At 53.6% G+C, this 52,126-nt stretch carries 48 protein-coding genes (1 of these 48 running past the window's edge); 19 read left to right on the top strand and 29 right to left on the bottom strand.

What is annotated here, in order from left to right; translation table 11 throughout:
- The first annotated feature begins 568 nt into the window (after positions 1 to 568).
- The 9 genes from rpmH (at position 569) to H7R56_RS24710 (ending at position 8,239) form a co-directional block, all read left to right on the top strand.
- Entirely contained in the window at positions 569 to 709 is a 141-nt protein-coding gene (rpmH, locus tag H7R56_RS24750) for a 50S ribosomal protein L34 (protein ID WP_003849659.1), read from the top strand.
- A gap of 17 nt (positions 710 to 726) precedes the next feature.
- On the top strand, positions 727 to 1,086 hold the full coding sequence (rnpA, locus tag H7R56_RS24745; RefSeq protein WP_106930161.1) for a ribonuclease P protein component: 360 nt from the start codon (positions 727 to 729) through the stop codon (positions 1,084 to 1,086).
- The gene (yidD, locus tag H7R56_RS24740; protein ID WP_106930158.1) at positions 1,050 to 1,307 is read left to right on the top strand and encodes a membrane protein insertion efficiency factor YidD; all 258 of its coding nucleotides are present in this window, start codon (positions 1,050 to 1,052) and stop codon (positions 1,305 to 1,307) included. Before rnpA ends, yidD begins: the two co-directional genes overlap by 37 nt.
- 2 nt (positions 1,308 to 1,309) lie before the next feature.
- Positions 1,310 to 2,956 (top strand): membrane protein insertase YidC, encoded by a 1,647-nt coding sequence (gene yidC / locus H7R56_RS24735; RefSeq protein ID WP_182928440.1) that lies wholly within the window; start codon positions 1,310 to 1,312, stop codon positions 2,954 to 2,956.
- Between the two features lie 115 nt (positions 2,957 to 3,071).
- Positions 3,072 to 4,436: a tRNA uridine-5-carboxymethylaminomethyl(34) synthesis GTPase MnmE gene (mnmE, locus tag H7R56_RS24730; protein WP_106930153.1), complete on the top strand. Its 1,365-nt coding sequence runs from the start codon at positions 3,072 to 3,074 to the stop codon at positions 4,434 to 4,436.
- A gap of 180 nt (positions 4,437 to 4,616) precedes the next feature.
- Complete coding sequence (locus H7R56_RS24725; protein WP_106930150.1) at positions 4,617 to 5,798, top strand: MFS transporter; 1,182 nt, start codon at positions 4,617 to 4,619, stop codon at positions 5,796 to 5,798.
- The gene (gene yidZ / locus H7R56_RS24720) at positions 5,767 to 6,726 is read left to right on the top strand and encodes an HTH-type transcriptional regulator YidZ (RefSeq protein ID WP_106930147.1); all 960 of its coding nucleotides are present in this window, start codon (positions 5,767 to 5,769) and stop codon (positions 6,724 to 6,726) included. Before H7R56_RS24725 ends, yidZ begins: the two co-directional genes overlap by 32 nt.
- Before the next feature lie 157 nt (positions 6,727 to 6,883).
- Complete coding sequence (locus H7R56_RS24715) at positions 6,884 to 7,633, top strand: 4'-phosphopantetheinyl transferase family protein (protein WP_106930144.1); 750 nt, start codon at positions 6,884 to 6,886, stop codon at positions 7,631 to 7,633.
- A 39-nt stretch (positions 7,634 to 7,672) separates the two neighbouring features.
- Positions 7,673 to 8,239: an NADPH-dependent FMN reductase gene (locus tag H7R56_RS24710; RefSeq protein ID WP_106930142.1), complete on the top strand. Its 567-nt coding sequence runs from the start codon at positions 7,673 to 7,675 to the stop codon at positions 8,237 to 8,239.
- A gap of 44 nt (positions 8,240 to 8,283) precedes the next feature.
- Here the strand turns inward: H7R56_RS24710 and adeP are convergent, their stop codons facing one another.
- Positions 8,284 to 9,624: an adenine permease AdeP gene (adeP, locus tag H7R56_RS24705; RefSeq protein WP_106930140.1), complete on the bottom strand. Its 1,341-nt coding sequence runs from the start codon at positions 9,622 to 9,624 to the stop codon at positions 8,284 to 8,286.
- Between the two features lie 168 nt (positions 9,625 to 9,792).
- Between adeP and yieH the strand changes: the two genes are divergently transcribed.
- Entirely contained in the window at positions 9,793 to 10,458 is a 666-nt protein-coding gene (gene yieH / locus H7R56_RS24700) for a 6-phosphogluconate phosphatase (protein ID WP_106930136.1), read from the top strand.
- 113 nt (positions 10,459 to 10,571) lie between these two features.
- On the opposite strand, the gene phoU is transcribed toward yieH, so the two are convergent.
- From phoU to glmU, 11 genes are all read right to left on the bottom strand, one after another.
- Entirely contained in the window at positions 10,572 to 11,297 is a 726-nt protein-coding gene (gene phoU / locus H7R56_RS24695; protein WP_012907987.1) for a phosphate signaling complex protein PhoU, read from the bottom strand.
- A 13-nt stretch (positions 11,298 to 11,310) separates the two neighbouring features.
- On the bottom strand, positions 11,311 to 12,084 hold the full coding sequence (pstB, locus tag H7R56_RS24690) for a phosphate ABC transporter ATP-binding protein PstB (RefSeq protein WP_035893601.1): 774 nt from the start codon (positions 12,082 to 12,084) through the stop codon (positions 11,311 to 11,313).
- Between the two features lie 109 nt (positions 12,085 to 12,193).
- The gene (gene pstA / locus H7R56_RS24685) at positions 12,194 to 13,084 is read right to left on the bottom strand and encodes a phosphate ABC transporter permease PstA (protein ID WP_106930134.1); all 891 of its coding nucleotides are present in this window, start codon (positions 13,082 to 13,084) and stop codon (positions 12,194 to 12,196) included.
- The gene (gene pstC / locus H7R56_RS24680; RefSeq protein ID WP_106930132.1) at positions 13,084 to 14,043 is read right to left on the bottom strand and encodes a phosphate ABC transporter permease PstC; all 960 of its coding nucleotides are present in this window, start codon (positions 14,041 to 14,043) and stop codon (positions 13,084 to 13,086) included. The genes pstA and pstC overlap by 1 nt, the downstream gene beginning before the upstream one ends.
- Before the next feature lie 72 nt (positions 14,044 to 14,115).
- The gene (pstS, locus tag H7R56_RS24675; protein ID WP_106930129.1) at positions 14,116 to 15,156 is read right to left on the bottom strand and encodes a phosphate ABC transporter substrate-binding protein PstS; all 1,041 of its coding nucleotides are present in this window, start codon (positions 15,154 to 15,156) and stop codon (positions 14,116 to 14,118) included.
- Positions 15,157 to 15,396: 240 nt separating this feature from the next.
- Positions 15,397 to 15,927, bottom strand: coding sequence for a fimbrial protein (locus H7R56_RS24670; RefSeq protein ID WP_181358041.1), 531 nt, complete (start codon positions 15,925 to 15,927; stop codon positions 15,397 to 15,399).
- 13 nt (positions 15,928 to 15,940) lie between these two features.
- Positions 15,941 to 18,457 (bottom strand): fimbria/pilus outer membrane usher protein, encoded by a 2,517-nt coding sequence (locus H7R56_RS24665; RefSeq protein WP_106930125.1) that lies wholly within the window; start codon positions 18,455 to 18,457, stop codon positions 15,941 to 15,943.
- Between the two features lie 21 nt (positions 18,458 to 18,478).
- Positions 18,479 to 19,177 (bottom strand): fimbrial chaperone, encoded by a 699-nt coding sequence (locus H7R56_RS24660; RefSeq protein ID WP_413782706.1) that lies wholly within the window; start codon positions 19,175 to 19,177, stop codon positions 18,479 to 18,481.
- Positions 19,178 to 19,280: 103 nt separating this feature from the next.
- Positions 19,281 to 19,853, bottom strand: a complete 573-nt coding sequence (locus H7R56_RS24655; RefSeq protein ID WP_106930119.1) for a chaperone-usher fimbrial major subunit — start codon at positions 19,851 to 19,853, stop codon at positions 19,281 to 19,283.
- Between the two features lie 463 nt (positions 19,854 to 20,316).
- Complete coding sequence (gene glmS, locus H7R56_RS24650) at positions 20,317 to 22,146, bottom strand: glutamine--fructose-6-phosphate transaminase (isomerizing) (RefSeq protein WP_106930116.1); 1,830 nt, start codon at positions 22,144 to 22,146, stop codon at positions 20,317 to 20,319.
- Positions 22,147 to 22,326: 180 nt separating this feature from the next.
- Positions 22,327 to 23,697 (bottom strand): bifunctional UDP-N-acetylglucosamine diphosphorylase/glucosamine-1-phosphate N-acetyltransferase GlmU, encoded by a 1,371-nt coding sequence (gene glmU / locus H7R56_RS24645; RefSeq protein WP_106930113.1) that lies wholly within the window; start codon positions 23,695 to 23,697, stop codon positions 22,327 to 22,329.
- A 344-nt stretch (positions 23,698 to 24,041) separates the two neighbouring features.
- Here glmU and H7R56_RS24640 point away from each other — a divergent pair, with 344 nt between their 5' ends.
- Positions 24,042 to 26,219: a right-handed parallel beta-helix repeat-containing protein gene (locus H7R56_RS24640; protein ID WP_106930111.1), complete on the top strand. Its 2,178-nt coding sequence runs from the start codon at positions 24,042 to 24,044 to the stop codon at positions 26,217 to 26,219.
- Positions 26,220 to 26,731: 512 nt separating this feature from the next.
- Here H7R56_RS24640 and H7R56_RS24635 read toward each other — a convergent pair.
- The 13 genes from H7R56_RS24635 to asnC all read right to left on the bottom strand — a co-directional run bounded on the left by H7R56_RS24635 (position 26,732) and on the right by asnC (position 38,221).
- Entirely contained in the window at positions 26,732 to 27,151 is a 420-nt protein-coding gene (locus H7R56_RS24635; protein ID WP_064540602.1) for a F0F1 ATP synthase subunit epsilon, read from the bottom strand.
- Between the two features lie 20 nt (positions 27,152 to 27,171).
- Positions 27,172 to 28,554 carry a F0F1 ATP synthase subunit beta gene (gene atpD, locus H7R56_RS24630; protein WP_035893613.1) on the bottom strand — a complete coding sequence of 461 codons (1,383 nt, stop codon included), beginning with the start codon at positions 28,552 to 28,554 and terminating at the stop codon, positions 27,172 to 27,174.
- A gap of 26 nt (positions 28,555 to 28,580) precedes the next feature.
- On the bottom strand, positions 28,581 to 29,444 hold the full coding sequence (gene atpG, locus H7R56_RS24625; RefSeq protein ID WP_035893615.1) for a F0F1 ATP synthase subunit gamma: 864 nt from the start codon (positions 29,442 to 29,444) through the stop codon (positions 28,581 to 28,583).
- A gap of 49 nt (positions 29,445 to 29,493) precedes the next feature.
- Entirely contained in the window at positions 29,494 to 31,035 is a 1,542-nt protein-coding gene (gene atpA / locus H7R56_RS24620; RefSeq protein WP_106930107.1) for a F0F1 ATP synthase subunit alpha, read from the bottom strand.
- Between the two features lie 12 nt (positions 31,036 to 31,047).
- Positions 31,048 to 31,581 (bottom strand): F0F1 ATP synthase subunit delta, encoded by a 534-nt coding sequence (atpH, locus tag H7R56_RS24615; protein ID WP_106930105.1) that lies wholly within the window; start codon positions 31,579 to 31,581, stop codon positions 31,048 to 31,050.
- Positions 31,582 to 31,595: 14 nt separating this feature from the next.
- Positions 31,596 to 32,066, bottom strand: coding sequence for a F0F1 ATP synthase subunit B (gene atpF / locus H7R56_RS24610; protein ID WP_064540589.1), 471 nt, complete (start codon positions 32,064 to 32,066; stop codon positions 31,596 to 31,598).
- A gap of 65 nt (positions 32,067 to 32,131) precedes the next feature.
- A complete protein-coding gene (gene atpE / locus H7R56_RS24605; protein ID WP_000429386.1) occupies positions 32,132 to 32,371 on the bottom strand; it encodes a F0F1 ATP synthase subunit C in 240 nt (79 codons plus the stop codon).
- A 46-nt stretch (positions 32,372 to 32,417) separates the two neighbouring features.
- Positions 32,418 to 33,233: a F0F1 ATP synthase subunit A gene (gene atpB, locus H7R56_RS24600; RefSeq protein WP_172743311.1), complete on the bottom strand. Its 816-nt coding sequence runs from the start codon at positions 33,231 to 33,233 to the stop codon at positions 32,418 to 32,420.
- Positions 33,234 to 33,241: 8 nt separating this feature from the next.
- Positions 33,242 to 33,622 carry a F0F1 ATP synthase subunit I gene (gene atpI, locus H7R56_RS24595; RefSeq protein ID WP_106930103.1) on the bottom strand — a complete coding sequence of 127 codons (381 nt, stop codon included), beginning with the start codon at positions 33,620 to 33,622 and terminating at the stop codon, positions 33,242 to 33,244.
- Positions 33,623 to 34,236: 614 nt separating this feature from the next.
- Positions 34,237 to 34,860 carry a 16S rRNA (guanine(527)-N(7))-methyltransferase RsmG gene (gene rsmG, locus H7R56_RS24590; RefSeq protein WP_106930101.1) on the bottom strand — a complete coding sequence of 208 codons (624 nt, stop codon included), beginning with the start codon at positions 34,858 to 34,860 and terminating at the stop codon, positions 34,237 to 34,239.
- A gap of 102 nt (positions 34,861 to 34,962) precedes the next feature.
- Entirely contained in the window at positions 34,963 to 36,852 is a 1,890-nt protein-coding gene (mnmG, locus tag H7R56_RS24585) for a tRNA uridine-5-carboxymethylaminomethyl(34) synthesis enzyme MnmG (protein ID WP_106930099.1), read from the bottom strand.
- Between the two features lie 381 nt (positions 36,853 to 37,233).
- Positions 37,234 to 37,674 (bottom strand): FMN-binding protein MioC, encoded by a 441-nt coding sequence (mioC, locus tag H7R56_RS24580; protein WP_106930097.1) that lies wholly within the window; start codon positions 37,672 to 37,674, stop codon positions 37,234 to 37,236.
- Positions 37,675 to 37,762: 88 nt separating this feature from the next.
- A complete protein-coding gene (asnC, locus tag H7R56_RS24575) occupies positions 37,763 to 38,221 on the bottom strand; it encodes a transcriptional regulator AsnC (protein ID WP_035893632.1) in 459 nt (152 codons plus the stop codon).
- A gap of 151 nt (positions 38,222 to 38,372) precedes the next feature.
- On the opposite strand from asnC, the gene asnA reads away from it, so the two are divergent.
- Positions 38,373 to 39,365 (top strand): aspartate--ammonia ligase, encoded by a 993-nt coding sequence (gene asnA, locus H7R56_RS24570; RefSeq protein ID WP_106930095.1) that lies wholly within the window; start codon positions 38,373 to 38,375, stop codon positions 39,363 to 39,365.
- Between the two features lie 6 nt (positions 39,366 to 39,371).
- On the opposite strand, the gene viaA is transcribed toward asnA, so the two are convergent.
- Positions 39,372 to 40,823 (bottom strand): ATPase RavA stimulator ViaA, encoded by a 1,452-nt coding sequence (gene viaA / locus H7R56_RS24565; protein ID WP_182928439.1) that lies wholly within the window; start codon positions 40,821 to 40,823, stop codon positions 39,372 to 39,374.
- Positions 40,823 to 42,319 carry an ATPase RavA gene (gene ravA / locus H7R56_RS24560; RefSeq protein WP_106930091.1) on the bottom strand — a complete coding sequence of 499 codons (1,497 nt, stop codon included), beginning with the start codon at positions 42,317 to 42,319 and terminating at the stop codon, positions 40,823 to 40,825. Before ravA ends, viaA begins: the two co-directional genes overlap by 1 nt.
- A 219-nt stretch (positions 42,320 to 42,538) precedes the next feature.
- Here ravA and kup point away from each other — a divergent pair, with 219 nt between their 5' ends.
- From kup to rbsR, 7 genes are all read left to right on the top strand, one after another.
- Complete coding sequence (kup, locus tag H7R56_RS24555) at positions 42,539 to 44,407, top strand: low affinity potassium transporter Kup (protein ID WP_106930089.1); 1,869 nt, start codon at positions 42,539 to 42,541, stop codon at positions 44,405 to 44,407.
- 173 nt (positions 44,408 to 44,580) lie between these two features.
- Entirely contained in the window at positions 44,581 to 45,000 is a 420-nt protein-coding gene (rbsD, locus tag H7R56_RS24550; protein WP_106930087.1) for a D-ribose pyranase, read from the top strand.
- A gap of 7 nt (positions 45,001 to 45,007) precedes the next feature.
- The gene (gene rbsA / locus H7R56_RS24545; RefSeq protein WP_106930085.1) at positions 45,008 to 46,513 is read left to right on the top strand and encodes a ribose ABC transporter ATP-binding protein RbsA; all 1,506 of its coding nucleotides are present in this window, start codon (positions 45,008 to 45,010) and stop codon (positions 46,511 to 46,513) included.
- Positions 46,514 to 46,518: 5 nt separating this feature from the next.
- A complete protein-coding gene (rbsC, locus tag H7R56_RS24540) occupies positions 46,519 to 47,484 on the top strand; it encodes a ribose ABC transporter permease (protein ID WP_106930083.1) in 966 nt (321 codons plus the stop codon).
- 27 nt (positions 47,485 to 47,511) lie between these two features.
- Positions 47,512 to 48,402, top strand: a complete 891-nt coding sequence (rbsB, locus tag H7R56_RS24535; RefSeq protein WP_106930081.1) for a ribose ABC transporter substrate-binding protein RbsB — start codon at positions 47,512 to 47,514, stop codon at positions 48,400 to 48,402.
- Between the two features lie 111 nt (positions 48,403 to 48,513).
- Positions 48,514 to 49,443 (top strand): ribokinase, encoded by a 930-nt coding sequence (gene rbsK / locus H7R56_RS24530; protein ID WP_106930079.1) that lies wholly within the window; start codon positions 48,514 to 48,516, stop codon positions 49,441 to 49,443.
- 3 nt (positions 49,444 to 49,446) lie between these two features.
- Positions 49,447 to 50,439 carry a ribose operon transcriptional repressor RbsR gene (gene rbsR / locus H7R56_RS24525; RefSeq protein ID WP_106930077.1) on the top strand — a complete coding sequence of 331 codons (993 nt, stop codon included), beginning with the start codon at positions 49,447 to 49,449 and terminating at the stop codon, positions 50,437 to 50,439.
- 2 nt (positions 50,440 to 50,441) lie between these two features.
- Here rbsR and mdtD read toward each other — a convergent pair whose 3' ends face one another.
- Together mdtD and H7R56_RS24515 are read right to left on the bottom strand one after the other, a co-directional pair.
- A complete protein-coding gene (gene mdtD, locus H7R56_RS24520; protein ID WP_106930075.1) occupies positions 50,442 to 51,830 on the bottom strand; it encodes a multidrug transporter subunit MdtD in 1,389 nt (462 codons plus the stop codon).
- A 10-nt stretch (positions 51,831 to 51,840) separates the two neighbouring features.
- Positions 51,841 to 52,126, bottom strand: the final stretch of a protein-coding gene (locus H7R56_RS24515; RefSeq protein WP_106930073.1) for a FadR/GntR family transcriptional regulator. 419 nt of this gene lie beyond the right edge of the window; 286 of the gene's 705 nt are visible here — the last part of the coding sequence; the start codon falls outside the window, past its right edge; it ends in the stop codon at positions 51,841 to 51,843.

Genomic DNA, 52,126 nt, shown 5'->3' with positions numbered 1-52,126 from the left:
TGCGAACCGCTATCTGCGGTTTTCAACGGCCTCTTTCAGACATTCTGCTGAAATAACGCGGTTATTTTCCCCTGTTACGATCCACCGATCGCGATCGGGCCGAGGATCATAGCGTAAACTGCGCCAGAGATCTTCTGTTTCTCACAGATTCTTCCCGATTTATCCACAGGGTGGATCCAGAAGCGCTAAGTGTAAACGATCCCGGCAAGGAGAAGGCACGATTTCCTTCGCATATTGGAAAAATTAATGACTAGCGACAAATTTCTGCTTAAATGATCTAACAAAGATCCAGGATGATCCTTGCGCTTTAACGGGCAGCCCGTATAATCCCCCACCCGGCGTGTACTGCTCGAATTTCGGTGAGGGACGCTGCTCATTTACCGGGCAAAAAACGGCGGTCGAACGCGGTTTTTTACGCGGTAAATAAGGAAAGAGAATTGACTCCGGAGTGTACAATTATTACAATCCGGCCTCTTTAATCACCCATGGCTTCGGCGTCCGTCGTTCAATTTTCGGTCGGATATCCAATAAAGCCATTGAATTTATTCAAGTTTAGGTAGAAATCGCCATGAAACGCACTTTTCAACCGTCTGTACTGAAGCGCAACCGTTCTCACGGCTTCCGTGCTCGTATGGCTACTAAAAATGGTCGTCAGGTTCTGGCACGTCGTCGTGCTAAAGGCCGTTCTCGTCTGACCGTTTCTAAGTAATAAAGCTAACCCCTCGAGTGGTTAAGCTAGCATTTCCCAGGGAGTTACGCTTGTTAACTCCCAATCATTTCACATTCGTCTTCCAGCAGCCACAACGGGCTGGCACGCCGCAAATCACCATCCTCGGCCGCCTGAATTCGCTGGGGCATCCCCGTATCGGTCTTACCGTCGCCAAGAAAAACGTTAAACGCGCACATGAACGCAATCGGATTAAACGTCTGACGCGTGAAAGCTTCCGTTTGCGTCAGCATGAACTCCCGCCAATGGATTTCGTGGTGGTGGCGAAGAAAGGGGTTGCCGACCTCGATAACCGTGCTCTCTCGGAAGCGTTGGAAAAATTATGGCGCCGTCACTGTCGCCTTTCTCGCGGCTCCTGATAGGCCTGATTCGGGTCTATCAGCGCCTGATTAGTCCGCTACTCGGGCCGCATTGCCGTTTCACCCCAACCTGTTCTCAATACGGAATTGAGGCATTGCGCAGGTTTGGAGTGATAAAAGGCAGTTGGTTGACAGTGAAACGCGTATTAAAATGCCACCCTTTACACCCTGGTGGTGACGATCCCGTCCCGCCCGGACCATTTGATACCAGAGAACACTAACGATGGATTCGCAACGCAATCTTCTTATCATCGCTTTGTTGTTCGTGTCTTTCATGATCTGGCAAGCTTGGGAACAGGACCACAATCCTCAGACCCAGCAGCAGACCACGCAGACTACGACCACAGCAGCGGGTAGCGCCGCCGACCAGGGCGTACCGGCCAGTGGCCAAGGAAAACTGATTACGGTTAAAACTGACGTGCTTGAGCTGACTATCAACACCCGCGGTGGTGATATTGAGCAAGCGCTGCTTCCGGCGTACCCAAAAACGCTGAAGTCTGACGAACCGTTCCAGTTACTGGAAACCACTCCTCAGTTTGTCTATCAGGCGCAGAGCGGCTTAACCGGTCGTGACGGCCCGGACAACCCGGCTAATGGCCCGCGTCCGCTGTATAACGTCGGTAAAGATGCGTTTGTACTGGCCGATGGCCAGAACGAAATCGTCGTTCCGCTGACCTATACCGATAAAGCAGGCAACGTCTTCACCAAAACTTTCACCCTGAAACGCGGTGATTATGCGGTGAACGTTGGCTACGACGTGAAGAACGCCGGCGAGAAACCGCTGGAAGTGTCTACCTTCGGTCAGCTGAAGCAGACTGCGGCCCTGCCTACTGCGCGTGATACGCAGACCGGCGGCCTGTCTACCATGCACACCTTCCGTGGCGCAGCGTATTCAACGTCTGACTCTAAGTACGAAAAATATAAATTCGATACCATCGTTGATAACGAGAACCTGAACACCAACACCAAAAACGGTTGGGTTGCCATGCTGCAGCAGTACTTCACGACTGCATGGGTTCCGCAGAACAACGGTACCAATAACTTCTACACCGCTAACCTCGGTAATGGCGTAGTGGCGATTGGCTACAAATCTCAGCCGGTTCTGGTACAGCCAGGCCAGGCAGATAAACTGCAGAGCACCCTGTGGGTTGGCCCGGCAATTCAGGACAAAATGGCCGCCGTTGCGCCGCACCTGGATCTGACCGTCGACTACGGCTGGCTGTGGTTCATCTCTCAGCCGCTGTTCAAACTGCTGAAATGGATCCATAGCTTCCTGGGTAACTGGGGCTTCTCCATCATCGTTATCACCTTTATCGTTCGTGGCATCATGTACCCGCTGACCAAAGCGCAGTACACCTCCATGGCGAAGATGCGTATGCTGCAGCCGAAGATTCAGGCAATGCGTGAGCGTCTGGGCGATGACAAACAGCGTCAGAGCCAGGAAATGATGGCCCTGTATAAAGCGGAAAAAGTTAACCCACTGGGTGGCTGCTTCCCGCTGATTATTCAGATGCCAATCTTCCTTGCGCTGTACTACATGCTGAGCGCCTCAGTTGAACTGCGTCATGCGCCGTTTATCCTGTGGATCCACGACTTGTCCGCACAGGACCCGTACTACATCCTGCCGATCATCATGGGCGCGACGATGTTCTTCATCCAGAAGATGTCTCCGACTACCGTGACCGACCCGATGCAGCAGAAGATCATGACCTTTATGCCGGTCATCTTCACGGTGTTCTTCCTGTGGTTCCCGTCAGGTCTGGTGGTTTACTATATCGTCAGCAACCTGGTAACCATTATTCAGCAGCAGCTGATCTACCGTGGTCTGGAAAAACGTGGCCTGCATAGCCGCGAGAAGAAAAAATCCTGATTCGGTTGTAGGTTGTAGGCCGGATAAGGCGAAGCCGCCATCCGGCAAACGGAACGAAAATCAAAGGGCGGTCGAATGACCGCCTTTTTTTATTGCAACAAAGTTGAGACAAACCATGAGCCATAACGACACTATCGTCGCCCAGGCTACCCCACCGGGACGCGGTGGGGTGGGCATTCTGCGCATCTCCGGCCTGAAGGCTCGCGACGTGGCACAGGCGGTGCTGGGCAAGCTGCCAAAGCCGCGCTATGCCGACTACCTGCCGTTTAAAGACGTCGATGGCAGCGCGCTGGATCAGGGCATTGCGCTGTGGTTCCCGGGCCCGAATTCCTTTACCGGTGAAGATGTGCTGGAGCTTCAGGGCCACGGCGGCCCGGTGATCCTCGACCTGCTACTCAAACGTATTCTGACGCTGCCGGGCGTGCGTATCGCCAACCCGGGCGAATTCTCCGAGCGCGCGTTTTTAAACGATAAGCTCGATCTGGCCCAGGCTGAAGCCATTGCCGACCTCATCGACGCCAGCTCCGAGCAGGCCGCACGCTCCGCGCTGAACTCGCTGCAAGGTGCATTTTCCACCCGCGTAAATCACCTTGTGGAAGCACTTACTCACCTGCGCATCTACGTCGAGGCGGCCATCGACTTCCCGGACGAGGAGATCGACTTCCTCTCCGACGGTAAAATCGAAGCGCAACTTAATACCGTGATTGCCGATCTCGACGCCGTCCGCGCCGAAGCGCGCCAGGGCAGCCTGCTGCGCGAAGGGATGAAGGTGGTTATCGCCGGGCGCCCGAACGCCGGGAAATCGAGCCTGTTGAACGCGCTGGCGGGACGTGAAGCGGCTATCGTTACCGATATTGCCGGTACCACCCGCGACGTGCTGCGCGAGCATATCCACATCGACGGGATGCCGCTGCATATCATCGATACCGCCGGTCTGCGCGACGCCAACGATGAAGTCGAGCGTATCGGTATCGAACGTGCGTGGCAGGAAATTGAGCAGGCCGATCGCGTACTGTTTATGGTGGACGGCACCACCACCAGCGCCACCGACCCGGCGGAGATTTGGCCAGACTTTATCGCCCGCCTGCCGAAAAACCTGCCGATTACCGTGGTGCGTAACAAAGCGGATATCACCGGCGAGACGCTGGGTCTGAGTGAAGTGAATGAGTACTCACTTGTTCGCCTCTCCGCCCGTACCGGCGAAGGCGTGGACGTGCTGCGTAACCATCTCAAGCAGAGCATGGGCTTTGAAACCAATATGGAAGGCGGTTTCCTGGCGCGCCGTCGTCACCTGCAGGCACTTTCAGAGGCCGCAGAACACCTACAGCAGGGTAAAGCCCAGCTTCTGGGTGCCTGGGCCGGAGAATTGCTGGCAGAGGAGCTTCGTCTGGCACAGCAGAATCTCAGTGAGATCACCGGGGAATTTACCTCCGACGACCTGCTAGGGCGGATTTTCTCCAGCTTCTGTATCGGTAAATAACGGTGTGTTGCCCGGTGGCGCAAAGCTTACCGGGCCTACAGGCCCCGTTGGCCGGATAAGGCAAGGCCGCCCTCCGGCGACAAGTGATTTCCCAGCAGGAAATCACTGTTGTCCAAATGGCAACTCGTGACATCACCGCTCTCCCCGTATGCTTAGCGCCACATTTCCCGTGAGGTCGCTATGACACGCTTTCTTCTGTGCAGTTTTGCCTTAGTTTTGCTTTATCCCGCCGGTATCGATATGTATCTGGTCGGGTTGCCCCGCATTGCGGCCGATTTACAGGCCAGCGAAGCGCAGCTGCATATCGCCTTCTCGGTCTATCTGGCCGGCATGGCCACCGCCATGCTGTTTGCCGGTAAAGTTGCCGACCAATCAGGACGTAAGCCGGTCGCGATTGTCGGCGCGTTGATTTACATCGCAGCCTCCGCTCTCTGTTCGCTGGCAGAAAGCGGCACGCCGTTTCTCGTCGGCCGCTTTATTCAGGGCATCGGTGCGGGCTGCTGCTACGTGGTGGCTTTCGCGATTCTGCGCGATACGCTTGACGACCGCCGTCGGGCTAAAGTGCTGTCGTTGCTCAACGGGATTACCTGTATCGTGCCGGTACTGGCGCCGGTCATGGGGCACCTGATTATGCTCAAATACCCGTGGCAGAGCCTGTTCTACACGATGATCGGCATGGGCGTGGTCGTTTGCCTGCTGTCGGTATTTATCCTGCGAGAATCGCGTCCAGCGGCTCTGACGGCCTCGACGCAGCAGCATCACGCTGCCGAATCGCTGCTAAATCGCTTTTTCCTGAGTCGCCTGGCGATAACCACCCTCAGCGTGTCGGTGATCCTCACCTTCGTAAACACCTCTCCGGTGCTGCTGATGGAAGTGATGGGCTTCGACCGCGGCGAATACGCCACCACCATGGCGATGACCGCAGGCATCAGCATGGCGGTCTCCTTCTCTACCCCGTTCGCCCTGAGTCTGTTTAAACCCCGTACGCTGATGCTCACTTCACAGACGTTATTCCTGGCCGCGGGTATCGTCTTAATTCTCGCGACAACCCACGCGTTCACCCTCTTCGGGCTGACCTTAATCTGTGCCGGTTTCTCGGTGGGATTTGGCGTGGCGATGAGCCAGGCGCTAGGCCCGTTCTCCCTGCGCGCGGGCGTCGCCAGCTCGGCGCTGGGGATTGCGCAGGTGTGTGGCTCATCGCTATGGATTTGGCTGGCGGCTATCCTTGGCTTCGACGCGCTGAATATGCTGATCGGGATTCTGATTGGCTGTAGCATAGTGAGCATCATGCTGATTATTTCAGTTGCTCCTAACCGGTCCGCGTCTGCACATGAAGAAACCGCTCACCAGCCTCGATCTTAACCTTCTGCTTTGCCTGCAGCTCCTGATGCAGGAGCGCAGCGTTACCAAAACCGCCAAACGGATGAACGTCACGCCGTCGGCGGTGAGTAAATCTCTGGCGAAGCTGCGCGCCTGGTTTGACGATCCGTTGTTTGTGAACACACCGCTGGGGCTGACGCCGACGCCGCTGATGTTTAGCATGGAGCAAAGCCTGGCGGAGTGGATGCAGATGGCCAACCAGCTGCTCGATAAGCCGCATCATGAAACGCCGCGTGGGCTGAAGTTCGATCTGGTGGCCGAATCGCCGCTGATCATGATCCTGTTCAACGCCCTGTCGCAACAGATCTATCAACGTTATCCACAGGCCACGATCAAAGTCCGCAACTGGGACTACGATTCACTGGATGCCATTATCCGCGGTGAGGTCGACATCGGTTTTACCGGGCGCGAGAGCCATCCGCGATCCCGCGAGCTGCTAAGCCTGCTGCCGCTGTCGATCGATTACGAAGTGCTATTCACCGATCTTCCGTGGGTGTGGCTGCGTGAGGATCATCCGGCGCTGCAGGAAGAGTGGAACCTGGAGACGTTTCTGCGCTATCCCCACATCAGTATTTGCTGGGAGCAAAGCGACACCTGGGCGCTGGACGATGTCCTGCAAGAGATGGGCCGCGAGCGCAATATTGCCCTCAGCCTGCCGGGGTTCGAACAGTCGCTGTTTATGGCCGCTCAGCCGGATCACACCATGCTGGCGACCGCGCCGCGCTACTGTCAGTATTACAATCAACTTCACCAGCTGCCGTTGGTCGCTCGCCCCCTGCCATTCGACGCCGCACAGCAAGATAAGCTGCTGGTGCCGTTCACCCTGCTCTGGCATAAACGAAATAGTCACAACCCGAAAATTATCTGGCTGCGTGAAACGCTTAAAACCTTATATCTCGGTGTTTCCTGATGAGTTATTCGTAAAAATAGTCCATTTCAGTTAGGGGAAAGTGTAAAAGTCTCGTAATACCCCTTTTCAATCGCATTTTTAGGCAGTAAAACCTGATCATAACTAGCGTAAATGTTACTCTCCTATAAACCACTGTCCATTAATCACGGAGCGAAAAATGGCGACGCACTTTGCAAGAGGGATCCTTAAGGACGGGCATCTACTGTCGGTTCGGCTATCATCCACCAGCCATAACATCGCACGCCAGCTACCGGCACACCGCCGCACGCGTTACCTGGCTTCACGCGCGCTGTTAGCCGAGCTGCTGTTTATGCTGTATGGCATCAGTGAATTACCGGAAATTGTCACGCCTGATGAGGGCAAGCCGCACTTTAAGGATAGCCACCTGCCTGATTTTTCCATTTCCTATGCGGGTAATATTGTCGGCGTAGCGCTAACGACCGAAGGCCGCTGCGGCCTGGATATGGAACTGCTGCGCGTGCTGCGTAACACGCCGCAGGCCACAATAATGGAAAACTACCGCTTTACCAGTAATGAAAATCTGTGGATCAACAACCAGAACGACCCGCATGAAGCGCGCGCACAGCTGATTACGCTGCGCCAGAGCGTGCTGAAAATGACCGGCGACGTTCACCGCGACTCCCCACAAATGCTCCAGCTGCTGCCCGGCTCCGGCCGCCTGCGCGCCGCGCATACCGAGCAGCTCGAAGCGATATGCGATGCCGAAGATATTCTGGTGTGGTCGCTGTCTGCCTCACCCTCGATTGAAAAATTGAAGGTATGGGAGTTTGACGGTAAGTACGGCTGGCGCAGCCTGCCCGACGCTCAGGCGCGGGCCAACGAACCGGCCGCGCGGTTGATGAGATTCACGAGCCTTCCGGCAGAGAAAGCGCTTATACTCAACTGATTCGGCTGGGAAACAGCCTCATGATGCAAAGGAGTAATCATGTCTGAAGCGTTGAAAGTAGTTACGTTATTGGGAAGCCTGCGCAAAGGTTCATTTAACGGTATGGTGGCACGCACCCTGCCGAAAATCGCCCCGGCGGGCATGAGCGTTGAAGCACTGCCGTCCATCGGCGATATCCCACTGTACGATGCCGATCTCCAGCAAGAAGAAGGGTTCCCACAGAGCGTTGAGGCGCTGGCTGAGCAAATTCGTCAGGCCGACGGCGTCGTTATCGTGACGCCCGAATACAACTATTCCGTCCCGGGTGGGCTGAAGAACGCTATCGACTGGCTGTCCCGTATGCCGGACCAGCCACTGTCCGGTAAACCGGTACTGATTCAGACCAGTTCGATGGGCGCTATCGGCGGCGCACGCTGTCAGTATCACCTGCGCCAGATTCTGGTGTTCCTGGATGCGATGGTGATGAACAAGCCGGAGTTTATGGGTGGCGTGATTCAGAACAAAGTCGACCCGCAGCTGGGTGAAGTGATCGAGCAAGGTACATTAGATCATCTGGCCGGTCAGTTGACCGCGTTTGGCGAGTATATTCAGCGCGTAAAAGCGTAAGTTCTTTAAAAACCCTCACCCCGATGGGGTGAGGGTTCACTTCATCAGTGTGCGTCAATAAACACAATCTTCAGTACAAACAGCAGCGCGACAACAATCACGCACGGGCTGAGGTCGCGGAAACGACCGGTACCGATTTTCATCACGCAGTAAGAGATAAAGCCCAGTGCAATCCCTTCGGTAATTGAGAAACTGAACGGCATCATCACGGCGGTAATAAACGCCGGAACGGCTTCGGTCAGATCATCCCACTTCACGCGCGCCAGGCTGGAGGTCATCAGCACCCCAACGTAGATCAGCGCACCCGCAGCAGCGTAGCCCGGTACCATGCCTGCCAGCGGCGACAGGAAAATAACCAGCAGGAACAGAATACCCACAACCACTGCCGTCAGCCCTGTGCGGCCGCCCACGGAGACGCCAGAGGAGGATTCAATGTACGCGGTGACGGAAGAAGTACCAATAAAGGAACCGGCAACGGAGGACACGCTATCGACGAACAGCGCCTGCTTCATACGCGGGAACTTACCTTTCGCATCGGCCAGCCCGGCTTTATCCGTTACGCCAATCAGGGTACCGGAGGAATCGAACAGGTTAACCAGCATAAAGGAGAAGATGACGCCCGCCAGTCCCAGGTTAAACGACCCGGCCAGATCAACGTGGCCCACCACGGTGGTGATGCTCGGTGGCGCAGAGACGATGCCGCTGTAGTGCACATCGCCCAGCATCCAGCCCAGCAGAGTGGTGACTACGATAGACACCAGCACCGCCGCGTGGATATTGCGCGACGCCAGAATCGCAATGATAAAGAAGCCCAGCACGCCCAGCAGGACGCCGTGCGAGGTCAGGTTACCGATGGAAACCAGCGTGTCCGGGTTTGCGACGATGACGCCGGCGTTTTTCAGCCCCATCATGCCGATAAACAGGCCGATACCGCTGGTGATCCCCACGCGCAGGCTGACCGGAATATTGGCAATCATCCAGTAGCGGACGCGGAAAATGGTCAACAGCAGCAGGCCAATGGCGCCCCAGAAGATAGCACCCATACCGACTTGCCAAGGCAGCCCCATGGCCTGCACCACCACGAAGGCGAAGAAGGCGTTCAGGCCCATCGCTGGCGCCAGCGCGACCGGCAGGTTAGCAAATACGCCCATCAGGATACTGCCCAGCGCCGCAATCAGGCAGGTGGTCACGAACACCGCGCTGGTATCCATGCCGGCAACGCCAAGAATTTGCGGGTTTACGAAAACGATGTAGACCATCGTCAGGAAGGTAGTGAAACCGGCGATCACTTCGGTGCGTGCCGTTGTGCCATGCTCGCGCAGTTTAAACACGCGCTCCAGTATCCCCTGACCGGAAGTTGCCGGGGTGGTGTGTTGTTGACTCATTATCTATTTCCGCAGAAAGGGAGGAAAATTCGTCGCTATCCTATACCAAAATGCGACAATAGGCGCGGTTGTGAGATATTTTTTTTCATTGGTTTTGCTTATACGGCAACGATTGCGTCTCTCAATTCAGCATCAGGTAAACGTTAAACTTGTTAAAAAGGAAATGACATGTCCGGAGTTGAAGCGGTTTTTTTCGACTGTGACGGTACGCTGGTCGACAGCGAAGTGATCTGTTCACGGGCCTACGTCCATATGTTCAAAACATTTGGCATCACGCTCGATCTGGAAGAGATTTTTAAACGTTTTAAGGGCGTAAAGCTCTACGAGATCATCGATATCATCAACGCAGAGCACGGGGTTAACCTGGCGAAAGCGGATCTGGAGCCGGTTTATCGCGCCGAGGTCGCACGCCTCTTCGACACCGAGCTGGAGGTGATTGCCGGCGCCAACGCGCTGTTGGATGCGGTAAGCGTACCGATGTGTGTGGTCTCTAACGGCCCGGTCAGTAAAATGCAGCACTCGCTGGGTAAGCTGGGCATGTTGCATCATTTCCCGGAAAAGCTGTTCAGCGGCTACGATATCCAGCGCTGGAAGCCCGATCCGGCCCTGATGTTCCACGCGGCAAAGGCGATGAACGTCAACGTTGAGCACTGTATTCTGGTAGATGACTCCTCTGCTGGCGCCCAGTCGGGCATTGATGCAGGCATGGAGGTGTTCTACTTCTGCGCCGACCCGCACAACAAACCGATTAACCATCCAAAGGTGACGACGTTTACCGATCTCGCGGAACTGCCTGCGCTGTGGAAAGCGCGCGGGTGGAATATTGTCGGTTAAACCGTAGGCCTGATAAGCGAAGCGCCATCATGCAGCATTACGCAGAATGCCGGATGGCGGCGTAACGCCTTATCCGGCCTACAACAGCGGCGCCGGGTGCTCCCGGCGGCCGCTTATTCCTTAGGATCTTTCCCCGCCAGCAGCTTGTCCAGCTCATCGCCGCCCACGTGGCGGAAATCCTGCCCCTTCACGAAGTAGAAGATGTATTCACAGATATTCTGGCAGCGGTCGCCGATACGCTCGATGGAGCGTGCGCAGAACAGCGCGGTCAGCACGCTTGGGATCGTCCGTGAGTCTTCCATCATGTAGGTCATCAGCTGACGCACAATGCCTTCATATTCCTGGTCCACTTTCTTGTCTTCACGGTAGATACGTACCGCTTCATCAAGATCCATACGCGCGAACGCATCCAGCACATCGTGCAGCATCTGCACGGTGTGACGGCCCAGCGACTCCAGGCTGACCAGCAGCGGCTGGTGTTGCTGGGAAAATTTCTCCAGCGCGGTGCGACAGATTTTGTCCGCCACATCGCCAATACGTTCCAGCTCGGCGATGGTTTTGATAATCGCCATCACCAGACGCAGGTCGCTCGCCGTAGGCTGGCGTTTAGCGATGATACGCACACAGGCTTCATCAATCGCCACTTCCATCATGTTGACGTGCTTGTCGCCGTCGATAACGCGCTTCGCCAGCTCGCTATCCTGGTTGTGCATCGCGGTAATAGCATCAGAAAGCTGCTGCTCAACCATGCCGCCCATGGTCATGACCTGGGTGCGGATGCTTTCCAGTTCTGCGTTGAACTGGCCGGAAATATGTTTATTAAGATTTAAATTGTCCACAGTTCTCTCCCGATCAACCGTAGCGGCCAGTAATGTAGTCTTCAGTTTGTTTCTTCGCAGGCTTGGTGAACAGATCGTCCGTGTTGCTGAACTCAATCAACTCGCCCAGATACATAAATGCCGTGTGGTCGGAGCAACGTGCAGCCTGCTGCATGTTGTGGGTCACGATCACCACGGTGTAATCCTCTTTCAGCTCGGTGATAAGCTCCTCGATACGCCCGGTGGAGATCGGGTCGAGCGCGGAACACGGCTCATCCAGCAACAGCACTTCCGGGCGAATGGCGATACCGCGCGCGATGCACAGACGCTGCTGCTGACCACCGGAAAGAGAGTACCCGCTCTGGTGCAGTTTATCTTTGGTTTCATTCCATAATGCGGCCTTGGTCAAGGCCCACTGCACGCGCTCGTCCATATCGGTGCGCGACAGCTTTTCAAACAGGCGTACGCCGAAGGCAATGTTGTCGTAGATAGACATCGGGAACGGCGTCGGCTTCTGGAAAACCATGCCGACCTTGGCGCGCAGCAGGGCGATATCCTGGGTGTTGGTGAGAATGTTGTCACCATCCAGCAGAATTTCACCTTCCGCACGCTGCTCCGGGTAAAGCTCAAACATTTTGTTGAAGGTACGCAGCAGCGTTGATTTGCCGCAGCCCGACGGTCCGATAAACGCCGTCACCTGGTTTTTGGCGATATCCAGGTTGATGTTCTTCAGGGCATGGAATTTGCCGTAGTAGAAGTTCAGGTCACGTACTGAAATCTTACCCGGAGTCGTGTTAACCATACTCATCTCAATCTCTTCCTCATCATGCCTGATGGCGCGCAGCTTTCAGGCCTACATCTATGTCATTCGTAGGCCGGATAAGGCGTTTACGCCGCCATCCGGCAAGGCAATAAACTTAACCGTGTTTCTTCTTCGCGAAAATGACGCGCGCCAGAATGTTCAGCAGCAGGACGCACAGCGTGATAATCAGCACCCCGGCCCAGGCCAGCTGCTGCCACTCAGCAAACGGGCTCATAGCAAATTTAAAAATGGTGACCGGCAGGTTGGCGATGGGCTGCATCATGTCGGTGCTCCAGAACTGGTTCGAGAGCGCGGTAAACAGCAGCGGTGCCGTTTCACCAGCAATGCGCGCAATCGCCAGCAGGATACCGGTCATGATCCCGGAGATAGACGCTTTTAGCGTAATGGCGGAGATCATCTTCCATTTCGGCGTACCCAGCGCATACGCGGCCTCACGCAGGCTATCCGGCACCAGCTTCAGCATGTTTTCGGTGGTACGAATGACGATCGGCACCTGTAACAGCGCCAGCGCAATCACGCCCGCCCAGCCGGAGAAGTGCTGCATCTGCGCCACGACGATGGTGTAGACAAACAGGCCCACAACGATCGACGGAGCGGAAAGCAGAATGTCGTTAATAAAGCGGATAACCTCGGCAAGCCAGGACTTACGCCCGTACTCGGCCAGGTAAATGCCCGCCATAATACCCAGCGGGGTACCAAACACGGTGGCCCACAGAATCAGCAGGCCGCTGCCCGCGAGGGCGTTAGCCAGACCGCCGCCGGCGGTGTTTGGCGGCGGCGTCATTTCGGTAAACAGCGCCAGCGACATGCCATCGATCCCGCGGGTGATGGTCGCCATCAGGATCCACACCAGCCAGAACAGGCCGAAGATCATGGTGGCCATAGAGAGCGTCAGCGCAATGCGGTTCTTCATGCGGCGTCTGGCCTGCATTTTGCGACGGGACTCTGCCAGCGCAGCGGTGTTTTGCATTTCCAGCGTAGCCATTAGCGTGCCCCCTCATTCTTCGCGAGGCGCATGATCATGAACTTCGATGCGGCCAGTACGATAAAGGTAATCGCAAACAGGATCAGGCCCAGTTCCATCAGCGCAGACACGTGCAGGCCAGATTCCGCTTCGGCGAATTCGTTCGCCAGCGCGGAGGTAATGCTGTTGCCAGGCATATACAGCGAGGCGCTATCGAGCTGGTAGGTGTTGCCGATGATAAAGGTCACCGCCATCGTTTCACCCAGCGCGCGGCCCAGGCCGAGCATGACGCCGCCTATCACCCCGTTTTTGGTGAACGGCAGAACGATACGCCAGATAACCTCCCAGGTGGTGCAGCCGATGCCGTAGGCCGACTCTTTCATCATCACCGGGGTTTGCTCGAACACATCACGCATTACGGCAGAGATATACGGGATGATCATGATGGCGAGGATAACCCCGGCCGCCAGGATACCGATACCAAATGCCGGGCCGGAGAACAGCGCGCCGACAAACGGGATGTTAGAAAGAATATTGCCGACCGGCTCCTGGAAGTAGGTCGCGAACAGCGGCGCGAAGATAAACAAGCCCCACATGCCGTACACGATACTGGGGATGGCCGCCAGCAGCTCAATGGCGATACCTAACGGGCGTTTGAGCCAGTTTGGCGCCAGTTCGGTCAGGAAGAGTGCGATACCGAAACTCACCGGAACGGCGATCAGCAGCGCGATAAAGGAGGTCACGAGCGTACCGTAAATCGGCACCAGCGCGCCGTAAATGTCGTTAGGCGCATCCCACTCTTTGGTCCACAGGAAGGCGAAGCCGAACTTCTCCATACTGGGCCAGGAGGAGATGATCAGAGAAACGATAATCCCGCCCAACATCAATAGCACAATCAGCGCAGCCAGTCTTACCAGCGCGCTGAATATCATGTCACCCTTTTTACCCGGTGGGTTAAAAGCAGGCTTAGTTGCAGCCATAAATCACTCTTTCCAGTTTAAAATCCGCCACGACGCTGACAGCTGCCCGGCGTTGCCGCCGGGCGACCGTCATCAGTACAGCGCTTTACCGCTGCTGTCTTTTACGTTGGTTTTCCATGCAGCACGAACCTGCTCAACCACGCTTTCCGGCAGAGAGGCATAATCCAGTTCGTTAGCCTGTTTGCCGCCGTTTTTGTACGCCCAGTCAAAGAACTTCAGCACTTCAGCGCCCTGCTCTGGTTTCTTCTGCTCTTTGTGGACCAGGATAAAGGTGGTGGAGGTAATCGGCCACGCGTTATCACCTTTCTGGTTGGTCAGGTCCTGCGCGAAGGTTTTGCTCCAGTCAACGCCTTTAGCGGCGTTAGCGAAGTTGTCTTCGGTTGGGCTAACCGGTTTGCCATCAGCAGAAACCAGCTTGGTGTAAGCCAGGTTATTCTGCTTAGCATACGCGTATTCAACATAGCCGATGGAGCCCGGCAGACGCTGTACGAACGCCGCAATACCGTCGTTACCTTTACCGCCCAGACCGGTCGGCCAGTTAACGGTAGAGCCCGCGCCAATTTTAGATTTCCACTCTTCGTTCACTTTCGCCAGGTAGCTGGTGAAGACGAAGGAGGTGCCGGAACCGTCAGCACGACGGACCACGGCGATATTCTGAGAAGGCAGCTTCACGCCCGGGTTCAGTTTGGTGATGGCTTCGTCATCCCACTTCTTAATTTTACCCAGGTAGATGTCGCCCAGCGTTTTACCGTCGAGCACCAGCTCGCCGGATTTCAGGCCAGGGATATTAACGGCCAGCACCACACCGCCGATCACGGTCGGGAACTGGAACAGGCCTTCCTGCGCCAGTTTTTCGTCAGACAGCGGAGCATCAGATGCGCCGAAATCCACGGTGTTAGCGGTAATTTGTTTTACGCCACCGGAGGAGCCGATACCCTGGTAATTGACTTTATTACCGGTTTCTTTCTGGTAGGTATCCGCCCATTTGGCATACACCGGCGCAGGGAAAGTTGCACCCGCGCCCGTCAGGCTTGCTGCTGCAAAGGCAGAGAAAGCGCTCATCGATAAGGTCGCGGCGACAACAGTTGCGACAGTGGTACGCATAACTTTCATAATGTCTCCTGCAAGAATTCGTAAATCGTTGTTTAGTGGCTACGATGAGCAAAATAGGACAAACAGGTGACAGTTATATGTAAGGTTTATGACAGTTTAATGACAGCAAACACGTAAAACATAACTAATTGATAATTATGAAAAATAATTCACGTGGATTCTTGTTTTTTTTGAATAAGACGGGTTCAGAATGGCAAATATGACAACGGCTGTCATAAACAGCCGTTGTGCTTGAAGACGTTAGTTTTTAATTTCCATGATGATCGTGGCATTGGCGTTAAAGGTACCGGGTTTTGGCCTGGCGCCGGTGGCGCTACCGGGCGCGGCAGAGAAATTGAACTCGCCATCTTCTTCACCCAAACGCGAACGTTTTCCCATATCTGTTTCCATGCGCCCGCCGTTCACATCAACTTCTTTATCGTATTCATCATAAATCTTGATTCCAACATCGTCGTTTGATGTCTGTAACATTGTGGGCGATGCCGCCGTCTGCGTCGCATGTAGCGAAACTTCAACATCTTGCCCAGCCGCCATTCCCGTACACTTCACCGATGCTTTGATCGGAATTTTACGGCTGGTTATCGCCGAACCCGGCGTTGACGAAAATTCAGAAGCCGGTATTTTTTCAAAATTGACTTCAATCACTTGCCCACCGTTAACTTCACACTCCTGTGGAGCGGTGATATCCCCCTGAATATAAACATCCGCAGCAAAAGCATGTCCATAGAAACTCAGGGCGGTAATTAGTAAAAAACTATTGAGTCGTTTCAAGTTAACATCCCTTTTATTGACAACGAACCGGCATTTGCAGCAGTTCATTATTTTTCGGCGCAGAAATGTGATACTGCGCAGTACAGGTTCCCTGACTCCCCGCTAGCGTAAAGCGGCCTTCCAGCGGCATCCCGGATAAATAGAGTTCACCATTATCACCAACAATCCCCGTCACCGTACCTGACTCCAGGTCAGCCGAAGCCATCGCGCCAAACGGCGCGGGTTTACCATCGGGCATCGCTACCGTAAACAGAATGCGGTAACCGACATGGGTAACAAACGTTGCTTTCACCACCGCGCCGCGCGTTGGCACCAGATTAACCACGGTATTTTCCAGTTCAACATTGGCGCGCGAAAAATAATTGCTGTTAATCGCCACTCGGTTTTCATCATACGGGTTCATTTGTGTTTTCACCGTGTAGCCACGCCAGTCGGTGGATACGCCGGTGGCGTTCTCCACTGAGAGGCCATCAGCCCCCGGCGCTTCAACCAATGCCACCGTTTCTCCTAGCTCTTGCGAAAAAGTGATGCCGCCGCTGTGAACCAGAATACCGCCGCGAACTCCGTAGTTAAGGCGCTGTGAATCCTGACTATAGGCATAGCTACCGTTAACCGAGCCATAGGTACCGTCATAGCTCAGGCTGGCGTTACTGCTATAGCTGTCTTGCGGATCGCTAACCCATGATTCCTGAACGTTATAGGCAAGGTTATGATCTTCCAGCGCGGTACCGCCCAATCCGACCTGCATCGTGCTGTCATTATGATTGTTTTGCGTCAGCGAATAATTGACGTAACTGTTCTCCAGCCAGCCGGAAAGCGGTACCGAAACCGACAGCATAAAAATATGCTCATGGTTGTTCTCATTATCATAAGACTCGCTACCCGTATAACTATTGGCAGAATCGGTATAGTTCCAGGAAACGTTCCATGAAATACGCCGCCAGGTATTAGCATAACCAAACTGAACCAGCCGCTCGACGTCATCCGTTTTCCAGTACTGCTGCCGGCTCACCGTCAGGTAAATATTACCGTAACCCCGGGCAAAAGATTGCGACCACGTCCCCTCAATCCGGCTACGTCGGTTGCCAGTCATCCAGAAATCTTCATCCTTATTCTGCCGAGATGCCCATTCATTGAGCGTGTAATATCCTTCCGTGGAGTAACGGTATCCAACCAGACGGAAATTCGTATCGGTTTCATCAAAACGCTTAGAATAGAGAAAACGATAGGATTGGCCGGTTTCATCGCCTCCGTCGTCAAATCGAGCGTGAGCATGTGTGACATCAAATGAAAGCGCGCCGAGAGATCCCATATCTTTCCCCATCCCCATTGCCGCAGAAGCATAATCATTCGCTATCTGCGTGCCGCCATACAGCGTCAGGCCCCATGGCAAACCATGAAGAACCTGAGCCTGTAGGACGTTGGGCGTAAAACCGCTCTCATCGCGCATTTCACCGACGCTAATGTCCACATCGGTTTGTCCTTCACGCTTAAGAATGGCCAGTGAAGCATAGGGCTGAGTGAAATGCTGCTCGCTGCCATCCTCTTCTTTGATAGTCACCTCAAGGTCGCCACCACCGCTGGTGGTATTCAGATCGGTGATTTCAAACGCACCTTGCGGCACTGCCGACTGATAGATAACGTAATTATTCTGCCGGATGATCACCGTCGCATTGCTTTTAGCGATACCACGCACTACCGGCGCAAAGCCGTTCTGGCTGGATGGCAACATATCATCGTCGGTATACAACCTTGCCCCGCGGATTTGCGTACTGTTAAAAATATCACTCGCCGTCCAGGTATCTCCTAGCATGATCTGGCTACGTAGCGCGGCAATATCTCGCTGAAGGTAGCTACTGATAGAGTGGTATTCAGTACTATTTTCCGTCGCGTTTAAAGTACTGTAGTTACGTAACCGCCAGGCGCCGATATTCAGACCGTTGCGTAAGTTGAGGTAATAGCTGTCATCCTCAGAGGAGTCATAATTAGATTTTAACGTGTGTGACCCTGAGAAATCATAGTTAACCATCAGCGCATTAATCCCCTGATCCCAGCGAGAGGGGCTGATATAATCATACGCCGAACTATCCAGGTAAATTTGTGGTATGGATATATTTAACGCCAATTTATTAGCATCGAAAAACCAAGAAGATCCATCAATTAATGGAGCAGGATTTATGCAAGCACTATCATCAATATTATTAAGTGCCTTAACCGCATCAACTTTTACGCCATAGGAAGACAAAACATCTTTTACGGTAATAAAGCAAGGATGAAGTTCACCCTCTGGTGAATCCTGAATAAATTTAATATCCTGCCGTTCAAAAAAACGACCGTTAATTACCACATCAACTTTATAATTATCAGGAGGAAGAGCATTGGAACGGTTAAACTGGCGGATATCAATATTGACAGGATGATCGATTTCCAGAAGGTTCGGGTTAAATAAAGTATCCTGTGCCATGCTCTGAAAAGCAGCGCTCAGGAATACACCAGAAACCAATACGATGCAGTAACGCGAATCAATCATCGTGACATCCTTATCGGGTAACTAAAGCGCCTGTTTGATAGGATCGCTGACCGCACCGTAATCGTTAATGAATTTCCATACCAACGTCCGGCCTGAAGCACCGGCTGGGATATCCAGCGTCAGGGTTTCAAAAGGCCTAATCATATTCAATGAGATATCTTTCCCATCAACCGCAACGCTCATTATATTGATATGAATCGGATTCTGATTTGTTACCACCAAATTATTTCCCTGGTGCTTCCAGGTGACGTTGGCAATCGCTTTTTCCGGTGTGATCGTTATCGATGTAGGACGCCAGAAAAGTTTAATTCGAGTTTTGATAGCGATTTCAAGAGAGCTTCTCTCTTGATTATCACCAGATGGAGGTATATTTTTAACATTAAACCAAAAAACAGATTCACGGTCTTCAGGAAGACTGCCTGATGTTTTCACAATACGTAAAATTTTCTCCTGGCCTGCCTCAAGACGAGATACCGGAGGTATTGTTGTAAACGGTGGTTTACTTTTATCATCTTTGCCAAATGGATCGACCCATGATTGAATTAAATAGGGTAGTTTTGTTTCTTTATTATAGATAGATATTGTTGCATCAGGTGCGTTACCAGGAAAAATAATTCGTGTACCACCCACCACAACACCGGAAAAAGATAACGATGAATAAAATGAACAAAGCAGAAATAATATTACATTAATAAAATTACCGGACATACACACATCCAAAAAAGTAAAAAGACGCTCGCCTCAATAAAGACAAAGGGATAGCACAGTGACGAGCGCCATCTAATTAACAATAAAAATCAAAATAAAATAATGATTCCTTATATTACTTCACATATTCCACAGTAAACTGAGAATCAGCATTAGCAGTACCGGCAGTGACGCTTGCAGCAGTTGCAACATAACGTGCGATAAATGGCATAGCAGCTTTACCAGAAACAATCGGGGTTTCAGCCGATTTTTCATACAGCTTAACCTGAGAGTTGTCAGCTTTGTTATAGATACGAATGGCCACGCCAGTTGCGGTAACAGGTGCGGGTTCAGTACCGGTATAATCACCAGGGTTTGAAGTATTTAGCGGATTACCAATAGCCAGATCGCCATTACCACTAGCATCTTCAGTGCCGTCAAAGCGTACGGCAGCTTTAGTATACGTATCTGGGCACGATTTCAATTTGATATCAAAAGCCATCGGCGCGGCGGTAGAACCTGCACCGGTGAATGCAGTGCGGTTTACTTTACCTAAGTCGACATTCTGATCTTTGGTATCTGAGGTCACTTCACACGTACTGTCAATCACTTCACCACGGAAGTGGACAGTACCATCAGAGGCCATCGCATGTCCGAGAAAAAATACTGAGGACAATGCTAAAGAAATAGCCGTTAATTTTCCTTTCATTTTAGACTCCATAAACATTGATTATAATAACCACTATTTTTATCGATAATATACATAGAGGTTTAATTGCAGGATGATGATACATCTGGAGTCAAATTAGTCACAAGATAAATAAATTAATTTCCAGAATGAAAATTTATTTATTCCGGTGGAATAATTGTAATATTTCAATACCACACGTAAAACCAAAGACAAAATATATATATAACACATTTAAATTATACACATACATTAAGATTCTTGCATAAAATGCATGATAATTCAGAATAAATTTATACCAGAGTAAAAATAACGCTAAAGAAATCAATATCAAAAAGATAAAAATAGAATAATCATTATTCCGGTATTTTATTTGCATTTTGTGCTATGGTTAAGTTTCGAACGAAAAATCACACGATTATTGTGTCATGTCACCAATAAAAAAAAGGCCGCTATGCGGCCTTTTTTACCAGAGAGTAATACCTTATTCGACTGTCACCGATTTCGCCAGGTTACGCGGCTGATCCACATCGGTGCCCTTAATCAGCGCCACGTGGTAAGACAGCAGCTGCAGCGGCACGGTGTAGAAGATAGGCGCAATCACCTCTTCGACGTGCGGCAGTTCGATGATATGCATGTTATCGCTGTTGCTGAATGCCGCATCCTGATCGGCGAAGACATACAGCTCACCGCCGCGCGCGCGCACTTCTTCGATGTTGGATTTCAGTTTTTCCAGCAGCTCGTTGTTCGGCGCGACAACAATCACCGGCATATCGGCGTCAATCAGCGCCAGCGGGCCGTGCTTCAGTTCACCCGCCGCATACGCTTCTGCGTGAATGTAGGAGATCTCTTTGAGCTTCAATGCCCCTTCCAGTGCGATGGGGTACTGATCGCCGCGGCCCAGGAACAGCGCGTGATGCTTGTCAGAGAAATCTTCTGCCAGCGCTTCAATGCGTTTATCCTGTGAGAGCATCTGCTCAATACGGCTCGGCAGCGCCTGCAAACCGTGGACGATATCGTGCTCAACGGACGCATCCTGACCTTTCAGACGCGCCATTTTCGCCACCAGCAGCAGCAAAACGGTCAGTTGAGTGGTAAATGCTTTGGTCGACGCGACGCCAATTTCCGCACCGGCCTTGGTCATGATCGACAAATCCGACTCGCGCACCAACGACGAACCCGCCACGTTACAAATCGCCAGCGAGCCCAGGTAACCCAGCTCCTTGGTCAGACGCAGACCTGCCAGCGTATCGGCGGTTTCTCCGGACTGCGACAGGGTGATCACCAGGCTATTCGGGCGCACGGCCGATTTGCGGTAGCGGAATTCAGAGGCGATTTCGACGTCGCACGGCATACCGGCCAGCGATTCAAACCAGTAGCGCGCGACCATGCCCGAGTTATAGGACGTTCCGCAGGCGATAATCTGAATGTGCTCAACCTTAGCGAGCAGCGCATCGGCCTCTGGCCCCAGCTCGCTCAGATCCACCTGACCGTGGCTGATACGCCCGGTTAAGGTGTTTTTGATCGCGTTCGGCTGCTCGTAGATCTCTTTTTGCATGTAGTGGCGGTAGATGCCTTTATCACCCGCATCATACTGCACGTTGGATTCAATATCCTGACGCTTCACTTCCGCGCCAGTCTTATCGAAAATGGCCACGGTACGACGGGTAACCTCCGCGATATCGCCCTCTTCCAGGAAGATAAAGCGACGGGTGACCGGCAGCAGCGCTAATTGGTCAGAAGCGATAAAGTTCTCGCCCATGCCCAGACCGATAACCAAAGGACTGCCGGAACGCGCTGCCAGCAGCGTGCTCGGATCGCGAGAATCCATGATCACCGTACCGTACGCTCCGCGCAGCTGCGGAATCGCGCGAAGCACGGCTTCACGTAATGTACCGCCCTGTTCCATTTCCCAGTGCACCAGGTGAGCAATCACTTCGGTGTCGGTCGCTGAAACGAAGACATAGCCGCGTGCTTGCAGCATTTCACGCAGCGGTTCGTGGTTTTCGATGATGCCGTTATGCACCACCGCAATGTGATCAGACACATGCGGGTGCGCATTGCCTTCTGAAGGTTCACCATGCGTTGCCCAGCGGGTGTGAGCGATACCGGTGCCGCCTGGCAGCGGGTGCTCTTCCGCAGCCTGTGCCAGCATCTGGACTTTGCCCAGGCGGCGCAGGCGGGTCATATGCCCTTGCCCATCGACGACGGCCAGACCGGCAGAGTCATATCCGCGGTATTCCAGACGACGAAGCCCTTCAAGAAGGATTTCAGCTACATCACGTTGCGCGACTGCGCCAACAATTCCACACATAGTTTTATGTTCCGATTTTTTACGCGTTGTCGGTCAACCTGTTGCCCGTATACCGGGCGCCCCGAGCCTTGTAGAGAATGGGGTTATTTTTATAGGTACTGCACGTTGGGCGGGAGATTATGTTATCGCCTCGCCCCTGTCTGCCTGATGGCGGCTACGCCTTATCAGGCCTACAAAAAACTACTTCTTCTTCACCGGACGCTGCCAGCCTTGCTTGTGTACCTGCGGTACGCGGCTCAGCACCAGCTCATTATCGGCCACATTACGGGTAACCGTGGTTCCTGCGGCGATGGTCACGCCGTTACCGATGGTGACCGGTGCCACCAGCTGGCTGTCGGAACCGACGAACACGTCGTCGCCGATAATGGTTTTAAACTTGTTCGCACCATCATAATTGCAGGTGATAGTCCCTGCGCCGATGTTAACGTTGTCGCCAATTTCCGCGTCGCCGAGGTAAGTCAGATGACCGGCCTTCGAGCCCTTGCCCAGACGCGCTTTTTTCATTTCGACAAAGTTACCGACGTGTGCCCCTTCCAGCAGCTCAGCGCCGGGACGCAGACGAGCAAACGGCCCGATAGTACAGGCCGCCTCGAGAACGGCATCTTCTACAACGCTGTATGGACTAATTTCGCAGCCATCACCGATGGTACTGTTTTTAATGACGCAGCCGGTACCGATTTTGACGCGGTTGCCCAGCACGACGTTGCCTTCAAGAATAACGTTAGTATCAATCTCAACATCGCGCCCATGCGTAAGCGTGCCGCGCAGGTCGAAGCGCGCGGGATCGCGCAGCATCACGCCTGCCAGCAGCAATTTTTCTGCCTGTTCGGACTGATAAATACGCTCAAGACGTGACAGCTGCAGGCGGTTATTCACGCCGTCGGTTTCACTGATACGCGCCGGATGAACCGCAGCAATCTCACGCCCTTCGTGGTACGCCATCGCGATAATATCGGTGATATAGAACTCGCCCTGCGCGTTGTTGTTGTCGAGCTTCGCCAGCCAGCGTTTGAGATCGGCACCGTTCGCAATCAGAATGCCGGTGTTAATTTCACGAATCTGGCGCTGCTCTTCACTCGCATCTTTCTGCTCCACGATGCCAGAAACTTTACCGTTTTCGCGGGTAATACGGCCATAGCCGGTTGGATCGTCGAGCACGACCGTCAGCAGACCAATGCCGCCCTGCGGCTTCGCTTCACGCAGGCGCTGCAGCGTTTCCACCGAGATCAGCGGCACATCGCCGTACAGCATCAGAATATCTTCGTCATCAGCAAAGAACGGTGCCGCCTGCTGCATGGCGTGGCCGGTACCCAGCTGTTCAGCCTGAAGCACCCAGTTCAGGTTACCTTCCGTTAAGGTTTGCTTCAGTAAATCGCCACCGTGGCCGTACACCAGGTGCACCTGGTTCGCGCCGACATGGTTAGCGGCGTCAATGACATGCTGCACCATGGGTTTTCCCGCCAGGGTGTGCAGCACTTTCGGAAGTTCGGAATACATGCGTGTGCCTTTGCCAGCGGCAAGGATCACAACGCTCATGGTACGGTTAGACATAGGTATCCTGTCTGTAGATTAAGTATGAAGTAAACCGGGTTATCGTTGAAAATTCTACATATTTTGCAGCATGAAATGGCCTGCCGATAAAACGTTCAACATTCCCTTTAGCACTGTTTTTCTTTCCTTATTTTCGTCCATATCAAATCCATTTGTCTTGTAAGAAATCAGACCAACAGTCTGATTCTACGCTATCTCACTGCTTATCCTGTTTTTTTGCCACCTGAATAAAGAACGCGTCTAATTAAAACAGCGTTTTATTTACTCATTATTGTGACGAACAAAAAAGAAACAGCGTTTTGATTTGGTGATAATTACGGCGCTCAACCATTCAGGAAGATAATATGAACAAGAAGATACCTCTGGCTCTTACCCTCTGTAGCGCAGCGCTCTCTCTCTCCGCGCAGGCCCAGACGCCCCAGCAATGGAAAGCGATCGCTTTTGGGCAGTCCACCGACGTCAACTTCTCCTCCAACGTACTGGCGGAGAAAGTGGGCGTGAATAACGTTACCATCGACGGTAAGACGCTGACACCACAGCAAATTGCCGATCTCAGTAAACCCATCACCATTGAAAGCCGCGGCGGAAAAATCGCCAACTCTCATGATGGCCTGACCTTCTTCTACACCACACTGCCTACCGATAAGAACTTTGTTCTTTCGGCAACGGTCACCGTGGATCAGTTCGGTCCGGAAAATGGCGCCAGGCCAGCAGCACAGGAAGGCGCAGGCCTGCTGGTGCGCGATATCATCGGTATTCCGCGCCAGGAGCCGCTGAAAGAAGGCTATGAAGAGTTCCCCGCTGCGTCAAATATGGTGATGAACGCCATCATGACGCAGGATAAAAAGGATGATTACCGCGTGAAGCTCCAGGCGATTGCACGTAACGGTATTACTCAGCCGTGGGGCAACGCCGGTTCTGAGATCAAAAAGGTCAGCTATAAAGAGGGGATCGATCTTCACCAATCACCAACCTTCCGCCTCAAGCTCGAACGCACCAACGACGGCTTCATCACCGCCTGGGCTCCAGCCAATAGCGAAGAGTGGGTGAGCGAACGCGTACCACATGCCGATCTCATTTCCGTTCAGGATAAGCAACAATATTACGTCGGCTTCTTTGCATCACGTAATGCCAGGATTACCGTCAGCAACGCGTCATTAACCACCTCAGCGGCCCAAACCGTCGCCTCTAAACCTTTCGTCGCCAAATCGTGGCCGGTGGTAATGCAGATAGCCTCTGGCAGTAAGAGTCAGACGCCAACGTATACCCTCCAGGCACGTGCTAACTACGACGGGCAGTTCACCGTACGGCAAAATGAAGTGGTGATCGGGGAGAATAAAGCGGTTAAAGCCGGCGAAATGTTCACCCTGCCGGCCCGGCTGAAAGACAACAATACGTTCCAGATTAGCTTCACCCCCACCAGCGGCAAAGATCGTTCACCGGTTGAGCAGCAGCTGACCGTAAGCCAGGAAAAAGGCATTACGGCTACCACGCTGTATGCGGCAGCAGACGGCAAGGTCGACGCCAAAGGCACTGAGGGTTCGCCATTAGATTTGAAAACGGCAATTGAGCTAGTGCCACCGGGCGGAAAAATTGTGCTCGCTGCGGGTGATTACCCGAAGACCGATATTCCGCTGTCCGCTAGCGGCCTTGAAAACGGCCATAAAACGCTAGAGGCATCCGGAAAGGCGGTTATCCACGGTATGCTGCTTGACGGCCACTACTGGACGCTGCGCGGTATCGATATCACCGATAAGAGTCTGCGTATTCAGGGGAGCCACAACCTGATTGAAAACGTCAGCGCTTACCGTAATGACGATACCGGGATTCAGATATCTTCGGCAGATAAGATTGGTCGCCCGCTGTGGGCCAGCTACAACCGGGTGGTGAATTCCGAGTCTTATAGCAACGAAGACCCGGGTAAGATTAACGCCGACGGCTTCGCCGTGAAGATGCGCGTGGGTGAGGGTAACCGACTGGAAGGCTGCTATTCCCATGATAACATTGACGATGGGTACGACCTGTTCAACAAGATTGAAGACGGTGCCAACGGCGTGGTCGTGATTGAAAACTCCATCGCCCGTAATAATACCAGCAATGGCTTTAAGCTAGGCGGCGAAGGCCAGCCGGTCGCCCATGAGATCCGCAATAGTATTGCGGTTGGCAACCATCTCGATGGCTTCACCGATAACTTCAACCCGGGCAAGCTGGTGGTCGTCAACAACGTTGCGGTCGATAACCAGCGCTTTAACTTTATCTTCCGCCCGAGTCCTTACGGCGATCCCGCCACCCAGGGCGTGTTCAGCGACAACATTTCGCTGCGCAGCCAGCCGGGGAAATACGATGATGCCGTTGTTGGCAATATCGATGCCACCAACTACTTTATCGAGCAGGGTAAAAGCGTGAATACCGAAGGGAAGGAACTGCGCGCGGAAGACTTCCAGTCTCTGTCGTTACCGCAGCCGCTGAAGCGTAATGCGGATGGAAGTTTTGATACCGGGAATTTCCTGACTAAGGATTAATGTGGTCTGTCATGTAGGCCTGGTAAGCGCAGCGCCATCAGGTATGCCGCGAGCACATTGCCGGTTGATGGTGTAAACGGCTTATCCGGCCTACAAAATACAAAGGTCGCCGTGAGGCGACCTTCTTCGTTTTGGGTTCTGTTTACACCGCGTGTGTTGTGGTTTTCGTTAGCGGTACAGCGCTTAACAGAACGGCATCTGACCTACAGGTGAGGCGGTCAGTGCGGTCATCAACCTTACAGGTTGAAAGTACCGAAAGAGATGTTCATAGAGCTGAAGAGAGCGATGATTTTGTTGATCAGTTTCATGATTTTTATCCTGCGATAGTAGTGATATTTTTTGTGACTCAACTCACAAAACGAAGTCTACTCCTCCAGATTTTTTCGATCAACAGTTTTGTGACCTTAATCACAAAATATTTAAAATACCTTTTCAGTTTCATTTAAATTAAAACAAGACATAAAAAAAGCCAGTCTGGAAACCAGACTGGCTTTTTGACTTTCAAGCCGGTGTTACATCGCTTTTTTGGTCAACTCGATAACGCGCAGTTTAGCGATCGCTTTGGCCAGTTCCGCAGACGCCTGAGCGTAATCCACGTCACCATGAGAGCTCTTAATGTGCTCTTCGGCCTTACGTTTCGCTTCCAGAGCTCGCGCTTCGTCGAGGTCCTGACCGCGAATCGCGGTATCAGCCAGAACGGTCACGGTGCCAGACTGCACTTCAAGAATGCCGCCGGACAGATAGATAAACTCTTCGTGACCGTGCTGTTTAACGATGCGAATCATACCAGGCTTAATGGCGGTGAGCAGCGGGGCGTGGCCCGGGTAAATACCCAGCTCACCTTCGCTACCCGTTACCTGGATTTTCTCGACCAGACCAGAGAACATTTGTTGCTCTGCGCTGACGACGTCCAGGTGGTAAGTCATTGCCATATCACCCTCCGATTAAGGCGTTAAAGTTTTTTGGCTTTTTCCACTGCTTCGTCAATGGAACCGACCATGTAGAACGCCTGCTCCGGCAGGTGATCGTATTCGCCGTCCATGATGCCTTTAAAGCCACGGATGGTGTCTTTCAGCGAAACGTATTTACCCGGAGAACCGGTGAATACTTCTGCTACGAAGAACGGCTGGGACAGGAAGCGCTGAATTTTACGTGCGCGTGCTACCACCAGTTTGTCTTCTTCAGACAGTTCATCCATACCCAGGATGGCGATGATGTCTTTCAGTTCCTGATAACGCTGCAGAATGGACTGAACGCCACGAGCGGTGTCGTAGTGTTCCTGACCAACAACCAGCGGATCCAGCTGACGGCTGGTGGAGTCCAGCGGGTCAACCGCAGGGTAGATACCCAGGGAAGCGATCTGACGGCTCAGTACGACGGTTGCATCTAAGTGCGCAAAGGTCGTTGCTGGGGATGGGTCAGTTAAGTCATCCGCAGGTACGTATACTGCCTGTACGGAGGTGATAGAACCGGTCTTGGTGGAGGTGATACGTTCCTGCAGAACGCCCATCTCTTCCGCCAGAGTCGGCTGGTAACCTACCGCTGAAGGCATACGACCCAGCAGTGCAGATACTTCAGTACCGGCCAGGGTGTAACGATAGATGTTATCGACGAACAGCAGTACGTCACGACCTTCGTCACGGAATTTCTCAGCCATGGTCAGACCGGTCAGAGCAACGCGCAGACGGTTTCCCGGTGGCTCGTTCATCTGGCCATATACCAGGGATACTTTATCGATAACGTTGGAGTCGGTCATTTCGTGGTAGAAGTCGTTACCCTCACGAGTACGTTCACCTACGCCCGCAAACACGGAGTAACCGGAGTGCTCGATCGCGATGTTACGGATCAGCTCCATCATGTTTACGGTTTTACCTACACCCGCACCGCCGAACAGACCGACTTTACCGCCCTTCGCGAACGGACACATCAGGTCGATAACTTTGATACCGGTTTCCAGCAGTTCCTGAGAGCTGGACAGCTCTTCGTAGGAAGGTGCTGCGCGGTGGATAGCCCAACGCTCTTCTTCACCGATGTCGCCTTTCATGTCTACTGGCTGACCCAGAACGTTCATGATACGACCCAGTGTTGCTTTACCTACCGGAACTTCGATCGGGTGCTCGAGGTCTTTAACATCCAGACCGCGACGCAGACCGTCGGAAGAACCCATAGCGATGGTACGTACGATACCGCCGCCGAGCTGCTGCTGAACTTCCAGCACCAGAACTTCATTACCATTCTGCACCTCAAGAGCTTCGTACACGCGCGGTACGGCATCCTGAGGGAATTCGACGTCAACTACGGCGCCGATTACCTGGACAATTTTTCCAGTAGCCATCTTGAATCCTCTACGAATTAACCTGGTTATACCGCGGATGCACCACCGACGATCTCGGTGAGTTCCTGAGTAATGCTGGCCTGTCGAGCTTTGTTGTATACCAACTGCAGCTCTTTAATCAGGCTGCCGCCATTGTCGGTCGCGGCTTTCATCGCCACCATACGTGCGGCCTGCTCGCTGGCCAGGTTTTCTACCACGCCCTGATAGACCTGAGATTCGACATAGCGACGCAGGAGGGTATCCAGCAGCGCTTTCGGATCGGGTTCGTACAGGTAATCCCAGGTTTTACGTTTCAGATCATCATCTTCTGAAGCCGGTAACGGCAGCAGTTGGGTGATCGTCGGCACCTGAGACATGGTGTTAATAAATTTGTTGCTGACAATATAAAGCTTGTCCAGACGACCTTCGTCGTAGGCCTGCAACATCACTTTTACCGGACCGATAAGTTCGGACAGGGCAGGTTTATCGCCCATACCGGTTACCTGAGCGACAATGTTGCCACCTACGGAATTAAAGAAGGACACACCTTTCGAGCCGATCATTGCGAGGTCGCACTGAACGCCTTTCTCGGTCCATGCCTTCATATCCGCCAGCAGTTTCTTGAACAGGTTAATGTTCAAGCCACCGCACAGACCACGGTCGGTAGACACCACCAGGTAGCCCACGCGCTTAACGTCGCGTTCTTCCAGGTATGGGTGCTTATATTCCAGATTACCGTTCGCAAGGTGACCAATCACTTTGCGCATGGTATCTGCATAAGGACGGCTGGCCGCCATGCGATCCTGCGATTTACGCATTTTGGAAGCGGCGACCATCTCCATCGCTTTAGTGATCTTTTGCGTGTTCTGGACGCTTGCGATCTTACTACGTATCTCTTTTGCGCCGGCCATGAGCTTCTCCTCAATGCCTACGGCCTGCCCTAAGACAGGCCGTCAGACTTTACCAGGATTGGGTTGCTTTGAAGGAATCGAGGATGCCTTTCAGCTTGCCTTCGATTTCGTCGTTATAGCCACCGGACTGGTTGATCTCTTGCATCAACGGAGCGTGATCACGGTCAACGTAAGCCAGCAGAGCGGCTTCGAAGCTACCGATTTTCGCCAGTTCAACATCCGCCAGATAACCACGTTCTGCTGCGTACAGAACCAGAGACTGCTGCGCGACGGACATCGGCGCATACTGTTTCTGTTTCAGCAGTTCAGTTACTTTCTGACCGTGGTCCAGCTGCTTACGGGTTGCATCGTCAAGGTCAGAGGCGAACTGGGAGAACGCTGCCAGTTCACGATACTGTGCCAGCGCGGTACGGATACCACCGGACAGTTTCTTCATGATCTTGGTCTGTGCTGCACCACCTACACGGGATACGGAGATACCCGGGTTAACCGCAGGACGAATACCGGCGTTAAACAGGTTGGTTTCCAGGAAGATCTGACCATCGGTAATGGAAATTACGTTGGTCGGAACGAACGCAGAAACGTCACCCGCTTGGGTTTCGATAATCGGCAGAGCGGTCAGTGAACCGGTTTTCCCTTTCACTTCACCTTTGGTGAAGGCTTCAACGTATTCGGCGTTAACACGCGCAGCACGCTCCAGCAGACGGGAGTGGAGGTAGAATACGTCGCCCGGGAATGCTTCACGTCCTGGTGGACGACGAAGCAGCAGGGAGATCTGACGGTATGCGACAGCCTGTTTAGACAGGTCATCGTAAATGATCAGCGCATCTTCGCCGCGATCGCGGAAGTATTCGCCCATTGCGCAACCGGCATACGGTGCCAGGTATTGCAGTGCAGCGGATTCAGACGCGGTTGCCACAACAACGATGGTGTTAGCCAGCGCGCCGTGTTCTTCCAGTTTACGTACCACGTTAGAAATGGTGGACGCTTTCTGGCCGATAGCCACGTAGACGCACTTGATGCCGGAATCACGTTGGTTGATGATGGCGTCGATTGCCAGCGCGGTTTTACCGGTCTGACGGTCGCCGATGATCAGTTCACGCTGACCACGACCGATTGGGATCATGGCATCAACGGATTTATAACCAGTCTGAACTGGCTGATCAACGGACTGACGTTCGATTACGCCTGGTGCGATAGCTTCAACGGCGGAGAAGCCGTCGTTGTCCAGCGCGCCTTTACCATCGATTGGTGCACCCAGGGTGTTAACCACACGGCCCAGCAGGCCACGGCCAACCGGAACTTCCAGGATACGACCAGTACACTTGACGGTCATGCCTTCGGCAAGGTCAGCGTACGGGCCCATGACTACAGCACCTACAGAGTCGCGCTCCAGGTTCAGTGCGATAGCGTAACGGTTACCCGGCAGGGAGATCATTTCACCCTGCATACAATCGGCCAGGCCGTGAATGCGGATAACACCGTCACTTACAGAAACAATAGTACCTTCGTTGTGAGCTTCACTCACAACATTGAACTGAGCAATGCGCTGCTTGATCAGTTCGCTGATTTCGGTGGAATTCAGTTGCATGCTCCAGTCCCCTTAAGACTGCAAGACGTCTGCAAGGCGTTCAAGACGGCCGCGTACGCTACCGTCAATGACCATATCACCCGCACGGATGATAACGCCTGCCATTACAGACTTATCGATTTTGCAATTCAGCTTAACTTTGCGTGACAGACGTTTTTCCATCGCGGCGGTGATTTTCGCGAGCTGTTCTTCATTCAACGCATTGGCGGAGATGACGTCTACCTCAGAGGTAGCTTCACTCGCGGCGCGCAGATGCACGAACTGCTCAAGAACATCAGGGAGCACTTTAAGACGACCGTTTTCAGCCATGACCTTAATCAGGTTCTGGCCGTTTTCGTCCAGTTGCTCACCGCATACAGCGATAAACGACGTAGAGAGCGTTTCCGGCGCCAGTGCGCCAGACAGAAGCTCTGCCATTTGTTCGTTCTTCGTCACTTCGGCGGCAAACGCCAGCATGTCCTGCCAGCGATCTACGCTTTTGTGTTCGACGGCAAAGTCAAAAGCTGCTTTGGCGTAGGGGCGAGCTACCGTAACAAATTCAGACATCAGCCCCTCCCTCCTTACAGTTCAGCGACAAGTTTATCCACGATGTCGCTGTTAGCAGCTTCATCCACGGAACGTTCGATGATCTTCTCGGCGCCAGCAACAGCCAGGATAGCGACTTGCTTACGCAGCTCTTCGCGAGCACGTTTACGCTCGGCATCAATTTCTGCCTGAGCCTGTGCCACGATTTTAGTACGTTCCTGCTCTGCTTCAGCTTTAGCTTCGTCCAGGATCTGAGAACGACGTTTGTTCGCCTGCTCGATGATCACCTGGGCTTCCGCTTTCGCTTTTTTCAGCTGGTCGGTCGCATTGGCCTGTGCAAGGTCCAAATCCTTTTTAGCTCGTTCTGCAGAAGAAAGACCGTCAGCAATCTCTTTTTGACGTTTTTCGATGGCTGCCATTAACGGCGGCCATACGTATTTCATGCAGAACAGAACGAACAGGACAAACGCGATGGCCTGGCCGAGGATTGTTGCGTTAAGATTCACAGCACAATGCCTCTTATCTAGTTAACGTTCTGATATTGCTCTTACTTAATTCAAAGCAACGCTTACTACGCGACAGCGAACATCACGTACAGACCCAGACCTACAGCGATCATCGGGATAGCATCCACCAGACCCATAACGATAAAGAACTGAGTACGCAGCAGAGGAATCAGATCCGGTTGACGCGCTGCGCCTTCCAGGAATTTGCCCCCGAGGATGCCGATACCGATCGCAGCACCGATTGCCGCCAGACCCATCATCACAGCGGCAGCCATGTACAGCAGATCCATATTCAGGTTTTCCATGACAGTCTCCAGTTTGTTTCAGTTAAAACGTAGTAGTGTTGGTAAATTAATGCTCTTCAGACGCCATCGACAGATAGACAATCGTCAGAACCATGAAGATGAAGGCTTGCAGCGTAATGATCAGGATGTGGAAAATGGCCCACGGCACATTCAGAATCCACTGTGACCACCACGGCAACAGACCAGCAATCAGAATGAAAATCAGCTCACCGGCATACATGTTGCCGAACAGTCGCAGACCCAGAGATACTGGTTTGGACAGCAGGCTTACCCCTTCAAGGATTAAGTTGACAGGAATAAATGCCCAGTGATTGAACGGCTGCAGTGTCAGCTCTTTCGCGAAGCCACCGATGCCTTTCATTTTGATGCTGTAGAACAGAATCAGGATAAACACGCCCAGTGCCATAGACAGGGTGATGTTTACGTCCGCAGACGGAACCACGCGCAGCGCCGGCAGGCCCAGTATATGCTCAGCAATATACGGCAGCAGGTCGATAGGCAGTAAGTCCATCAGGTTCATCAGGAAGACCCAGACGAAGATCGTCAGGGCAAGCGGAGCGATAACCTTGCTTTTGCCATGGTACATGTCTTTGACACTGCCATGAACGAAGCCGATTACCAGCTCAATCGCGGTCTGAAATTTACCTGGTACGCCGCTGGTCGCTTTTTTGGCAACGCTACGGAACATAAGCAGGAACAACAGACCCAGCACCACCGAGAAGAACATGGAGTCAATATTGAGCGTCCAGAAGGTGGCTGGGGGGTTATGCGGATCTACCAGCGAGAAAGTACGCAGGTCCAGCTGAAGGTTATTCAGATGGCGTCCTATGTATTCCTGCGGCGTCATATTTTCAGAAGCCATGATGCCTTTTACCCTTTGTTGTTAATTACAGCGGGCGCCAGTATCTGAACCACTAGCACCAAAATCCATGTAACGATCAGCGGTAAGAATACCGCCTTTAAAACCGCCAGCGCCACAATCAGTAACACCAGCATCGCTAGCACCTTGAACGCTTCGCCGAAGGCGAACGTCCAGGCCACTTTGCCCTTCGCGGGTGTATGCACCTGGTGACGCCAGGCAAAAATCATAAACAACATATTAGGCAGTAACACTGCCAGGCCTCCACACGCGGCGGAGATGCCCCAGACGGGGTCTTTAAGGCTGAACAGCAATCCACTTGCTATCACTGCCAGAAGCTGAATGAACAGAAGCTTACGAGCAACATTTCGACTCACGAGCGACATAGACATCACGTTTGAACTCCTGCTCCCTTTGAGGTATGCCGCGTGTCGTATAAAACGTTCTTTAAAGCTCAGAGTCAAGCATCAAAAAGCGGTCAAATTATACGGTGGTGCCTCGTGATTTCAAACAATAAGTAGCCAAAAGGTGAATAAATATTTAAATATTTTTCATTCGCGCTATTTTCCTACTTTTCGTCAAAGTGTGAACGATCGTACAAAAGTGCAAATACAGCGAAAACAGTGACTATAAAGCGTGCACAAGATCACATATTAAACATTTTAGAGCCTGGCTTCTGTATCAACGTCGCAAAATATGAGTTCTCATCGTTTTGATATCTAAGGCTAAATCTGAGTACTCTTTTAAAAAAACGTAGATACAGAACAAAAACCATTCGTTGACATTTATAATAAATTATTAACATGAACAAATGACTTACCTGCTGATTTATAGCAGACTGATATTTTCCACGTTTACTATTCTCATCATTAACAAAAAAAGCTTGGTTATCGATAAGATAAAAACAGGTTAAGTCTTAGTAAAATTCAGTCATACAACGGCGGGCAGTGTCGCCAGTTTGTTAACACCTGAACCCGCCTTTTTTTTCTACTTTTTTTGATAAAAATTAAATTTTGTTTGGTGTAATAATCACCAAATGACGCTCCCCTTCCAACTGAGGAACCCGTAATTCGACCACGGACTCCACGCTAAATCCCTCTGGAAGTTGCGCAATTTCATCTTCCGGCAGCTGCCCTTTCAGCGCGTAGAAGCGCCCTTCCGCACCCGGGAGATGATGACACCAGTTCACCATATCGGTCAGCGAGGCGAAGGCGCGGCTGATGACACCGTCAAACGGCGGCTCAGCGGGGAATGCTTCAACGCGGCTCTGCACCGGCGTGATGTTGTCCAGATTCAGTTCGTGCTGAACCTGGCGCAGAAAGCGAACGCGCTTGCCCAAGCTATCGAGCAGCGTGAAGTGCGCATCCGGACGCACGATAGACAGCGGAATACCCGGCAGGCCCGGCCCGGTACCGACATCGATAAAACGTTCACCTTTCAGCGACGGTGCCACCACAATGCTGTCGAGGATGTGGCGAACCAGCATCTCGTTCGGATCGCGCACCGACGTCAGGTTGTACGCCTTGTTCCACTTATGCAGCATATCGACATAGCCGACAAGCTGATTTTTCTGGTGATCGGAGAGGGAAATGCCTGCTTCATTCAGCAGTCGAGAGAGTTTGTTGAGCACAGAGAATACCTGTTAGCGATAATCTGCCGGATGGCGACTTCGCCTTATCCGACCTACAAAGTAGGCCCGGTAAGCATAGCGCCACCGGGCAATGTTCAATCATTACGCGCTGCGGCGCAGCAGACCTTGTTTTTTCAGCCATACCAGCAAAATAGAGATTGCCGCCGGGGTGATCCCGGAAATGCGTGACGCCTGGCCGATAGAAACCGGTTTGTGATCGTTAAGTTTCGCGATCACTTCATTGGACAAACCGTTAACCTGGCGATAGTCCAGCGTTTCAGGCAGCAGCGTATTTTCATTGCGCTGCTGTTTTTCGATCTCATCCTGCTGACGCGCGATATAACCTTCGTATTTCACTTGGATTTCAACCTGTTCCGCCGCCTGTACATCGTCCAGCGCCGGTGAGAACGGCGTCAGAGAGGTCAGCTGTGCGTAGGTCATTTCCGGGCGACGCAGCAGGTCTTCACCGTTAGCTTCACGAGACAGCGGCGCGGTCAGGTGAGCATTCACTTCTGCCGCCGTCGCTGCCGAAGGCGCGACCCAGGTGGATTTCAGGCGCTGGCGTTCACGTTCGATGTTCTCCAGCTTCTCGTTGAAGCGCGCCCAGCGGACATCATCGACCATTCCCAGCTCGCGACCAATTTCAGTCAGGCGCAGATCAGCATTGTCTTCGCGCAGCATCAGGCGATATTCAGCGCGTGAGGTAAACATGCGGTACGGTTCTTTGGTGCCCAGCGTGCAGAGGTCATCGACCAGTACGCCAAGATAGGCCTGATCGCGGCGCGGCGCCCAGCCGTCTTTGTCGGCAGACAGACGGGCGGCATTCAAGCCCGCCAGCAGCCCCTGCGCGGCAGCTTCTTCGTAACCGGTGGTGCCGTTGATCTGGCCGGCAAAGAACAGGCCGTGGATATACTTGCTTTCCAGCGTTGGCTTCAGGTCACGCGGATCGAAGAAATCGTATTCAATGGCGTAGCCAGGGCGCACGATGCGCGCATTTTCCATCCCCTGCATGGAGCGGACAATCTGCATCTGCACATCGAACGGCAGGCTGGTGGAGATACCGTTCGGATAAATTTCGTTAGACGTCAGCCCTTCCGGCTCGAGGAAGATCTGGTGCTGATTACGATCGGCAAAGCGCATCACTTTATCTTCGATCGACGGGCAATAGCGTGGGCCGATCCCTTCGATCACGCCAGCATACATCGGGCTACGATCGAGGTTATTGCGGATGACGTCGTGGGTTTTCTCGTTGGTGTGCGTCACGTAGCACGGCATCTGACGCGGGTGCTGAGAGACATCGCCAAGGAACGAGAACACCGGCATAGGGTCGTCGCTGTTTTGCTGGCCCAGTACGCTGAAGTCGATAGTCCGTGCGTCAATGCGCGGCGGCGTACCGGTTTTCAGGCGGCTGACGCGCAGCGGCAGTTCACGCAGACGACGAGACAGCGGGATAGACGGCGGATCGCCCGCACGGCCACCGCTGTAGTTATCCAGACCGATATGAATTTTACCGTCAAGGAATGTCCCCACGGTCAGCACTACCGCTTTCGCGCGGAATTTCAGCCCCATCTGGGTGACAGCACCGACAACGCGATCGTTCTCGACAATCAGATCTTCTACCGCCTGCTGGAAGATCATCAGGTTTGGCTGATTCTCCAGTGCGGTACGCACCGCCTGACGGTAAAGTACGCGATCTGCCTGGGCGCGAGTGGCACGAACGGCCGGGCCTTTGCTGGCGTTTAGTATCCTAAACTGAATACCTGCATGGTCGATCGCCGTTGCCATCAGGCCGCCAAGCGCATCCACTTCTTTTACCAGGTGTCCTTTCCCAATGCCGCCAATCGCCGGGTTGCAGCTCATCTGCCCCAGAGTGTCGATATTGTGTGTCAAAAGCAGGGTTTGTTGGCCCATTCGCGCTGCGGCCATCGCGGCCTCAGTGCCTGCATGACCCCCGCCAATGATGATGACGTCAAAAGGATCCTGATAAAACATGGTGGTTTGCCTCGCGTACTGCGGTTTTTAAATGGATTGAAGTCCGGGCGTGGATTCTACTCAACTTTAGTCGATGGAGAAAGCGTCTGGATCCTGGGTATTAAAAAGAAGATCTTTTTATTTAGAGATCTGTTCTATTGTGATCTCTTATTAGGATCGGCAAGTCTTGTGGATAAGTACGATCCTGACATTAAGATCAACCGGTTAAGGCGGATCGTTTTCTGTGAATGATCGGTGATCCTGGACCGTATAAGCTGGGATCAAAGTGGAGGGTTATACACAACTCAAAAACTAGCCAACGGTTATTCTTTGGATAACTACCGGTTGATCCAAGCTTTTAACCAGAGTTATCCACATAAAAAAGTTCGATCTTTACAAATCTCAGAGCATTGGTTGCCACGATCGCAGCCATATTTCCGCCGGATCTTCCGGAATTTCATGTTCCAGTACGTTGATCCGCAGCGTCTCCCCGATCTGTTTTGCCCCGCAGGCTTTCAATTCGGCTTCCAGCTTATCGATCGCGCCGCAAAAGGTGTCATATTCGCGGCTACCGATGCCAATAGCCCCGAAGCGAACCTGAGAGAGATCCGGTTTTTGCTCATGCAATGCTTCATATAAGGGCAGAAGGTTGTCCGGAATGTCACCGGCACCGTGCGTTGAGCTGACCACCAGCCAGATTCCTTCATGCGGAACCTCATCCAGCATCGGCCCGTGCAGTATTTCACTGGTCATGCCGGCGTCGTCCAGCTTTTCGGCCAGGTGTTCCGCGACATATTCCGCACTGCCAAGCGTGCTGCCGCTGATTAAAGTGATGTCTGCCATGCTCGCCCACCTTTATAGAGAGAGCGCATTGTACGCTGTGAGCGAGCTGGGATCTACCTGTGGAAAAATGTGGGATTAAAAAAAGCGATCAAGGCTTGATGGTACGCATGATCGGGTTCTGCAGAACGATCAGCGTTTCAGTGGACTGAATTTCATCAATTGTTTGGATCTTGTTGATAAGTACCTGCTGCAGCGCATCGATAGATTTACACATCACCTTAATAAAGATGCTGTAGTGGCCGGTGGTGTAATACGCCTCGGTGACTTCATCCAGGCTTTCCAGGCGTGCCAGCGCTGATGGGTAGTCTTTGGCGCTCTTGAGAATGATGCCGATAAAGCACCCTACGTCATAACCGAGTTGTTTGGGGCTGACGTCCACATGCGCACCGGTGATGATCCCTGCCTGTTTCATCTTCTCTACGCGCACATGGATGGTCCCCGGACTCACGGCGAACTGTTTAGCCAATTCGGCGTAAGCGGTACGGGCATTGGCCATTAGCGCTTCCAGGATGCCGCGGTCCAGATTGTCGATCTGATAATTTTCCATAGGTTTTTCTTATGAAGATTAGTGATTCTTTCTATTCTAGCCTTTAATTTTGATGAATTAAAAGTGAGATGGGCTTTTTGTTGTTTGATTATTGAATTGTGGGCCGGTTTTGTTGCTTAATCAGTGGCAACAGGACGCAGGAGTAAAAATAATGAAAACCGCATACATCGCAAAACAACGCCAGATTAGTTTCGTTAAATCCTATTTTTCCCGTCAGTTGGAAGAGAAGCTAGGGCTCGTAGAAGTCCAGGCGCCGATCTTAAGCCGCGTGGGCGATGGGACACAGGACAACCTGTCTGGCTGCGAGAAGGCGGTTCAGGTGAAAGTGAAAACACTGCCAGACGCCCAGTTCGAAGTGGTTCATTCACTGGCGAAGTGGAAGCGTCAAACCCTGGGACAACACGACTTCAGCGCGGGCGAAGGGCTGTACACGCACATGAAGGCCCTTCGCCCCGATGAAGACCGACTTTCTCCGATTCACTCCGTTTACGTTGACCAGTGGGACTGGGAACGCGTGATGGGTGATGATGAACGCCATATCGGCACGCTGGAAAGCACCGTGAAGGCTATCTGGGCGGGTATTAAAGAAACAGAAACCGCCGTAAGCAAAGAATTTGGTCTGACGCCGTTCCTGCCAGAGCAGATTCACTTTGTACACAGCGAAACGCTGCTGAGCCGTTACCCGGGCCTGGATGCGAAAGGGCGCGAGCGCGCAATTGCCAAAGAGCTGGGCGCGGTCTTCCTGATTGGTATCGGCGGTAAACTGTCTGACGGCCAGCGGCACGACGTCCGTGCGCCGGACTATGATGACTGGAGCACTCAGGCCGCTTCCGGTTTTGCCGGGCTAAACGGCGATATCCTGGTGTGGAACCCGGTGCTGGAAGACGCGTTTGAGATTTCTTCCATGGGGATCCGCGTGGATGCGAAAGCGCTGAAACACCAGTTGCAGATCACCGGCGATGAAGATCGTTTACAGTTGGAGTGGCACCAGGCGCTGCTGCGCGGTGACATGCCGCAGACGATCGGCGGCGGTATTGGTCAGTCTCGTTTGACGATGCTGCTACTGCAACTGTCTCATATCGGCCAGGTGCAGTGCGGCGTATGGCCAGCCCAGGTTCGTGAAAGCGTCTCTGCTCTGCTGTAACCCAGTCTAACGCCGCCAGCGCCTCAGCAGGCGGCTTCTTAACCCGGTATCAAAGCGCCAGATATGATCGAAAATGCGCATGATCCCGGGTTTGCCGTGTGCGGACATCGCCACCGCGTGAAAACGATGCTGATGTTTCTGCTGAAGCTCCCCTACCTTTTTGACCACCTCATCCGGCAGCCGTTGGGCGATAAAATCAGAAATCACCACCGCATCGGCGTCCTGCCACTGCGGGTTTTGCAGATGCTCAATAATGGCGCGGAAACAGCTGGCCATGTCGGTGCCGCCGCGAAACCGCTGGCTCAAAAAGCGGATCGCTTGCTCCAGCCCCTGACGGCCAGCTAGCTCGTAGCGCACCACTTCGCTGGAGAACAGCATAATGTAGCAGCGGCGGTTGTCGGCCAGCGCCACCCGCATCAGCGCCAGGCAGAACGCTTTGGCGCACTGTTCGTTGAAGCCACCCATTGAGCCAGACGTGTCGACGCAGACAATAAACGGCCCGCGGGGCTGTTCGTCGACATCCTGGCGCACGACCGGACGTTCAGTGATTTTCTCTCGCCACGCGTCGCCGTGCAGCCGGTAGGTTAACAGCTGCTTTTCCACCAGCCGGCGATAGAACTCGTATTCCAGCTCGGTGATCCCAAGCGTCGCCAGCTCCGGCGGCAACAGGCGCAGAATGTCATCGCTTTGCTGGATGCCGTCGACCTGTTCCGGCACGGTCGACGGTTCACGAACCAGCGCACGGAACGTCTCCATCGGTGCGTCTTTTTTCGGCACAGATTTCGCTTCCCGTGAGCGACCAAGCTGCTCGGCCAGGCGCAGCAGCTCTGGCTGCTGGCTGAGAAACTCGCCGTATTTAACAATCAGCTGATAGTCGCCGCGCTTAAGCTGACCCGCGCTCATGTCCCAGAGTCGCCCGCCCGCGCTGTCGTTTTCCACCAGCAGCGGCTCCAGCTGGCCGCTTAGGGTCATACGTTCCTGCACTTCGCTCAGCAGCTGCTCGCGTTCTTCTTCCAGCAGCTGTTGGTTGAGCGAGGTGACCTGAACCACCAGGCTTAGCCGCCAGCGTTGTAGAAAAAGGGTATGAAGGGCCGGTGTAAAGGTGGTGTTGTTTGCCACCAGCTGCTGAGCCTGGCCGGCAAACGGCGACTGCACCCGAATCAACAGCGCCAGAATCTGCGGCAGTTGCACAATAAACTGGCTGGTGGAGAGAATCTGGCTCTGCTGGTAGCAGATAACCTCCTCTTCCAGCTCCTGCGGCACCGGCGCGCCCTTTAAGCGGTTTCTGAAGGTTTCACGCCAGCGGGGCAGATCGTCGGTAATGGCGCTTTTTAGTCGTGGGAATTTTTCAAAGAACACGGCCAGCTGCGGCGAAGCCAGCAGGGCGATGATCATCTCTTCGATCATCCCCTCTTCGCTGACCGCCAGCATGACGTTGAGCGTGTCGATGGTGAGCATTAAAGCTGCGCCTGCTTAATTTGCGCTGCGACGTCCTGCAGACTGGCTTCGATACGCCCCAGCCACTCTTCATTGATGAACAGGCATTTTTGCTGTTCGCTAAAGCGGTTGTGCTGCTGGTGCCATTCTTCCTCTAAGGCGAGCAGCTGCTGGCGGATTTCGCTCGGCATATTTTCCGTGCTGCCGGAGCCCGGCAGCGATAGCCGGGTACCCTGCAGACTGACGTCGCGCACCACCAGGTGCTGCGCAGCATCGACTTCCATATTCAGCGTTAGTGCAAAGCCGATGCCGTTCAGTTTGCCGCGAATTTCACCGCCTTTCTCCAGCCAGTTAGCCAGCGCCTGGCGCTCGAAGGTTATGTGAATGACTTCAATATCGTGCAGCTTCAGCGGCTGCTGCAGCAGTAGGGTGATCGTAGGCGATTGTACCTCCGGCGGCAGCTCGTAGTGCGGCTTGCGGCTGAACATGCCGCCCAGGCGGATGACTTTCAACGCCGTTTTGTCGCTTTGCTGTTGCTGAATTTGCAGGCGCTGTTGGGTAATCGCGCCCAGCTTATTGAGCATGGTCTGCTGCTGCCATGCATGTCCGGTCATCAAAATATCTATCTGTTGTTTAAGCAGATTCAGGCTTTCAGCATCGTGCCACAGGCACTCTTTGAGCAGGATCAGATCGATAGGTGCGATCGCATCTCGGCCGCTGAAGAAGGCGCAGGCCTGCAGCAGGCGGATCGCCTTTTTCCAGCGACGATCGGAAACATAAGGTGCGTTTGGCAGGTTATCCAACTGCTGGCGCAGGGTGAAAATAAGCTCAAACACCGCGTCCGGCAGCTTGACGTTGCCGATATCCTTCTGCCACTGGAAGTACTCTTCATCCGTTACCTGAAGACTGGCCGGGATCGGATTGTCGTTTTCGTCCTGCTGGCTAATCAGCATGGAGCGGAAATTGCCTTTGTCCTGCACTTTGTCGAGCCACAGGCGAATCAGCATGCGGTCGTACAGTGCTTCCAGGCTGCTTTCGGCCTCCGGCAGTTCGTTCGATGCGGTAACCAGCAAACGCATGGGAATTTTTTCAACGCTGGCGCCGTTACGGAAATGGCGTTCGTTAATGGCGGTAAGTAAGGTGTTCAGAATGGCCGGGCCCGCCTTCCAGATTTCATCCAGAAACACGATCTCGGCTTCCGGCAGATAGCCAGCGGTCAGGCGCTCATAGCGACCTTCATCTTTTAACGCCTGGATAGAGAGTGGCCCAAACACTTCTTCCGGCGTGGAAAAGCGCGTCATCAGGTACTCGAAAGCGCGGGCGTGCTGGAAAGCAAATTTCAGGCGACGGGCTATCAGGCTTTTTGCGATGCCCGGAGGGCCAAGTAAAAAGACGCTTTCGCCGCTCAGCGCTGCCAGCAGGCACAGACGAATGGCATGACTACGTTCAAATAGCCCTTTCTCCAGCGCGCCGCTCAGCCGCGAAATTCTTTCTGCTAATAAATGTGGTTGGGCCATAATTAACTTGCGTCCTTTCGCCGTTTAATCAGCTAACTGGCTGAGTATAGACGTTTAAGTCTTTAGGTGAATAGCCTCAATACTACCTCGCAATTTCTTGAGGCAGGTTAATATGATGTGATTAAGGGGTACGATTTTGGCGTTAATCGTGCATACTGTGCGCTTTTCGTGGGCCAAGGGACTAGGCACACATTTGTTTCAAAAACGAAAGACTAGTCTATGAGCACTGATAAGAAACAATCTTTATCAGCGATTACACTCGCTGCAATTGGCGTGGTATACGGCGATATTGGTACCAGCCCTCTTTATACGCTTCGTGAATGTTTGTCTGGGCAGTTTGGTTTTGGCGTCGAACGTGACGCGGTTTTTGGCTTTCTGTCATTAATTTTCTGGCTGCTCGTTTTTACGGTTTCACTCAAATACATTACCTTCGTGATGCGGGCGGACAACGCCGGCGAAGGCGGGATCCTCACGCTGATGTCACTGGCCGGGCGTAACACCTCTGCGAAGACGACATCCATCCTGGTGATCCTTGGACTCATTGGGGGAAGCTTCTTCTATGGCGAAGTGGTCATTACCCCGGCTATCTCGGTGATGTCGGCGATTGAAGGGCTGGAAATTATCGCCCCCACGCTCGATACCTGGATTGTCCCCATTTCGATTATTGTTCTGACGCTGCTTTTTGCGATCCAGAAGCACGGTACCAGCATGGTCGGCAAACTGTTTGCGCCCATTATGCTTATCTGGTTCCTGCTGCTGGCGGTATTGGGCGCGCGGAGCATTATTGCAAACCCTGAGGTCCTGCATGCCCTTAACCCTTACTGGGCGGTGAACTTCTTCCTGCAATACAAAACCGTTTCTTTCGTGGCGCTGGGCGCGGTGGTGCTGTCGATCACCGGCGTGGAGGCGCTGTATGCCGACATGGGTCACTTCGGGAAATTACCGATTCGCCTGGCCTGGTTCTCGGTGGTGCTGCCTTCGCTGGTATTGAACTACTTTGGTCAGGGCGCGCTGTTGTTAAAACACCCGGAAGCCATTAAGAACCCGTTCTTCCTGCTGGCCCCTGATTGGGCGCTGATTCCGATGCTGGTGATTGCCGCATTGGCGACGGTTATCGCCTCTCAGGCGGTTATCTCCGGGGTCTTCTCGCTGACTCGCCAGGCGGTGCGCCTGGGGTATCTGTCACCGATGCGCATTATTCACACCTCGGAAATGGAGTCCGGCCAGATTTATATCCCGTTTATCAACTGGCTGCTTTATATCTCGGTGGTGGTGGTGATCGTCAGCTTTGAGCACTCCTCAAACCTGGCGGCGGCGTACGGTATTGCGGTTACGGGGACCATGGTTCTGACGACGATTCTGTTCACCACGGTGGCGCGGAAGAACTGGCGCTGGAATAAGTTCTTTGTGGCGCTGCTGTTCGTGGCGTTTATGTGCATCGACATTCCGCTGTTCTCGGCGAATCTCGATAAAATCGTCTCCGGCGGTTGGCTGCCGCTGAGCCTGGCGCTGATCATGTTCACCATCATGACCACCTGGAAAAGCGAGCGTTTCCGCCTGCTGCGTCGGATGCATGAACACGGTAACTCCCTGGAGGCCATGATCGCCTCACTGGAGAAATCACCGCCGGTACGTGTGCCGGGCACCGCGGTGTATATGTCTCGTGCGCTCAACGTGATCCCGTTTGCTATGCTGCATAACCTCAAGCATAACAAGGTGCTGCACGAGCGGGTTATCCTGCTGACGCTGCGCACCGAAGATGCGCCGTACGTGCACAACGTTAGGCGCGTGCAGATTGAACAGCTCTCACCGACCTTCTGGCGCGTGGTAGCCAGCTACGGCTGGCGTGAGACGCCGAACGTGGAAGAGGTGTTCCACCGCTGCGGCCTGGAAGGCTTAAGCTGCCGGATGATGGAAACCTCCTTCTTTATGTCGCATGAGTCGCTGATTGTCGGCAAGCGTCCGTGGTACCTGCGCCTGCGCGGCAAGCTGTACCTGCTGTTGCAACGCAATGCGCTGCGCGCGCCGGATCAGTTCGAGATCCCGCCGAACCGCGTTATCGAACTGGGCACCCAGGTCGAAATCTAACACTATCAACGCCCTCCCTCATTTTGACGGAGGGCGTTTTTTTATCCCTTTCTCATTGTTCGCGAAACGTTTCGATGGCGATCACATTTCTATAACCTGCCGATGGTTTTCTGCACGTTCTTAAGACTACACTGATAACAGCGAAACGTTTCGCTAGTGGAGCCAGAAAATAAATGAAGAAAGGTACGGTACTCAATTCTGAAATCTCATCGGTCATTTCCCGTCTGGGTCATACCGATACGCTGGTGGTGTGCGATGCGGGTTTACCTATCCCTCGCAGCACGGCGCGCATTGATATGGCGCTCACCCAGGGCGTTCCCACCTTTATGCAGGTGCTGGGCGTGGTGACGCAGGAGATGCAGGTCGAGGCCGCCATTCTCGCCGCGGAAATTCAACAGCATAATCCGCAGCTCCACGAAGCGTTGCTCAAACACCTTGAGCAGCTGCAGCAACACCAGGGAAATCGCATTGACGTTCGTTACGTCTCGCATGAGCAGTTCAAACAACAAACCGCAGACAGTCAGGCGGTGATTCGCAGCGGGGAATGTTCCCCGTATGCGAATATCATTCTCTGTGCTGGCGTCACCTTCTGAGGCCATCATGGACGCACTCTTACAACTCAAAGGGATCGATAAATCGTTCCCAGGCGTGAAGGCCCTTTCCGGCGCCGCGCTAAACGTCTATGCCGGTCGCGTGATGGCGCTGGTGGGCGAAAACGGCGCTGGTAAATCGACCATGATGAAGGTGCTGACCGGGATCTACACCCGCGATGCAGGTTCCCTTCTGTGGTTAGGTAAAGATACCACCTTCAACGGCCCGAAATCCTCGCAGGAAGCCGGTATCGGCATCATTCACCAGGAGCTGAACCTGATCCCACAGCTCACGATTGCCGAGAACATATTCCTCGGCCGTGAGTTCGTGAACCGCTTTGGCAAAATCGACTGGAAGAAGATGTATGCGGAAGCGGACGTCCTGCTGGCGAAGCTAAACCTGCGCTTTAAGAGCGACCGTCTGGTCGGGGACCTCTCCATCGGCGATCAGCAGATGGTAGAGATCGCCAAGGTGCTGAGCTTTGAGTCCAGGGTCATCATCATGGATGAACCCACCGATGCGTTGACCGATACCGAAACTGAGTCCCTGTTCCGCGTGATCCGCGAGCTGAAATCGCAGGGGCGCGGCATTGTCTATATTTCTCACCGCATGAAAGAGATTTTCGAGATTTGCGACGACGTTACGGTCTTCCGTGACGGGCAGTTTATTGCCGAGCGTGAAGTGGCAAGCCTTGATGAAGACCGTCTGATTGAAATGATGGTAGGACGTAAGCTCGAAGATCAGTACCCGCATCTGGATAAAGAGCCGGGTGAGATCCGCCTGAAGGTCGATGCGCTGTGCGGCCCTGGCGTGGACGGCGTTTCTTTTACGCTGCGTAAAGGTGAAATTCTTGGCGTTGCCGGCCTGATGGGCGCAGGGCGTACCGAATTAATGAAGGTGCTGTATGGCGCGCTGCCGCGCACCAGTGGTTACGTCACCCTCGACGGCCATGAGGTGGTCACGCGCTCGCCGCAGGATGGCTTGGCCAACGGCATTGTCTACATCTCCGAAGACCGTAAGCGCGATGGTTTAGTGCTGGGCATGTCGGTGAAAGAGAACATGTCGCTGACCGCGCTGCGCTATTTCAGCCGCGCCGGCGGCGGCCTGAAGCATAAAGATGAGCAGCAGGCGGTCGGTGATTTTATCCGTCTGTTCAACGTGAAGACCCCTTCGATGGAACAGGCTATCGGTCTGCTTTCCGGCGGTAACCAGCAAAAAGTAGCGATTGCGCGCGGTCTGATGACTCGCCCGAAAGTGCTGATCCTCGATGAGCCGACGCGCGGCGTCGACGTGGGGGCAAAGAAAGAGATTTATCAGCTGATCAACCAATTCAAGGCCGACGGTCTGAGCATCATTCTGGTCTCGTCCGAGATGCCGGAAGTATTGGGGATGAGCGATCGCATTATTGTGATGCATGAAGGGCATCTCGGCGGTGAGTTTTCACGCGAGCAGGCCACCCAGGAAGTATTAATGGCTGCCGCTGTGGGCAAGCTTAACCGCGTGAACCAGGAGTAAAAAAGATGACAACCCAGTCTGTGGCGGGTCGCCGCTATTTCACTAAAGCATGGCTGCTGGAGCAAAAATCGCTGATTGCCCTGCTGGTGCTGATAGCGATTGTGTCGACCATGAGTCCGAACTTTTTTACCGTCAATAACCTGTTCAACATCCTGCAGCAAACCTCCGTGAACGCGATCATGGCGGTCGGGATGACGCTGGTCATTTTAACGTCGGGGATCGACCTGTCCGTCGGTTCGCTGCTGGCGTTGACCGGCGCGGTCGCCGCGTCGATTGTCGGCATTGAAGTCAATGCGCTGGTGGCGGTTGCTGCCGCACTCGCATTGGGTGCCGCAATCGGGGCCGTTACCGGCGTTATTGTTGCAAAAGGGCGCGTACAGGCGTTTATCGCCACCCTCGTGATGATGCTGCTGCTGCGCGGGGTGACCATGGTGTACACCAACGGCAGCCCGGTGAACACCGGGTTTACCGATAACGCCGATATCTTTGGCTGGTTCGGTATTGGCCGTCCGCTGGGGATACCGACGCCGGTGTGGATCATGGCGATTGTTTTCCTGGCCGCGTGGTACATGCTGCACCATACCCGCCTGGGCCGTTACATCTATGCGCTAGGCGGTAACGAAGCAGCAACGCGTCTTTCCGGCATCAGCGTCAACAAAGTCAAAATTATCGTCTACTCTCTGTGCGGGCTGCTGTCGGCGCTGGCGGGGATTATCGAAGTGGCGCGTCTCTCCTCTGCGCAACCGACGGCAGGTACCGGCTATGAGCTGGATGCCATTGCGGCGGTGGTGCTGGGGGGGACCAGCCTGGCGGGTGGTAAAGGTCGTATCGTCGGCACGCTTATCGGTGCGCTGATTCTTGGTTTCTTGAACAACGGTTTGAATTTGTTAGGTGTTTCTTCTTATTACCAGATGATCGTTAAAGCAGTCGTGATTTTGCTGGCGGTGCTGGTGGACAACAAAAAGCAGTAACTAACGACACTACAGGACATCTTAAATATGAACATGAAAAAACTGGCTACCCTGGTTTCCGCGGTTGCGCTGAGCGCCACCGTCAGTGCGAACGCGATGGCGAAAGATACTATCGCGCTGGTTATCTCTACCCTGAATAACCCGTTCTTCGTCTCCCTGAAGGATGGCGCGCAGAAAGAAGCCGACAAACTGGGTTACAACCTGGTGGTTCTGGACTCGCAGAACAACCCGGCGAAAGAGCTGGCTAACGTTCAGGATTTAACGGTTCGCGGTACCAAAATTCTGCTGATCAACCCGACTGATTCCGATGCCGTGGGTAACGCCATCAAGATGGCTAACCAGGCTAAAATCCCGGTCATCACCCTGGACCGCGTAGCGTCTAAAGGTGAAGTCGTGAGCCATATCGCTTCTGATAACGTTCTGGGCGGTAAAATTGCTGGGGATTACATCGCGAAGAAAGCCGGTGAAGGCGCCAAAGTTATCGAACTGCAGGGCATTGCCGGGACCTCAGCAGCGCGTGAACGCGGCGAAGGCTTCCAGCAGGCCGTTGCTGCTCACAAATTTAATGTACTGGCCAGCCAGCCGGCTGACTTTGACCGTACTAAAGGTCTGAACGTGATGCAGAACCTGCTGACTGCTCACCCGGATGTGAAAGCCGTGTTCGCACAGAACGATGAAATGGCGCTGGGTGCACTGCGTGCGCTGCAAACAGCCGGTAAGTCCGATGTGATGGTGGTGGGCTTTGACGGTACTCCGGACGGTGAAAAGGCCGTTAACGACGGTAAACTGGCGGCAACTATCGCTCAGTTACCGGACCAGATCGGTGCTAAAGGCGTTGAAACCGCTGACAAAGTGCTGAAAGGCGAAAAGGTACAGGCAAAATATCCTGTTGACCTGAAGCTGGTAATTAAGCAGTAATAAACGCGAATGCGATTCAGGCTCCAGAAGCCTGAGGGACAACATCAATAAAGAAAAGCAGGGCACGCGCCACCGGGATGCCGGTGGCGCATCTTACCGGACACTCTGAAAATGAAAACCGCAGGCAAACTCGTCGTCCTTGGCAGCATCAATGCCGATCACATTCTCAATCTTGAATCTTTCCCCCTGCCTGGCGAAACCGTCACCGGTAGCCATTATCAGGTTGCTTTTGGCGGCAAAGGCGCAAATCAGGCGGTTGCAGCCGGGCGCAGCGGTGCTGATATCGCGTTTATCGCCTGTACCGGCGATGACGATATTGGCGAACGTATCCGTAAGCAGCTCGTCACCGATCGCATTGATGTTGCACCGGTGAGCGCCATTAGCGGCGAATCTACCGGGGTCGCGCTGATCTTCGTTAACGGCGAAGGCGAGAACGTCATTGGTATTCACGCCGGTGCCAACGCGGCGCTGTCTACTGCGTTGGTGGAAGCACAGCGTGAACGTATTGCCAATGCGAATGCGCTGCTGATGCAGCTCGAATCCCCGCTGGACAGCGTACTGCTGGCCGCGCAGATAGCCCACCAGAACCAGACTACCGTGGTATTAAACCCGGCCCCGGCACGTGCGTTGCCGGATGCGCTGCTGTCGCTGGTGGATATTATTACGCCGAACGAAACCGAGGCTGAGAAGCTGACGGGCGTGCGGGTTGAAAACGATGACGATGCCGCGAAGGCTGCACAGGTGCTGCACAACAAGGGCATCGATACGGTGATTATTACCCTTGGCAGCCGTGGCGTTTGGGCCAGCGTTAAGGGTGAAGGCCGTCGCGTGCCGGGCTTTAAGGTCCAGGCCATTGATACCATTGCTGCGGGTGATACCTTCAACGGTGCTCTGATGACCGCGCTGCTGGAAAACACGCCGCTGGCCGAGGCGTTGCGCTTTGCACATGCGGCAGCGGCCATTGCCGTAACGCGTAAAGGCGCGCAGCCTTCTGTGCCCTGGCGTGAAGAGATCGACGAATTTTTACGTCAGCAGGGGTAACGCTTGGCCACGATGAAGGATGTTGCTCGCCTGGCGGGCGTTTCCACCTCCACGGTATCTCACGTTATTAATAAAGATCGGTTTGTCAGCGATGCCATTACTGAGAAAGTTGATGCGGCGATTAAAGAACTGAACTACGCGCCGTCGGCGCTGGCGCGCAGCCTCAAGCTAAATCAGACCCATACCATTGGCATGCTAATCACTGCCAGTACCAACCCGTTCTATTCTGAACTGGTACGCGGCGTGGAGCGCAGCTGCTTTGAGCGCGGCTATAGCCTGGTACTGTGCAATACCGAAGGTGATGAACAGCGAATGAATCGCAACCTGGAGACGCTGATGCAAAAGCGCGTCGACGGGCTGCTATTGCTGTGTACCGAAACGCACCAGCCGTCGCTGGAGATTATGCAGCGCTACCCTTCGATTCCTTCTGTCATGATGGACTGGGCGCCGTTCGACGGCGACAGCGATCTGATTCAGGATAATTCGCTGTTGGGCGGCGACATGGCCACCCGCTACCTTATCGCGCGCGGGCATACGCGAATTGCCTGTATTGCCGGTCCGTTGGATAAAACGCCGGCGCGGCTGCGTCTGGAAGGGTATCGGGAAGCGATGCATAACGCGCAGTTGCCGATCCCGGACGGCTATGAAATTACCAGCAACTTCGAGTTTGGCGGCGGCTTTGACGCGATGCAGAAACTGCTGGCGCATCCTGAACGTCCGGATGCGGTCTTCGTCGGCAACGATGCGATGGCGGTGGGTGCTTATCAGGCGCTGTATCAGGCCGGACTGCGCATTCCTCAGGATATGGCGGTAATCGGTTATGACGATATCGAACTGGCGCGCTATATGACGCCGCCGCTGACCACTATTCATCAACCCAAAGATGAACTGGGCGAGCTGGCGATAGATGTACTCATTCACCGTATCACGCAGCCCGGGCAAAAACAGCAGCGTATGCAGCTGACGCCCGAGCTGGTGGTGCGAGGCTCGGTCTGAGACTAATGCTTTTCTTTTATCAGGTTGCGGCCATCCTTCGGCCGCAGCAGCATAAACATCAGCGCTGAAACTGCCGTAATCACGCCCATGGTGATAAAGGTGTAGTGGAACTGATCGATCGTCGAATCCACCATGCTCTGGTAGGAGCGAAGCACCGCGGCGCTGATGGCGACGCCTAAGCTGATTGATAGCTGCTGTGTCACCGCCAGCAGGCTGTTGCCGCCGCTGGCGTTGTCATCCGTGAGGTCGGCAAGCGTGATGGTGTTCATTGAGGTGAACTGCGTCGACATGGCCATCCCCAGCACGAACAGCGGCAGGATCAGTAGCCATACCGGCATGGATGGCGACTGCAGCGAGAACTGCGCAATCATCAGGCCGATGAATAATGTCACCCCTACCAGCGTTTTCCGATAGCCTAAACGGCGTAGCACCTGAGTGACCGTCGATTTTGCAATAATTGAGCCGATGGCCGTTGGCGCCATCATGCAGCCGGCAATCAGCGCTGGGTAGCCAAACCCGACTTGCAGCATCAGCGGCATCAGGAACGGTACGCAGCCGGTCCCCAGGCGGGTGGCCAGGTTACCGGCGATGCCGACAGAAAAGGTGCGCGTTTTAAACAGGCCCAGCGAGATGAGCGGCGTCGGGTGACGACGCGCGTGGCGGATATAGGCCAGCAGCAGAATCAAGCTGAACAACACGACCATCAACGCAACCCACCCCGACACAATCTGCTCGCCTAGCAGTTCCATGCCGATAGAGAACAGTACCAGGCTCAGCCCAAACAGCAGGAATCCGGCCAGATCGAAACGCCGCCGTGGCGTGGTGAAGTTCGGCATATATTTACGGGCGTACAGCATGCCGACGACGCCGATCGGAATGTTAATCAGGAATATCCAGTGCCAACTAGCCCAGGTGACGAACACGCCGCCAAGCACTGGGCCGAGAATTGGCCCAATTAACCCAGGCATCGTGACAAAGTTGAGCACCGGCAGCAGTTCGCTACGCGGGTAGGCGCGCAGGAGAGCCAGACGGGCAACGGGCATCATCATCGCGCCACCGATGCCCTGGATTACGCGGAAAACAACCAGCTCACCGAGCGAGGAGGAAAGCGCGCAGGCGAGTGAACCGAGCGTGAACAGGCTAACCGCAAGCATAAAGATACGTCGGGTACCAAAACGATCGGCCAGCCAGCCGCTCACCGGGATAAGCATGGCCACGGTAAGGGTATAGCTGATGATTGCCGACTGCATCGCCAGCGGTGAACGGTTGAGGCTATGCGCAATGGCGGGAAGCGCCGTATTCAGAATGGTGGCGTCCAGCGCCTGCATAAAGAAGGCCATCGCGGCTATCCACGGTAGCCCGGCCATACTCCGCGCTTTCTTTTCAGTCATGCATTGTCCTTTATACTGCGGCCAGGATGTGTGGCGCGTTTAATAACGCCTGGCAGGCCTGAAATGCGCCTGGACCATCGCCTTCCTGGATGGCATCCACGATGGCCTGGTGGCTGGCCAGTTCAATCACTTCATCTTCAGTAATTGACGTGAAATAGATGTGGTACACGGAATGGAAGAGCCTGGCGAAGGACGTCAGGAATGGATTCGCGCTCATTTCATAGATATGTTCGTGCCAGGTGGTGTCGATATCGATCCATCGCTCACGGTCGAAGGATTTTTCCAGCGTTGCCATT

The organism is Klebsiella sp. WP3-W18-ESBL-02 (assembly GCF_014168815.1).
Classification (GTDB): Bacteria; Pseudomonadota; Gammaproteobacteria; order Enterobacterales; family Enterobacteriaceae; genus Kluyvera; species Kluyvera ascorbata_B.
The sequence above is the reverse complement of the archived record's forward strand: the minus strand, read 5'-3'. Positions and strand labels throughout refer to the sequence as shown.

Bases quoted from the DNA above. Each gene is read 5' to 3' on its own strand.
- atpB (WP_172743311.1), bottom strand. From the start codon at position 33,233: ATGGCTTCTGAAAATATGACGCCGCAGGAATACATAGGACGCCATCTG.
- yieH (WP_106930136.1), top strand. From the start codon at position 9,793: ATGTCCGGAGTTGAAGCGGTTTTTTTCGACTGTGACGGTACGCTGGTC.
- rbsC (WP_106930083.1), top strand. From the start codon at position 46,519: ATGACAACCCAGTCTGTGGCGGGTCGCCGCTATTTCACTAAAGCATGG.
- pstC (WP_106930132.1), bottom strand. From the start codon at position 14,043: ATGGCTGCAACTAAGCCTGCTTTTAACCCACCGGGTAAAAAGGGTGAC.
- pstS (WP_106930129.1), bottom strand. From the start codon at position 15,156: ATGAAAGTTATGCGTACCACTGTCGCAACTGTTGTCGCCGCGACCTTA.
- H7R56_RS24710 (WP_106930142.1), top strand. From the start codon at position 7,673: ATGTCTGAAGCGTTGAAAGTAGTTACGTTATTGGGAAGCCTGCGCAAA.
- rpmH (WP_003849659.1), top strand. From the start codon at position 569: ATGAAACGCACTTTTCAACCGTCTGTACTGAAGCGCAACCGTTCTCAC.
- glmS (WP_106930116.1), bottom strand. From the start codon at position 22,146: ATGTGTGGAATTGTTGGCGCAGTCGCGCAACGTGATGTAGCTGAAATC.
- rbsB (WP_106930081.1), top strand. From the start codon at position 47,512: ATGAACATGAAAAAACTGGCTACCCTGGTTTCCGCGGTTGCGCTGAGC.
- atpH (WP_106930105.1), bottom strand. From the start codon at position 31,581: ATGTCTGAATTTGTTACGGTAGCTCGCCCCTACGCCAAAGCAGCTTTT.
- atpA (WP_106930107.1), bottom strand. From the start codon at position 31,035: ATGCAACTGAATTCCACCGAAATCAGCGAACTGATCAAGCAGCGCATT.
- yidC (WP_182928440.1), top strand. From the start codon at position 1,310: ATGGATTCGCAACGCAATCTTCTTATCATCGCTTTGTTGTTCGTGTCT.
- H7R56_RS24715 (WP_106930144.1), top strand. From the start codon at position 6,884: ATGGCGACGCACTTTGCAAGAGGGATCCTTAAGGACGGGCATCTACTG.
- kup (WP_106930089.1), top strand. From the start codon at position 42,539: ATGAGCACTGATAAGAAACAATCTTTATCAGCGATTACACTCGCTGCA.
- asnC (WP_035893632.1), bottom strand. From the start codon at position 38,221: ATGGAAAATTATCAGATCGACAATCTGGACCGCGGCATCCTGGAAGCG.
- mdtD (WP_106930075.1), bottom strand. From the start codon at position 51,830: ATGACTGAAAAGAAAGCGCGGAGTATGGCCGGGCTACCGTGGATAGCC.
- adeP (WP_106930140.1), bottom strand. From the start codon at position 9,624: ATGAGTCAACAACACACCACCCCGGCAACTTCCGGTCAGGGGATACTG.
- atpE (WP_000429386.1), bottom strand. From the start codon at position 32,371: ATGGAAAACCTGAATATGGATCTGCTGTACATGGCTGCCGCTGTGATG.
- mnmE (WP_106930153.1), top strand. From the start codon at position 3,072: ATGAGCCATAACGACACTATCGTCGCCCAGGCTACCCCACCGGGACGC.
- viaA (WP_182928439.1), bottom strand. From the start codon at position 40,823: ATGCTCACCATCGACACGCTCAACGTCATGCTGGCGGTCAGCGAAGAG.
- H7R56_RS24635 (WP_064540602.1), bottom strand. From the start codon at position 27,151: ATGGCAATGACTTACCACCTGGACGTCGTCAGCGCAGAGCAACAAATG.
- rbsD (WP_106930087.1), top strand. From the start codon at position 44,581: ATGAAGAAAGGTACGGTACTCAATTCTGAAATCTCATCGGTCATTTCC.
- H7R56_RS24655 (WP_106930119.1), bottom strand. From the start codon at position 19,853: ATGAAAGGAAAATTAACGGCTATTTCTTTAGCATTGTCCTCAGTATTT.
- glmU (WP_106930113.1), bottom strand. From the start codon at position 23,697: ATGTCTAACCGTACCATGAGCGTTGTGATCCTTGCCGCTGGCAAAGGC.
- pstB (WP_035893601.1), bottom strand. From the start codon at position 12,084: ATGAGTATGGTTAACACGACTCCGGGTAAGATTTCAGTACGTGACCTG.
- H7R56_RS24725 (WP_106930150.1), top strand. From the start codon at position 4,617: ATGACACGCTTTCTTCTGTGCAGTTTTGCCTTAGTTTTGCTTTATCCC.
- yidD (WP_106930158.1), top strand. From the start codon at position 1,050: ATGGCGCCGTCACTGTCGCCTTTCTCGCGGCTCCTGATAGGCCTGATT.
- atpG (WP_035893615.1), bottom strand. From the start codon at position 29,444: ATGGCCGGCGCAAAAGAGATACGTAGTAAGATCGCAAGCGTCCAGAAC.
- asnA (WP_106930095.1), top strand. From the start codon at position 38,373: ATGAAAACCGCATACATCGCAAAACAACGCCAGATTAGTTTCGTTAAA.
- atpD (WP_035893613.1), bottom strand. From the start codon at position 28,554: ATGGCTACTGGAAAAATTGTCCAGGTAATCGGCGCCGTAGTTGACGTC.
- yidZ (WP_106930147.1), top strand. From the start codon at position 5,767: ATGAAGAAACCGCTCACCAGCCTCGATCTTAACCTTCTGCTTTGCCTG.
- H7R56_RS24665 (WP_106930125.1), bottom strand. From the start codon at position 18,457: ATGATTGATTCGCGTTACTGCATCGTATTGGTTTCTGGTGTATTCCTG.
- atpI (WP_106930103.1), bottom strand. From the start codon at position 33,622: ATGTCTATGTCGCTCGTGAGTCGAAATGTTGCTCGTAAGCTTCTGTTC.
- rbsK (WP_106930079.1), top strand. From the start codon at position 48,514: ATGAAAACCGCAGGCAAACTCGTCGTCCTTGGCAGCATCAATGCCGAT.
- mnmG (WP_106930099.1), bottom strand. From the start codon at position 36,852: ATGTTTTATCAGGATCCTTTTGACGTCATCATCATTGGCGGGGGTCAT.
- mioC (WP_106930097.1), bottom strand. From the start codon at position 37,674: ATGGCAGACATCACTTTAATCAGCGGCAGCACGCTTGGCAGTGCGGAA.
- ravA (WP_106930091.1), bottom strand. From the start codon at position 42,319: ATGGCCCAACCACATTTATTAGCAGAAAGAATTTCGCGGCTGAGCGGC.
- pstA (WP_106930134.1), bottom strand. From the start codon at position 13,084: ATGGCTACGCTGGAAATGCAAAACACCGCTGCGCTGGCAGAGTCCCGT.
- H7R56_RS24640 (WP_106930111.1), top strand. From the start codon at position 24,042: ATGAACAAGAAGATACCTCTGGCTCTTACCCTCTGTAGCGCAGCGCTC.
- rbsA (WP_106930085.1), top strand. From the start codon at position 45,008: ATGGACGCACTCTTACAACTCAAAGGGATCGATAAATCGTTCCCAGGC.